The organism is Lactiplantibacillus modestisalitolerans, from assembly GCF_005405425.1.
Classification (GTDB): Bacteria; Bacillota; Bacilli; order Lactobacillales; family Lactobacillaceae; genus Lactiplantibacillus; species Lactiplantibacillus modestisalitolerans.
The window spans coordinates 57,672-115,342 of record NZ_BJEA01000004.1 but is presented as its reverse complement, the minus strand read 5'-3'; the positions used below and the strand labels follow the sequence as shown (position 1 = coordinate 115,342).

The 57,671-nt window shown below is 49.1% G+C and carries 55 protein-coding genes (1 of these 55 only partly in view); 9 read left to right on the top strand and 46 right to left on the bottom strand.

Features of this window, described 5'->3' with window-relative positions; genetic code table 11:
* Positions 1-25: 25 nt before the first annotated feature.
* The 5 genes from FFM79_RS03270 to ezrA form a co-directional block, all read right to left on the bottom strand.
* On the bottom strand, positions 26-1,285 hold the full coding sequence (locus FFM79_RS03270) for a glutamate--cysteine ligase (RefSeq protein ID WP_137642040.1): 1,260 nt from the start codon (positions 1,283-1,285) through the stop codon (positions 26-28).
* Between the two features lie 395 nt (positions 1,286-1,680).
* Positions 1,681-4,188 carry an ATP-binding cassette domain-containing protein gene (locus tag FFM79_RS03265; protein ID WP_137642039.1) on the bottom strand — a complete coding sequence of 836 codons (2,508 nt, stop codon included), beginning with the start codon at positions 4,186-4,188 and terminating at the stop codon, positions 1,681-1,683.
* Between the two features lie 418 nt (positions 4,189-4,606).
* On the bottom strand, positions 4,607-5,824 hold the full coding sequence (thiI, locus tag FFM79_RS03260) for a tRNA uracil 4-sulfurtransferase ThiI (RefSeq protein WP_137642038.1): 1,218 nt from the start codon (positions 5,822-5,824) through the stop codon (positions 4,607-4,609).
* A 30-nt stretch (positions 5,825-5,854) separates the two neighbouring features.
* Positions 5,855-7,009 (bottom strand): cysteine desulfurase family protein, encoded by a 1,155-nt coding sequence (locus FFM79_RS03255; protein ID WP_137642037.1) that lies wholly within the window; start codon positions 7,007-7,009, stop codon positions 5,855-5,857.
* Between the two features lie 216 nt (positions 7,010-7,225).
* Positions 7,226-8,941: a septation ring formation regulator EzrA gene (gene ezrA / locus FFM79_RS03250; RefSeq protein WP_137642036.1), complete on the bottom strand. Its 1,716-nt coding sequence runs from the start codon at positions 8,939-8,941 to the stop codon at positions 7,226-7,228.
* Positions 8,942-9,110: 169 nt separating this feature from the next.
* Here ezrA and msrC point away from each other — a divergent pair, with 169 nt between their 5' ends.
* Together msrC and rpsD are read left to right on the top strand one after the other, a co-directional pair.
* The gene (msrC, locus tag FFM79_RS03245; RefSeq protein WP_137642035.1) at positions 9,111-9,572 is read left to right on the top strand and encodes a free L-methionine (R)-S-oxide reductase MsrC; all 462 of its coding nucleotides are present in this window, start codon (positions 9,111-9,113) and stop codon (positions 9,570-9,572) included.
* 212 nt (positions 9,573-9,784) lie between these two features.
* The gene (rpsD, locus tag FFM79_RS03240; protein ID WP_137642034.1) at positions 9,785-10,393 is read left to right on the top strand and encodes a 30S ribosomal protein S4; all 609 of its coding nucleotides are present in this window, start codon (positions 9,785-9,787) and stop codon (positions 10,391-10,393) included.
* A 191-nt stretch (positions 10,394-10,584) separates the two neighbouring features.
* Here rpsD and FFM79_RS03235 read toward each other — a convergent pair whose 3' ends face one another.
* Positions 10,585-11,211 (bottom strand): DUF1054 family protein, encoded by a 627-nt coding sequence (locus FFM79_RS03235; RefSeq protein WP_137642033.1) that lies wholly within the window; start codon positions 11,209-11,211, stop codon positions 10,585-10,587.
* A 134-nt stretch (positions 11,212-11,345) separates the two neighbouring features.
* Here FFM79_RS03235 and FFM79_RS03230 point away from each other — a divergent pair, with 134 nt between their 5' ends.
* Positions 11,346-11,801, top strand: a complete 456-nt coding sequence (locus FFM79_RS03230) for a YueI family protein (protein WP_137642032.1) — start codon at positions 11,346-11,348, stop codon at positions 11,799-11,801.
* 949 nt (positions 11,802-12,750) lie between these two features.
* Here FFM79_RS03230 and FFM79_RS03225 read toward each other — a convergent pair.
* From FFM79_RS03225 to gshAB, 3 genes are all read right to left on the bottom strand, one after another.
* Positions 12,751-13,374: a DUF1648 domain-containing protein gene (locus tag FFM79_RS03225; RefSeq protein ID WP_225424362.1), complete on the bottom strand. Its 624-nt coding sequence runs from the start codon at positions 13,372-13,374 to the stop codon at positions 12,751-12,753.
* On the bottom strand, positions 13,364-13,651 hold the full coding sequence (locus FFM79_RS03220; protein WP_137642030.1) for an autorepressor SdpR family transcription factor: 288 nt from the start codon (positions 13,649-13,651) through the stop codon (positions 13,364-13,366). The genes FFM79_RS03225 and FFM79_RS03220 overlap by 11 nt, the downstream gene beginning before the upstream one ends.
* 145 nt (positions 13,652-13,796) lie before the next feature.
* On the bottom strand, positions 13,797-15,962 hold the full coding sequence (gene gshAB, locus FFM79_RS03215; RefSeq protein WP_137642029.1) for a bifunctional glutamate--cysteine ligase GshA/glutathione synthetase GshB: 2,166 nt from the start codon (positions 15,960-15,962) through the stop codon (positions 13,797-13,799).
* A 124-nt stretch (positions 15,963-16,086) separates the two neighbouring features.
* Here gshAB and FFM79_RS03210 point away from each other — a divergent pair, with 124 nt between their 5' ends.
* From FFM79_RS03210 to FFM79_RS03200, 3 genes are all read left to right on the top strand, one after another.
* Positions 16,087-17,367 (top strand): replication-associated recombination protein A, encoded by a 1,281-nt coding sequence (locus tag FFM79_RS03210; RefSeq protein WP_137642028.1) that lies wholly within the window; start codon positions 16,087-16,089, stop codon positions 17,365-17,367.
* A 377-nt stretch (positions 17,368-17,744) separates the two neighbouring features.
* On the top strand, positions 17,745-18,029 hold the full coding sequence (locus FFM79_RS03205) for a hypothetical protein (protein ID WP_137642027.1): 285 nt from the start codon (positions 17,745-17,747) through the stop codon (positions 18,027-18,029).
* Positions 18,030-18,095: 66 nt separating this feature from the next.
* On the top strand, positions 18,096-18,578 hold the full coding sequence (locus FFM79_RS03200; RefSeq protein WP_137642159.1) for a universal stress protein: 483 nt from the start codon (positions 18,096-18,098) through the stop codon (positions 18,576-18,578).
* 314 nt (positions 18,579-18,892) lie between these two features.
* Here FFM79_RS03200 and FFM79_RS03195 read toward each other — a convergent pair whose 3' ends face one another.
* The 32 genes from FFM79_RS03195 to FFM79_RS03040 all read right to left on the bottom strand — a co-directional run bounded on the left by FFM79_RS03195 (position 18,893) and on the right by FFM79_RS03040 (position 50,454).
* Positions 18,893-19,975, bottom strand: coding sequence for a serine hydrolase (locus tag FFM79_RS03195; RefSeq protein WP_137642026.1), 1,083 nt, complete (start codon positions 19,973-19,975; stop codon positions 18,893-18,895).
* A 153-nt stretch (positions 19,976-20,128) separates the two neighbouring features.
* Complete coding sequence (locus tag FFM79_RS03190; RefSeq protein ID WP_137642025.1) at positions 20,129-21,025, bottom strand: helix-turn-helix domain-containing protein; 897 nt, start codon at positions 21,023-21,025, stop codon at positions 20,129-20,131.
* Positions 21,026-21,472: 447 nt separating this feature from the next.
* Positions 21,473-23,029: a glycerophosphodiester phosphodiesterase gene (locus FFM79_RS03185; RefSeq protein WP_137642024.1), complete on the bottom strand. Its 1,557-nt coding sequence runs from the start codon at positions 23,027-23,029 to the stop codon at positions 21,473-21,475.
* Between the two features lie 186 nt (positions 23,030-23,215).
* The gene (locus FFM79_RS03180) at positions 23,216-24,328 is read right to left on the bottom strand and encodes a D-alanine--D-alanine ligase family protein (protein WP_137642023.1); all 1,113 of its coding nucleotides are present in this window, start codon (positions 24,326-24,328) and stop codon (positions 23,216-23,218) included.
* Between the two features lie 102 nt (positions 24,329-24,430).
* Positions 24,431-25,459 carry a zinc-binding alcohol dehydrogenase family protein gene (locus FFM79_RS03175; RefSeq protein WP_137642022.1) on the bottom strand — a complete coding sequence of 343 codons (1,029 nt, stop codon included), beginning with the start codon at positions 25,457-25,459 and terminating at the stop codon, positions 24,431-24,433.
* Between the two features lie 32 nt (positions 25,460-25,491).
* On the bottom strand, positions 25,492-26,466 hold the full coding sequence (locus tag FFM79_RS03170) for a DUF2785 domain-containing protein (RefSeq protein WP_137642021.1): 975 nt from the start codon (positions 26,464-26,466) through the stop codon (positions 25,492-25,494).
* 164 nt (positions 26,467-26,630) lie between these two features.
* Positions 26,631-27,560: an L-lactate dehydrogenase gene (locus tag FFM79_RS03165; RefSeq protein WP_137642020.1), complete on the bottom strand. Its 930-nt coding sequence runs from the start codon at positions 27,558-27,560 to the stop codon at positions 26,631-26,633.
* Positions 27,561-27,734: 174 nt separating this feature from the next.
* Positions 27,735-28,562, bottom strand: a complete 828-nt coding sequence (locus FFM79_RS03160) for a MetQ/NlpA family ABC transporter substrate-binding protein (RefSeq protein WP_137642019.1) — start codon at positions 28,560-28,562, stop codon at positions 27,735-27,737.
* Between the two features lie 35 nt (positions 28,563-28,597).
* The gene (locus tag FFM79_RS03155; RefSeq protein ID WP_137642018.1) at positions 28,598-29,290 is read right to left on the bottom strand and encodes a methionine ABC transporter permease; all 693 of its coding nucleotides are present in this window, start codon (positions 29,288-29,290) and stop codon (positions 28,598-28,600) included.
* Complete coding sequence (locus tag FFM79_RS03150; protein ID WP_137642017.1) at positions 29,283-30,314, bottom strand: methionine ABC transporter ATP-binding protein; 1,032 nt, start codon at positions 30,312-30,314, stop codon at positions 29,283-29,285. The genes FFM79_RS03155 and FFM79_RS03150 overlap by 8 nt, the downstream gene beginning before the upstream one ends.
* Positions 30,315-30,691: 377 nt before the next feature.
* Positions 30,692-30,988 carry a glycine cleavage system H family protein gene (locus FFM79_RS03145; RefSeq protein WP_137642016.1) on the bottom strand — a complete coding sequence of 99 codons (297 nt, stop codon included), beginning with the start codon at positions 30,986-30,988 and terminating at the stop codon, positions 30,692-30,694.
* 33 nt (positions 30,989-31,021) lie between these two features.
* On the bottom strand, positions 31,022-32,227 hold the full coding sequence (locus FFM79_RS03140; RefSeq protein ID WP_137642015.1) for an FtsW/RodA/SpoVE family cell cycle protein: 1,206 nt from the start codon (positions 32,225-32,227) through the stop codon (positions 31,022-31,024).
* A gap of 94 nt (positions 32,228-32,321) precedes the next feature.
* Positions 32,322-32,549, bottom strand: coding sequence for a DUF2969 domain-containing protein (locus tag FFM79_RS03135; protein WP_137642014.1), 228 nt, complete (start codon positions 32,547-32,549; stop codon positions 32,322-32,324).
* A complete protein-coding gene (gene yidD, locus FFM79_RS03130) occupies positions 32,533-32,805 on the bottom strand; it encodes a membrane protein insertion efficiency factor YidD (protein ID WP_137642013.1) in 273 nt (90 codons plus the stop codon). Before yidD ends, FFM79_RS03135 begins: the two co-directional genes overlap by 17 nt.
* A 6-nt stretch (positions 32,806-32,811) precedes the next feature.
* A complete protein-coding gene (locus tag FFM79_RS03125) occupies positions 32,812-33,813 on the bottom strand; it encodes a rod shape-determining protein (RefSeq protein ID WP_137642012.1) in 1,002 nt (333 codons plus the stop codon).
* Positions 33,814-33,887: 74 nt separating this feature from the next.
* Complete coding sequence (locus FFM79_RS03120) at positions 33,888-34,442, bottom strand: GNAT family N-acetyltransferase (RefSeq protein ID WP_137642011.1); 555 nt, start codon at positions 34,440-34,442, stop codon at positions 33,888-33,890.
* A 119-nt stretch (positions 34,443-34,561) separates the two neighbouring features.
* Entirely contained in the window at positions 34,562-35,878 is a 1,317-nt protein-coding gene (murA, locus tag FFM79_RS03115) for a UDP-N-acetylglucosamine 1-carboxyvinyltransferase (RefSeq protein WP_137642010.1), read from the bottom strand.
* Between the two features lie 518 nt (positions 35,879-36,396).
* A complete protein-coding gene (locus FFM79_RS03110) occupies positions 36,397-36,825 on the bottom strand; it encodes a F0F1 ATP synthase subunit epsilon (RefSeq protein ID WP_137642009.1) in 429 nt (142 codons plus the stop codon).
* Between the two features lie 11 nt (positions 36,826-36,836).
* Positions 36,837-38,240, bottom strand: a complete 1,404-nt coding sequence (gene atpD, locus FFM79_RS03105; RefSeq protein WP_137642008.1) for a F0F1 ATP synthase subunit beta — start codon at positions 38,238-38,240, stop codon at positions 36,837-36,839.
* 19 nt (positions 38,241-38,259) lie between these two features.
* Entirely contained in the window at positions 38,260-39,204 is a 945-nt protein-coding gene (locus FFM79_RS03100; protein WP_137642007.1) for a F0F1 ATP synthase subunit gamma, read from the bottom strand.
* 31 nt (positions 39,205-39,235) lie between these two features.
* Positions 39,236-40,759, bottom strand: coding sequence for a F0F1 ATP synthase subunit alpha (gene atpA, locus FFM79_RS03095; protein WP_137642006.1), 1,524 nt, complete (start codon positions 40,757-40,759; stop codon positions 39,236-39,238).
* Between the two features lie 22 nt (positions 40,760-40,781).
* Positions 40,782-41,327, bottom strand: a complete 546-nt coding sequence (atpH, locus tag FFM79_RS03090; RefSeq protein ID WP_137642005.1) for an ATP synthase F1 subunit delta — start codon at positions 41,325-41,327, stop codon at positions 40,782-40,784.
* A complete protein-coding gene (gene atpF / locus FFM79_RS03085; protein ID WP_137642004.1) occupies positions 41,317-41,832 on the bottom strand; it encodes a F0F1 ATP synthase subunit B in 516 nt (171 codons plus the stop codon). The genes atpH and atpF overlap by 11 nt, the downstream gene beginning before the upstream one ends.
* 57 nt (positions 41,833-41,889) lie before the next feature.
* Positions 41,890-42,102: a F0F1 ATP synthase subunit C gene (gene atpE / locus FFM79_RS03080; protein ID WP_003639224.1), complete on the bottom strand. Its 213-nt coding sequence runs from the start codon at positions 42,100-42,102 to the stop codon at positions 41,890-41,892.
* A gap of 40 nt (positions 42,103-42,142) precedes the next feature.
* A complete protein-coding gene (gene atpB / locus FFM79_RS03075; protein WP_137642003.1) occupies positions 42,143-42,859 on the bottom strand; it encodes a F0F1 ATP synthase subunit A in 717 nt (238 codons plus the stop codon).
* A gap of 278 nt (positions 42,860-43,137) precedes the next feature.
* Complete coding sequence (locus tag FFM79_RS03070) at positions 43,138-44,418, bottom strand: uracil-xanthine permease family protein (protein WP_137642002.1); 1,281 nt, start codon at positions 44,416-44,418, stop codon at positions 43,138-43,140.
* Positions 44,419-44,869: 451 nt separating this feature from the next.
* A complete protein-coding gene (gene upp / locus FFM79_RS03065; RefSeq protein ID WP_137642001.1) occupies positions 44,870-45,499 on the bottom strand; it encodes a uracil phosphoribosyltransferase in 630 nt (209 codons plus the stop codon).
* Positions 45,500-45,579: 80 nt separating this feature from the next.
* Positions 45,580-46,818 carry a serine hydroxymethyltransferase gene (gene glyA / locus FFM79_RS03060; RefSeq protein ID WP_137642000.1) on the bottom strand — a complete coding sequence of 413 codons (1,239 nt, stop codon included), beginning with the start codon at positions 46,816-46,818 and terminating at the stop codon, positions 45,580-45,582.
* 60 nt (positions 46,819-46,878) lie between these two features.
* Positions 46,879-47,898: an L-threonylcarbamoyladenylate synthase gene (locus FFM79_RS03055; RefSeq protein WP_137641999.1), complete on the bottom strand. Its 1,020-nt coding sequence runs from the start codon at positions 47,896-47,898 to the stop codon at positions 46,879-46,881.
* Between the two features lie 16 nt (positions 47,899-47,914).
* Positions 47,915-48,784, bottom strand: coding sequence for a peptide chain release factor N(5)-glutamine methyltransferase (gene prmC, locus FFM79_RS03050; protein ID WP_137641998.1), 870 nt, complete (start codon positions 48,782-48,784; stop codon positions 47,915-47,917).
* A complete protein-coding gene (prfA, locus tag FFM79_RS03045; protein WP_137641997.1) occupies positions 48,777-49,859 on the bottom strand; it encodes a peptide chain release factor 1 in 1,083 nt (360 codons plus the stop codon). The genes prmC and prfA overlap by 8 nt, the downstream gene beginning before the upstream one ends.
* 7 nt (positions 49,860-49,866) lie before the next feature.
* The gene (locus FFM79_RS03040; protein WP_137641996.1) at positions 49,867-50,454 is read right to left on the bottom strand and encodes a thymidine kinase; all 588 of its coding nucleotides are present in this window, start codon (positions 50,452-50,454) and stop codon (positions 49,867-49,869) included.
* 259 nt (positions 50,455-50,713) lie between these two features.
* On the opposite strand from FFM79_RS03040, the gene FFM79_RS03035 reads away from it, so the two are divergent.
* Together FFM79_RS03035 and FFM79_RS03030 are read left to right on the top strand one after the other, a co-directional pair.
* Positions 50,714-52,060 (top strand): Mur ligase family protein, encoded by a 1,347-nt coding sequence (locus FFM79_RS03035; protein ID WP_137641995.1) that lies wholly within the window; start codon positions 50,714-50,716, stop codon positions 52,058-52,060.
* Position 52,061: 1 nt separating this feature from the next.
* Positions 52,062-52,784, top strand: coding sequence for a type 1 glutamine amidotransferase (locus tag FFM79_RS03030; RefSeq protein ID WP_137641994.1), 723 nt, complete (start codon positions 52,062-52,064; stop codon positions 52,782-52,784).
* 364 nt (positions 52,785-53,148) lie between these two features.
* Here the strand turns inward: FFM79_RS03030 and manA are convergent, their stop codons facing one another.
* The 4 genes from manA to FFM79_RS03010 all read right to left on the bottom strand — a co-directional run bounded on the left by manA (position 53,149) and on the right by FFM79_RS03010 (position 56,786).
* Positions 53,149-54,114: a mannose-6-phosphate isomerase, class I gene (manA, locus tag FFM79_RS03025; RefSeq protein ID WP_137641993.1), complete on the bottom strand. Its 966-nt coding sequence runs from the start codon at positions 54,112-54,114 to the stop codon at positions 53,149-53,151.
* 247 nt (positions 54,115-54,361) lie between these two features.
* Positions 54,362-55,378 carry a serine hydrolase domain-containing protein gene (locus tag FFM79_RS03020; protein ID WP_137641992.1) on the bottom strand — a complete coding sequence of 339 codons (1,017 nt, stop codon included), beginning with the start codon at positions 55,376-55,378 and terminating at the stop codon, positions 54,362-54,364.
* A gap of 81 nt (positions 55,379-55,459) precedes the next feature.
* Positions 55,460-55,648: a hypothetical protein gene (locus tag FFM79_RS03015; protein ID WP_137641991.1), complete on the bottom strand. Its 189-nt coding sequence runs from the start codon at positions 55,646-55,648 to the stop codon at positions 55,460-55,462.
* A 109-nt stretch (positions 55,649-55,757) separates the two neighbouring features.
* The gene (locus FFM79_RS03010; RefSeq protein ID WP_137641990.1) at positions 55,758-56,786 is read right to left on the bottom strand and encodes a branched-chain amino acid aminotransferase; all 1,029 of its coding nucleotides are present in this window, start codon (positions 56,784-56,786) and stop codon (positions 55,758-55,760) included.
* A 138-nt stretch (positions 56,787-56,924) separates the two neighbouring features.
* On the opposite strand from FFM79_RS03010, the gene FFM79_RS03005 reads away from it, so the two are divergent.
* Positions 56,925-57,287, top strand: coding sequence for a hypothetical protein (locus FFM79_RS03005; RefSeq protein WP_170177362.1), 363 nt, complete (start codon positions 56,925-56,927; stop codon positions 57,285-57,287).
* Between the two features lie 58 nt (positions 57,288-57,345).
* Here FFM79_RS03005 and FFM79_RS03000 read toward each other — a convergent pair whose 3' ends face one another.
* Positions 57,346-57,671, bottom strand: the 3' end of a protein-coding gene (locus FFM79_RS03000; RefSeq protein WP_137641988.1) for a hypothetical protein. Its footprint extends 646 nt past the window's final position; only the last 326 of its 972 coding nucleotides appear in the window; its start codon lies off the right edge, out of view; its stop codon occupies positions 57,346-57,348.

The following is a 57,671-nucleotide window of genomic DNA, read 5'->3' as shown; positions in this document are numbered from 1 at the left end:
AATTTGCGACCGGTTGCATTCCAGCCTAGCTGGAGGCTAACTCACGCCGGGCTACGCGCGCACGCAGAAGCGCAGCCGGCGTCGCACCTAACTGGCCAACTAACCTTTGCCAGCGAGCGGCCAAGGTGCGTTCCGGGGTGCGAAGCGCACCGGCAGTCACAGCCACGACTGCTTGGGCGCGCTCACCGCCAGCAATCATTAACATTCGGTCTGACTGGGCCAATAAAGTCGTTGCTTCAGCCGCTAAAGCGGGTGTCAGTTCTTGTGCCGGCGCCATTAGCGCAACGATGCCGTTGTGCCGATCACCGCTACGCACCCACTGGTCAACTTGCCGGGGCACCGGCGTTGGTAGCCACAGCATCAGCCAAAAGAACCAGCGTAACCAAGTTAATTGCAAGTCACTCACCCCGGTCACAGCGAACGGGTTCAAATCAAAGTGGCGAATTTCGAGGTGACTAATTCCGGTTTGCCGGATGTCCGAATCCGGCGTGGTTCGCAAGCGCACGTGCCCATAAAATTCCTTAGCCGCGCTTAACGCCCCCACTCGCACCCAGTGCTGAATATCCGCCACATATTGGTCCAGTGACGCGTACGACACCGTGACGGTTGCATCGTTTTCGTAGCCGTACGGACTATTGCGTAAACTGCGGACCGCTTGACTGGGGGCTGGCGTGTGCGTGAAGTAGTTCGGCCAACTCTGGGGACTACACCCGAAAAGGTAGGTTGCTAGCCAACGATAATGGAGATAATTTTGAGCCACGTGTAAGTACAGCTGGTTCTGAAACTCCCGCCGGGTAAGGGGCTGACCAGCCGCTGCCCATAAAGCCGTAACCACCGGGCGTGCTAAGCTAACGTTAACGTGAAGGCCACTTAACATTTGACGCCGACGCCCATAGCGCTGCGCCAGTCCTTGCCGGTAAGCCACCTCCGTTGGCGTTAATCGTGCCAACTGAATGCCGTTCGCCTCCGCTGGTAACACGGGCGGCATGCTCAACGGCCACACAAGTTCGTTTGCCGGGAGGGCTTGTGCCACTAGGCGGTGTAACCTAGCCAATTCAGCAACCGCCGCCTGCGGAGAGGTCGTGACCGGCGTCACTAGTTCCAACTGGGTTTCGGCGAAGTCTCGCTGAATCCGCGGGGCGGCCGCCACTAGCGCCGGGGGTGTCGTGGTCGTTGCGAGCTGTCCGGCCAGCGTGACCCGTTGGCCTTCCCGTTCCAACCCAAATTGTAGCGCCGACCAGTCCAGACTAGCCGCCGTTTGCCGCATTAATCGCTCAAAGTCCATGGTTGCGCCTCCCGCCTCACTTTTTGCGCTTATTTTAGCATATTCTGGTCACCGACTTGATTCCAGGCCACCCGCTTTTCGGTAAAGCCACGCGTTAACCGCCCCCGCACGGGCGCCCGTTTACTAACGAGCGCATTGGTTCGGCGACCGAATGAAGGGGCAGCGCAGTCAACGTCAACCGCTCCCAGCCAACCGGTGCCACTCGCCGCTGGCGGCAATCGCACTCCTAATTGGAACAGCGCTAAAAAAGAGAGTGTGCCAAAAGTCGGTTAGCTGGTGAGCGGAGCCAGCTGACTTTTGGCGCACGTTTCGGCTATTAACATGCGGAAACGCACAAGAGGCCATGACATTAGTCACAGCCTCCCATTTTGTTCATTTAGATTTACGTTGTTTAGTTAAGCATTGAACCGGTGCCAGTATTCGGCCAAGTACCGACTTGTTAAGCCGGTGGGTGCAGCAATCAATTCTTGTGGTTGGCCCTGCGCGACAATCTGACCACCATTTGCACCGCCACGGGGCCCCAGATCGAGTACGTGGTCCGCGTTAACGATCAAATTCAAATCGTGAGTAATCGTAATAATTGTCGCTCCCCGATCCAATAATTGCTGCATAACGTTTACAAGCGTTTTAACGTCCAATGGGTGCAATCCAATCGTTGGTTCGTCAAACACAAACAGCGTCGTGGCCTGATTATGATTGAGATGCTTGACTAGCTTCAAACGCTGGGCTTCGCCACCGGAAAGGCTCGGAGTACTTTCACCCAAATGAAGGTAACTTAGCCCAACTTCTTTGAGTAGCCGAAGCTCCCGCTGAATTTTTGGTACCGACTCAAAGACGGGGAGCGCTTCGTTGACGTCTAACTTTAGTAAATCGACGATCGAATAGTCGTGCCACTTAACGGCTTGAACGGCGCGGTTATAGCGCTCACCGTGGCAAACCGGGCAGACCTGTTGCATGTCGGGCAAAAACTGAATGTCGAGCGTGACGACCCCGGCCCCACCACAATTTGGGCAGGCCCCCTGCTTATTATTATAAGAAAAGTAACTCGGCGTATAGTGCTTTGCTTTAGCTAACGGTTGCGTCGCAAAGAGCCGCCGCAGGTTGTCCATAATGCTAGTATAAGTTGCCACGGTCGAACGTTGGGTCTTACCAACCGGCGAAGCGTCCACACTAACGACTTCCTTGACGGGCGATGTAAGGGCCGTTACTTGGCTGGGCAGCGCCGCCCCTTTAATTTGTTGCCGAATGGCTGGAACCAAGCTATCCAAAATCAAACTGGTTTTACCAGCACCCGAAAAACCGGTGACGGCCGTTAATTGGTTAATCGGCAGGCTCGTCTTTAAATCCTTAATGTTGAAGTAGTCCTGCACCTCAAAACTGAGTGCTTCGGCATCCGCAGGCGTCTTGCGCTGCCGAGCCATTAAGTCGGCCCGGCCGTTTAGATACGGCCCAATTTTAGATTGGGGGTTCGCAGCCACCTCACGAGGGGTCCCCTGAGCGATCACCTGACCACCCTCCGCTCCAGAACCGGGACCAACTTCTAAAATCCAATCGGCCGCTTGAATAATGTCAACATTGTGATCGACGACCACTAGGGAGTTTCCCTGCGCCACAAGGGCCCGCATAATTTTAAGCAAACCACTCACGTTATCCGGGTGTAGCCCAATTGACGGTTCGTCCAGAACGTACAAGACCCCGGTCGTTTGTGTTCGGAGTGTTCGTGCCAACTGAATCCGTTGAAGCTCCCCAGTCGATAAGCTGTTCCCGTTGCGGGCAATCGTTAGGTAATCCAAGCCCAATTCTAACAGCGGGCGTAAGTCGTCCTCAAATTCTTTAAACAGGCTTGCCGCCACTGGCGTCATTTCGGCTGGTAAGGTTGCTTGCACTTTCGCTTGCCACCCCTGAAGCTCGCCCAAAGTCAACGTACTGACCTCGGCAATGTTCAGTCCCCCTGCCAGTTGGGTTAACAATTCTGGCTTGAGCCGGGTACCATGGCAAACCGGACAGGTTGAATAGTGGAAGAATTCACTGATTCGCTTTTGGGCGCGTTCACTTTGGCTACTCTTAGCCGACTCTAACACGGCGGCGTGGGCGTTTTCGTAAAGGGCGTTAAAATCATGAAAGACGCGGCCAGTACCCGAAACAAAGTCCATTTTGTACTTCTTTTGCGGTCCGTTGAGAACAAAATCCTTTTCCTTAGCCGTCAAATCGCGATACGGCACGTCAGTCCGCACACCGGCGTGAGCAGCCACCGACGGCATGAAGTTACGCCCTGGTAAGTGCCAGGACGCAACGGCGCCTTCCTCGAGGGTCAGACCCTCATCACCGATTAACTTACTTTCGTCTAGTTCACGGACCTTCCCGGTTCCTTGGCATTCCGGGCACGCGCCGTCAGCATTAAACGCAAAGTCTTCGGCACTAAAGGCCCCAAACGTCACACCGCATTCTGGACAGGTCAGCTGCCCCATCTGAAAACCGTCTTTAGCCATCGCCTGCGCAATTTTTAGGCTCGGTTGTAGCCGGTGGCCGTTTGGACAAACTGGTGACCCCAACCGCGAAAAAATTAAGCGAATTATGTTAAAGAGTTCACTCATCGTCCCAACGGTGGCTCGTTCGGACGGTACCGCGGGTCGCTGTTTTAACGCCAAGGCCGACGGAATGTGCTTTACACTGGTCACGTCGGCCTGAGCACCCAACTTAATCCGCCGCCGGGTGTACGTCGATAACGCTTCAAGGTAGCGCCGCGACCCTTCTTCGTATAGAATTCCCATGGCTAACGAGCTCTTCCCAGAACCCGACAAGCCGGAAATGGCAACAAACTGGTGTAACGGAATGTCCACATCAATGTTTTTTAAATTATGGACCCGGCCGCCCCGAATCTCGATTTTTGTTGGTAATGCCATTCAACCGCTCCCCTTCAAATCATGCACTAACATTTAAATTGTACCCCTACCTAAGAGCACGTCAACGTGGCCGGCCCAAACGCGGATTTTTAACACTTTGCCTGCCCCGCTAACTTACCGGACCCCACGTAATTATTTTCATTAACTTAATTATCAATTAGCTTGTCAGCAACCAATCTGTGCCTAACATCCGCTTCCCGTATCAAGTCAATAATAGCAATAATAACCCTTAAAGCAACTCATTCACCCCCGATACTCAGTGCCAATGTCTACGACTGCAAAAAAAGAGGCTTTGACATAAGTCACAGCCCCTTGTGTATTGCCTCATGTTAATAACCGAAACGTGCGCCAAATGTCAGCTGACTCCGCTCACCAGCTAACCGCCTTTTGGCACACTCTCTTTTTCCAAACTTATCCTTTAAAGTAGTTCCGCAAAAACGTCCGCCTGCGCGTTCAAGTAATCTTCACCGGGTTTGATCTCGGTAATCTGAATACCATCTAACGCGCGTTGCATCAACCCTTCAACGTCAATCCGTTCCTCGTAAGCCCGGGAACGATCCAACTTCGGGTGGGTCTTCGGTGCTGGCGGCGCAAAGATCGTACAACAATCTTCAAACGGCATGATCGATAAGTCATACGTATCAATATCTTCCGCAACCTTGATAATTTCGGTCTTATCCATCGAAATAACCGGCCGTAGTACTGGTAAGGTCGTCACGTCGTTAATAGCAATCATACTATCCATCGTCTGTGAAGCAACTTGACCCAACGATTCACCGTTAAAAATGGCCTTTCCATGCCGCTTGCGGGTAATTGCGTCCATTAACCGCATCATTAAGCGGCGTTGAACCGTCATCAAGTAGCCTTCAGGAACCTTTTCCTTAATCTCTTCTTGGATCTCGGTAAACGGCACTTGAATAAACTGAACACTACCAGAATAACTGGCCAGCGTTGACGCTAACTGCTTTGCCTTCGCTAACGCCTGTTCACTCGTATATGGCGGACTGAAAAAGTGGACCATTTCCATATCAACGCCCCGTTTCATCCCGAGGTAACCCGCAACTGGCGAATCAATTCCCCCAGATAACATCAGCATCCCCTTACCGGCAGTCCCGACTGGTAGCCCGCCGGCACCTTGAATCGTTTCCGATGACAGGAAAATGCCGTTCAGCCGGACTTCTACCCGAATCACGATATCTGGTTGTTTCATTTGAACTTTAATGCCCTCAACGTGGTCGAGAATTTGACCCCCGACCATGTCGTTGATCTCGTTCGTATCATATTCAAAATGATGGTCAGAACGCCGGGTATTGACCTTAAATGTCATCCCGGGTTGGTATTGCGCTTGAACCATCTCGACGGCCGCTTGGTAGACCGCGTCCATGTCCCGTTCTACTTGGATACTTGGGGAGAAGTTCTGAATGCCGAACACGAGGCGCAGGCGTTCCATCACGCCCTGCGCATCCTCACCGTTCAACACGATGTGTAGTCGGTCGCGGTTCGCGTGCACTTTTAAGGCTGGGAAAGCGTGCAAAGCCTTGCGGACGTTGTGGCCTAAGCTATCGATAAAACTCCGGCGGTTTTTGCCCTTCGTCGATAACTCCCCGTAACGCACCATAATTTCAGTGTATTGCATTTAGTTAAATTCCTTTCCAAAACGCGCCCATTAGGCGTTTGCGTTAATCTTTGAAAACTTCTGGTACAACTGATCAAACGTTTGGTTAAATTGATCAGCCTCAGCCAGGGTATTATTTTCATCCAAACTGATGCGAACGGCACTCGTCGCCACGTCTTCTGGAACGTGCATGGCCGTCAACGTGCTCGAAGCTAAATGCTTCTTGGACGAGCACGCACTCGTCGTTGAAATGTAAATCCCCTGGTCTTCAAACGCGTGCACGATGGTTTCACCGCGCACACCGTTAATCGTAAAGCACAAAATGTGCGGTGCAAAGGCCGTCGTCGGCTGACTAAAAATCGTGACCTTGGCAAACTGACGAATGTGATCATAGATGCGCTGTTTAATCGCCCGTTCCCGCGCAACGTTTTCCGACTCATCACTTAATAGTAGCCGCAATGCCTTGGCCATCGCCGCAATGGCGGGCAAGTTCTCGGTCCCAGAGCGCCGGTTACTTTCCTGCCCACCACCGGACATCAGTGGGGCGAGTTTCCGGCCCTGCCGCGCGTAAATAAAGCCGATACCGCGGGGTGCGTGGAACTTATGCCCGGAGAAGGTTACAAAGTCGACCCGGTCGTTCATAATCAGGTCCTGAATCCCCTTGCCGATGCCTTGAACGGCGTCAATGTGGAAGTGAATCCGGGGGTACTGCTTCAACAGTGCCGCAACTTCTGCCAACGGTTGAATCGTTCCAATCTCATTATTGACCGCCATCGTCGATACTAAAATCGTGTCGGGCCGAATCGCCGCTTTTAAGTCGGCAACGTTAATGCGTCCCTCCTGGTCAACGGGTAAGTAGGTAATCTCAAAACCGAGGTCGCGCAACTGTTCCATTGAGTTTTGAATGGCGGGGTGTTCAACCGCCGTGGTAATCAGGTGCTTACCAAAGGCCCGCTTTTCCAACGCGGTACCCTTAACGACCCAGTTGTCGCCTTCCGTACCACCGGAGGTAAATAGGATCTCGTTGGACTGAACGCCCAACAAATCCGCAATTTGCTTACGAGACTGTTCAAGTAAGTGGTAAGCCGTCTCACCAAAGTTGTGTAAGCTGGATGGGTTCCCCCAAACTTGTTGTGAAACTTTCGTATACGTATCCAGCACGGCCGGTGCTACTTGGGTGGTCGCACTATTATCAAAATAAATCATGCCTGATCCTTCACTTTCCAAAAAAGCAGTGGTTTGCACTTACTTTCGATAAGAATTCCTTGCAATTATACCAAATAATCCCGTCCATACAAGCATTTTTGTTTAAAAGACCCTAAACGCGAACCTTGAAAGTTGCATGCGCCACTGGGCTCAGCCGGCAAGTCAAAACAAAACGGCGCGTCAACCGGGGGTTAACTCGCCGTTTCGCATTTCACGTTAATCTGATTCGCGTTCCGCTTGTTTTTGTGCGTAGTAACTATCTTCAATGCGCTTGTAAGCGCCCGTATCGACTTTATCAATTGCGGTCGCAATCACTTCGAGGCTCCGGGCGTAATCGTGCGCCTCATTAAATAACTGCTGGGCCTCGGCACTAGCCTGCTGGACTTCATCGTTGTTCGTTTTATAGCGGTTAGCGTATTGGAGAAGTTGCTCCGCCATCATCGCCGCATCAATCAAATCATCAGTCTTTTCTTTGAGGGTTGCCATGTCGGACTGAATCACGATCAACTGCTTGGTAATATCGTCCATATTAATCACCAGTTTATTGATGTCATGATCCAACTTCTCAATTTCTTTTGAGACTACTTTAAAGTAATCCAAGTAATCACCGGGTAAACCGGGCAAGTTCAAGTTTTCAACCTTACGCTTAATACTATGAATTTCAAAGTCAAAGCGTTGCAGGGTGTCGTGCGCCTTCGATTCTTCCGCCATCAAGTTAGCAACCCCGTCGTTGATGGTCACTTGTTCTTCTTCAATCCCCTTGAGTTGCTTATCTTGATCCTGATAATGCGCGGCAATTTGACTGTAAACGGCCTGCTTACTCGTTAACGCGGTCATATCCGCTTGGTAAACGGACTCAATGTTTTTCAACTGTTCATTTAATTCCCGGGTCCGCTCCACTTCATGGTTATTTAACGTATAACTCTGCGCTAACCGGTCCAATTCAACCTGTAAGCGGTGGTTTTGATTCATCGCGTGGGTCAAAAACTTACTGATTTCTCCCTGCTTAGCATCAACTTGGGCCTTCGCGTCAATTTCGGTCTGCATCACATCGTAAAGGTGATCGATTCGTTTTTCGATGGCGTGGTTGCCGTTCTCGGCTTCCGTAACCTTTAAATCACCGAGTAACGCCGTGTTGTCCGCAATTGCTTGCTTCAACGCGCTAATCTCGGGCTCAATCGTCGCCACTTCAAAGTGAAAATGTTGCGCTACTAACTGTTGATAGCCACTGGCTAACTCACTGAGTTGGTCCGGGAAACCGCTGACCAGATCCTTATAAATTGGCGGAATGCGGTCCAGGTCCATTTCTAACGAACTAGTGTCGTGTTGTAATTGATCCAACACGTGCTCCGCCGCATCGTGATCGCCGGACTTGGCCAGTTTAGAAAACTGATCAAAATCACTTTCCAAGTTGGATAACCGGTCCTCAAGCTTATCAATGCTCGGTCCAAACGAAAAGTTTTGTGACAAGAGCGTCTTGCGCAAGCCCTGATACTTTTTCTCCAAACTGGCAACCGCCTCGCGGTGCGCTGCATCGGCATCGTCTAGCGCCTGCAAGCCCTCCTGAATCACGGCCTGGCGTTTCTCAATCGTGTCAAGGTCGGTTTGAACCTGCTTCAAACCTTGGCGTGCTTCCAAAAACTTCACACTGCGCACCTGCGTCGTAATGGCGGTCAACTGCTTATTAACCGCGGGTAATTGCTCATCGGCCACTTGCTGACCATCCGTTTGCAATGCTTCCAACTTCGCTAACGAGCCGCCGGTCAAGCCGAGCTGCTCAATTTTTTCGAAATCCGTTGTTTGCGATTGCTTGACCAACGCCTGTTGTCGCACGATCAATTGTTGAGCTTGTTTATTGAGATAAACTTGAAAGCCCTTGACCGCAACGTAGATCACAATCGCGACAACGACAATGCCGATTGCTACTTGCATATGATAATACCCCTTACATTATTGATTACGTTTTAATTGCAGTTGCGCTTCGCCCTGTCGAACCGTAACCTTGCATTTTTCTGAAAATCCAATTAAAATCTAACTTAAATTATAACATAGTCATTCCGCGCAAACAGTATGAAAATGTTAACTTTCAAGGAGGATTTCCATGGCGACTACCGCAACATCACTCATGAACCAACAATTAGACGCGCTCCTGTTCGATGAAACGAACATGATTGCCAACTTAGCAAACGCCAGCGCCCTACTGAACAGTACCTACGACGACCTCAATTGGGCCGGGTTCTATCTATATAATGATCAAACCCAAACGCTCGACTTAGGCCCCTTTCAAGGTAAGGTGGCCTGCATGCACATCCAGCCAGGAAGCGGCGTTGTCGGAACCGCCTACGCCACCCAAGCTAATCAACGGGTCAAAGACGTGCACGCCTTTCCCGGCCACATCGCTTGCGACAGTGCCAGCAACTCCGAAATCGTCATTCCAATAACCAAAAATGGTCGTAAAATCGGGGTGCTCGACGTCGATTCACCATCGCTTGACCGCTTTACCGCGGAAAACGAAGCCGAACTGACCGAATTCGTAGCAATTTTAACGCAACACCTGGACTAATTATTGACGAACGGCTAGTCCGCATGTTATGCTACTCTTTGTGTAAAATAACGCAGCAGTGAGTGGTAAGCTCGTCAACAGATTGGTGCCATTCGTTTGGTCAGTTAGTAACCTGCGGCTGCTATGGTGAACCCTGCAGTCCGATCTGAACGAATATCGAACTCACATCGGCCTTATTTTACTCCAACTAAATATATTGGAGGAAACAATTTATGTCTCGTTATACAGGTCCAAGTTGGAAAGTTTCCCGTCGTTTGGGAATGTCCCTTTCAGGTACTGGTAAAGAATTAGCTCGTCGCCCTTACGCTCCTGGTGATCATGGCCAAGGCCGTCGCGGTAAGCTTTCTGAATACGGTATGCAATTACGCGAAAAGCAAAAGTTACGGATGATGTACGGTTTAACTGAACGTCAATTCGCCAACTTGTTCATTAAAGCTGGTAAGATTCGCGAAGGTAAGCACGGTGTTAACTTCATGATCTTACTCGAACGTCGTTTGGATAACATGGTTTACCGTTTAGGTTTGGCAACAACTCGTCGTCAAGCTCGTCAATTGGTTAACCATGGTCACATCACTGTTGATGGCAAGCGCGTTGACATTCCTTCATACGAAGTTAGTGTTGGCCAAACCATCTCCGTTCGTGAAAAGTCCAAGAAGTTGGCTGTCATCACCGGCGCTGTTGAAGCCGTTGTTGCCCGTCCTAACTTCGTTCAATTCGACGCTGACAAGCTTGAAGGTTCATTAACGCGGTTACCAGAACGTGAAGAACTTGAAGCTGACATCGACGAATCATTAATCGTTGAATACTACAACAAGCTCTAATTTCCAGCTTAATTGGAAATGTAAAGGCATCGCAATTGCGATGCCTTTTTTGTTGAGATTGTGTCAAAAATAGCTCTGTACTAATTAGTGTTAAGGTTACCGCCAGCAACGGGTGTAGCCGGATGACTGGTGAGCATTAACACTTAGAAATCATAATCGGCCGTAACATTAGTTGCGGCCGATTTGCTACCCTATTCTTCAGCCGCTAAACTGAAAGCCGCCATCACGGGACGGTAAATCGGCATCAATTCGGTGAACGTTTTCAAAATCAAGGCGCGTAATGCCGCCGGTTGCTCAAACAACGGATCATCTAGCCCAACACTGCGCCCCACGACCAATTCGCTATGCTTTTTCTGGGTAAAGGTCGCTAAGACGCGGGCGACATTGGCCTTCGTCGCCGGTTTAGTCGTAGCAGCACCGTGGTTAGCCGTAATGACCATGTCCGCTGGTAAAGGCGCCAAAATTTCAGCCAACGCGGCCGGGGTCAGCTGGGCCAGTGCGATTGGCTTGGCTTCATCCAATAAATCAAAGTAGATGAATAACCGATCCGGCCACAAGCCTAATTCAAAATGCGGCCAGCCCTTATATCCCCGCTTATTTTGGCTAAACGCCACCCAGGTATCGACCGGCGGATTTTTGTACCGGCGGCGATGCTGAGCCACGTGAGCGTAAAACGGCGGTTGGCCGGTAACCTGTAAGCTCGCAATAATTTCCGGCGCCAGCGCTTCAAACTTTGGATCAACGACCGTTTTGATCAAGTGCATCCGTCCCGCCAGCGTTGGCTCGTTAAATAAGTCAAAGTCACTTCTTGTAAACATTGATCGCCCTCCCCTTTTCCTGAACACTTTTTAGTTTACCACGCCTTGACTGGATTGCGCTTGACGGACTTTCATCGCTATTGGGGGCAGAACATGCTACAATGGATGGACAATCAGAGAAAGGATGTTCGACAATGGCAGATACCAATCAACAACCAGTTGACCGCATTCAAACGGCGATTCACGGGACGCCAAAGTTGCATCCCGACGAACAGCGCAAGTACCTCGGGACGTTCCGCGAGCGTGTCGACGTCGCCGTCACGGTCTACCAACTAAAGCGGGCCGATTACGTTTCCCGCTTGCAACGGGCCTTTGCCGCCCACCCGGATTATCAACTTTTTATTAACGGTAATCTAGACCAAGACCTAATTGGTCCCTACATTCAGGCGGCGAGTCACGCTAACGTTCAATTTACTATTAAAACGGACGATGCCTACCGGACGGCTGACGATAACTACGCCCTTGTTTTGACGGCGGCGCAAGCCATCGATCAAAACGATATTGATCTTCAAAACCGCTACCAACCAGAAGCGGCGCCGGCAACTGAACCGGAATCCGGCTTACTTGGTAAAATCAAACACTTATTTTAAATCAACACGCGTGCGTCAAAAGTGAATCAACTTTTGACGCACGTTTTGGTTATGATCATTACAAACGCGGTGCTGCTTACGCTCGTAGTATTTTATTCTTTGCCGTTCGTAACATGATCCGCCAACAAAAAGCGGCTCCCAACCATATCGTTGATTATATCTCCGTCCTAATTCGGATTGAGATTGCCGCCAGCAGCGGGGATAACCGGTTGGCTGGAACACTGCGGGCATCGATTTGAGCTCACTCAGAAACCCACTGAGCAATCTCAAATTCGAGCCTTATTCTAAGCCGAAAGAACCCCACTTTCGACTAAGAATAATTTCGCAGTTGAGCCATGGTTATCCCCGCTACTGGCTAGGCTAGCCTTAATATTAATTATCACGATTTACTTTAGCTCAGTTGGATCTGATGCAGATGGTTATATGGAGTGCCCACTAAATTAAGAGTAGCTTGCTGTTCATTTTGATAATCACAAAGAATTTATTGAAAATTCAGTCGCTACCCTTTTTAACAGTTCAACATCAATTGCCATATAACCATTGTGATCAATTACAAAAACAACCTTATCCTAAACAGGATAAGGTCGCAGTGGTGGCCTGCATGCATAAGACCGTTAAATGTCTCTTGACCATGGACTCGCGGTCCAATCAGGTTCACACTTTATAATTTAATTCTAGCAGTCTCCCACTGATTGATCCTTGCAATTTCAATCAGTGGGAGATTCTGTTTAGTTGCCACTCATTTAGCCGTGAGGGCGGTCCTAAAGTGGCTCAGTCGTGTCAACCACGTTTCAGCCACTTTAGGACCAACCGGTAAGGCGACAAGTTGCCACTATCTGGGCTTGACTAATCGTAGGAAGAGGCTGCGACTTCTTGTGCGTTACCTCATGTTAATAGCCGAAACGTGTGCCAAAAGTCAGCTGGCTTTTGGCACACTCTCTTGTGTATTTTAAGCGCGTCGCACTAGTCCGGTAATGGTTAGGGTCAACGTTGCAATGACTAAGCCGCCAATCACAACCATTGACACGAGCGGTACGGTCACGATGCTGACTAGGAGCAACAGGCCACTTCCAACCAGTAGGTGCCCTAACCGGTACTTCAACCAGCGCCACACTTCTGGACGCACGGTTACGCCCCGTTGCAAGCGCTGATAGGCACTAGCCGAAATTGTTGGCAAGTAGTTGCCAATGGCAATGAAGATCACCGCAATCAAACTAACGGTAATCCGCCAAATATCGACATGGTGCCCTAAGTTATACGCAATCGTTAACACGTAGGTCACGACCGCGGTTACCGGAATAATCCAGGCCAGCACGCGCTCAAAACGCGGGGCGGCCCCCTTATGCTTCGAATTTAACTGCGTAACCGTGATTAAAAAAAGTTGTAACGCAATCATCAGTAGCGGCAAGCCGAAGACGGTGAGCGGCTTGGATAAAAAGCCGTCCGGCTGCATGTTCGTGCCACTAAAATGGATGGCCATCCGGCTAGGTAGCGCTTGATAATTAGCTAGTCCGTAAATCATTGGCAACACAATGACCACGTAGCTCAACCACGATTTTACTTTACTTTTCACGTTGATTCCCCCGTTCATCCTGACGCATACTGTACAGCCAGGCCAGCATTTCCTCAAACACACTGGCATTTAATTCGTAATAGACAAAGTTCTTTTCTTTCGTAACGCTAACGAGTCCCGCCTGCTTTAATAATTTTAAGTGGTAGGAAACCGTTGCTTGGCTAAGCTGAAATTCGGCGGCAATTTCACCAGCCGACTGTCGCTGCGTGCGGAGGCCTTCCAGTATTTGCCGGCGGACCGGATCCGCAATCGCCTTAAACGTTTGATTCAGCGCCATCACCCACACATCCAATCTATTTAGAAATATCTCTAAATAGATTATAACATGGCCAACTTAAAAGAGCGAGAACTATTTAGATAGCTTTCTAAATAGTTCTCGCTCTCATCAGCGGGCGGACCCGCGTCAAATCGTTTTATTTACATCAGTTGTCGCTGGGCGTAAACAGCGTCGCCAATAGCTGGTCGGCCACCGGACGGGCCGTCCCAAAGCTTGGAAATTCGTGGGGTGCCAGTGCTGGAGCCGTGTGAATCCCCAAAGTTACCGCCATTTCAGGATGTTCAGGGGTTAGCGGGGCGTACAAGTTTGGAATCATCACGTCCACCCCGGCAACCCGTAAACCAAGTTGGGTCGTTAACGTTTCAACCGCCTGCACGTAAGAAGCGTCCATTTCATCGGTCACGTCTAACAGGTCAGCCCCGTTGACAAAGGTGGCGTCTTCGCGCAATAGGACCTGCGTCCCGCGACTCACCACCGAAGCCAACGTTAAGTGGTAAGATGCGAGTCGGTAACGCTCAACCGTTCCCAACTGAAGTGTGGCCTGCGGGCGGGTTCCCGCTTTGCCGCGCAGGGTCCGGTCATTTTTTCGCGTTAGGAGCGTCTCAATCGAACTGCGACCATCCCCCACCACGTTGGCCGGGATGCGTTCCAGGATTGCCCGTACCCGACCATCAATGACCAGGAAGCGATAACTTGACGCTACGATTAATTCTTCGGCGATAACCGTCGTGGTCCGTTCAAAGAACTGGCGCACCACTTGCTCAAAGAGCGCTCGTTGCGGCATAATGCGAAATGCCACTACCGCTTGCGTTTGGTCGGCAGCTTTTAACACGATGCCCCCCGCGGCGACTAATTGATCATAATCATCGATCAACTGGTTAGCCGAACGGTACGTTTTGGAGGCCGGGACGGTCGCGCCGTGTTCGGCCAGCAACTGTTTAGCGGCCACGCGATGCGTCAACGTCCGGCTAAGCGCTTGCGGATTCAAGTCGGTCCCGCTGCCGTTAACGAGCAGTTGCGCCTGATCAGCCCGCGTTAATCGTAAGACGTTGTTGGTAGCATCCAAAACGCTGACCTGAATGCCTTGAGCCAACGCCCGTTGCGTCATCATTTGACTAGCCAAGTTAAGCTGCGTGAAGCCTGGCAAACTAAACGGTTGCGCTTGCGCAGCTTCTTGATATTGTTGGGCTTGCGTTAGGGCCCACGCGCACAAATCCTTTTGCCGCGCTAACTGGGCACTGGGGGTCTTTTTAGGGTCACTGACCCGTTGCTTGAGGTGCGCCAGTAGGACCTGCGTCGCCGCCGGCAGGCCGTTGGCGCTCGCAAAGTGCTTTAACGCGTCCAAGACTTGCACGGCGGGAACGGCCTGCGCACTGGCGGTCGTTGGGTTTTCAGTCGTTAGTTGCGTACTGAGCGCGCGCGCCTGCTGGTCAACCTGCGCTACCATCTTAGGTGGCAGTCCCGGCATCATCACGAAATAAGCCACCAGTAACTGGATAAACGCCAGTGCGTTTTGATCGACCCCGGTTGGCGTGGTTGGATCTAAATCTAAACCGCGAAATTCTAGGTAGTAAACGCCCTGAGTTGGCAGTTCGGCTAGTGAGCCGGCACCGCGCAATCGAACAACGCCGTCAAAGGCACTGGGTGCGGTTAACGTTCCCTTTTTCACCGCGGCTTGAAGCCCTTGAACGTAGGTATCGACCGACGCATAGTCAGCTGCAAATTGCCGTTGACGCGCCGCCTGGACGGCACTGCGCTGGCGTTTACTAGTGGTATCGTCCACGCGGACAGCCGGCGCCGCCCCGAACAGGTACTGGAGCAGCCAGTTCATCCGAACGAGCCCCTGGGCGACCTTAATATAAACCGCGTTGCGAAACGCGACGTAGCTGGCAAACTGCTGATGAAACTGGTCGTTATACAGCCGGCTCAGCAACTGCTCGCTGACACTGAGGTTAACGTGCGTCTGGCTGGTTGCCGCTGGCGCTTTGAGCGGCGCACTCGCTAACGGCCACAGGGCTTCGTCCGAAGCCAAGCACCGGCGAACGCTCGCATTTAAACCGGTTAGGTAGGCCATTAAGTCCGGTAATTGCCGCATCGCGGGCGTGACTAATTCTAATTGTCCGGGCGTGGTGCCGACGCGGACCTGGCGATTTTTTCCTAGCGCCCCCAGCGCACTAGGCGCCGCCGTCGTGGCTAATTGTCCATGATCGTCAACTCGTTGCATCGTGACTTCCAAACCAAAACTCGTTTGGCTCAGCAACGGCACTAAGTGATCCTTAACGATCGCTTTTCCAATCGCATCTAATTCCATTTTATCAATTCCTATCCGTTAAATTTAAACCCACGGTCACCCACTTAAACTGATTATTCGGCGGCCATCATTCTAAATGCTATAATAGTTGCGACTAGTTTTGCAAGGAAGGGGTCAAAAAAACATGCAACAACCATTAGCCTACCGCATGCGACCAAAAACGATCGAAGACGTGGTCGGCCAACAGCAACTCGTCGGACCCGGTAAAATCATCGCTCGGATGGTCACCGCCAAGCGACTGTCCTCAATGATCTTGTACGGGCCGCCGGGCACCGGTAAAACTAGTATTGCCAGTGCCATTGCCGGTTCAACGAAGTACGCTTTTCGGATGCTCAACGCGGCGACCGATAGTAAAAAGCAACTCCAAATCGTTGCCGAAGAAGCTAAAATGAGCGGCACCGTCATTCTGTTACTAGATGAAATTCACCGGTTAGATAAAACTAAACAGGACTTTTTGTTACCACACTTAGAAAGCGGCCGAATTATTTTAATCGGGGCGACTACCGAGAATCCGTATATTAGCATTAACCCGGCCATTCGAAGCCGAACCCAAATTTTTCAAGTCTTTCCCCTCACTCCCGCGGACATTGAGCAAGCGGTTGAGCGGGCTTTAACCGATGAAAAAAACGGGTTGGGCCAGCAAAACGTGACCGTCGACCCCGCCGCCATGCACCACCTGTGTACCGCCACGAATGGTGATTTGCGTAGCGCGTTAAACGGGCTTGAGTTGGCCGTACTATCGACACCAGCGGCCACTGACGGCACCATCACAATTACCCAGCCCATTATCGAAGAGTGTCTCCAGAAAAAGGCCCTGTCGGCGGACAAGGACGGCGACGCGCACTACGACGTTATTTCCGCGTTTCAAAAGTCAATTCGCGGCTCGGACGTTAACGCCGCCCTCCACTACCTAGCCCGATTAGTAGAAGCGGGCGACCTTAAAAGTATCATGCGTCGCTTAATGGTCATTGCTTACGAAGACGTGGGCTTAGCGAACCCGCCAGCCTGCACCCACACGGTTGCGGCGGTCCAAGCCGCCGATCAACTTGGGTTTCCAGAAGCTCGCATTCCACTCGCCGACGCCGTGATTGAGCTGGCGCTGTCACCAAAATCCGATTCCGGGATTAGTGCGGTCGACGCGGCCATTACTAAGGTCCAGGCGGGCCACTTTGGTGATATTCCAGCCCATTTAAAGGATGCGCATTACAAGGGCGCCGAAAAGTTGGGTCACGGGGTCGGTTACGACTTTCCCCACAATCATCCGGGGGATTGGGTCGCCCAGCAGTACCTTCCCGACGCCATTAAGCATGACCAGTATTATCAACCGAAACAAAACGGGCGCTACGAAACTGCGCTGGGCGAGCAGTATCAAAAGCTATTGCAAGCCAACGCGCGGAACCGTTAAAACGCGCCAATTATTGCAACTTTAATTGGTCTATGCTAGACTAATAGTCGAAATTACTAAGGTGTGCGCATTGCCCTAAACAAAGTGTTGCCGAACAAGTAATATCACTTTGGGAAGAGTGTTAGCTAGTTATTATAACAAGCCTTATCCTTTGGTAGTTAGAGCGCTAGTCAGCTCATCCCACCTGCGTAGAAGCGGGTCAATACTGAAGGGCGGTTAACGGCACCACTAGTTTTTCCGGAAGCTTGCTTCCGTTGGTCAGGACTCGTTCCTGGCCCTTTTTATTTGAACGATTAATTTTTTGATTGGTCTAAGTCACTTTGTGCGCGTGCGCGCAAACTTGGCCCAACCGCCCCCCTTAAAGGAAGGATGCTAATTTGATTACTTTACTATTGATTGTCTATACCCTGATTGCCGCCGGATTAGGAGCTTACCTGCTTGCCCATCAGTCCCGGCCCTTTTTACTCTTCGACCCCAACCGCTCACTGACCGTCAAACACGTTGCCCGCTACGGCGGTAGCCTAATGCTGGTGGTTGCGCTTGCGAGTGCCTACTCGATTTTTGACCAAAATACCATGTTGATCGCCCTCGTACTAGCCAGCGGCTGTTTAATCATGATGGCGGTTGGACTACTTTTAATCAGTTTTATGCAAATCCGGTAGAAAACGCTTTTTATTTTTTGCGAAAACCTTTACAATATAAGTATCAAGTATTGAGGGGTGAGAATGATGTTACAACAATACCAACACATCTTAGTTCCCGTTGATGGTTCTTACGAAGCGGAATTAGCATTCAAAAAAGCGGTCGCCGTGGCAAAGCGGAACGGTCCAGAAGCGACGGTGCACATGGTTCACGTCGTTGACACCCGCGCTTTTCAAAACATTTCCAGTTTTGATACCACGATGGTCGAACAAGTGACGGATACCGCCCAAAAAACTTTGGATAAGTACGTTGCCGAAGCCAAGGCGGAAGGTTTGGATAACGTTGACTATTCAATTGAATACGGCGCTCCCAAGACCATTATCGCGCGCGACGTTCCAAAGGATCTCGACGTTGATTTAATCATGATCGGGGCCACCGGGTTAAATGCGGTGGAACGACTCCTGATTGGTTCGGTAACGGAATACGTTACCCGGATGGCCGTTTGCGACGTGCTCGTTGTTCGGACTGACTTGGAAAACAAGCCCGCACCTAAGCCCAAGAAAAAGTAAGTGAAACCTCAAAGGACTGGCTTTTAGCCAGTCCTTTTTTCGGTGTTTGATTAACTTTTAAATCGGTTCGCTGATCTATGGTGTTGATCTGCTAAAAAATGCCAATTAAGTTTTCAAAAAAAGCATTATGCTTGCCAGCTTCATCAGTTGAAACAAACTAAAGTAAACCGCAAAGCCTCATATTAAGGCAAGACTAGCCAGTAGCGGAGGTGGGATTCCCCCGTGAGCTCAAAGCGATACCCACAGTGTTCCAGCCAACCGGTGACACCCGCTACCGGCGAAATCTCAACACCACTTGATACAGAACCCTTAAATCAACGCGTCAGTAACGTTTGGGTCAGTTCCTGACCCAACTGGCGCATCCGCTTCGTTTGGGCCTGCGCCTGCCCGTTTTCAGCTAGCATAACGACCACGAAGGCGCCGTGCCGGTTCTGCACAATCGCGGCCTCGTTTTGCACCCCGTAGCTCGGGTACGTACCGGCTAAGTGGTAAACGGTGGCGCTACTTGGCAAGTTGGCACCCAAATTCGACGGCCCCTGCGTTTGTTTCAGTAATTTTAACATCGTTTGATCCGCCGTTTTGGCAACCAGCGTTCCCCGGTACAATTGCCGGAGCAACGCCGCCACGTCATTGACAGTCGTTTGATTATCGCGCCCCGCTTTGAGCGCGCTCGTATCCATCATTTTCCGGTTCAGTTCCGTTTTGGTAAATCCAAGTTGCTGAATCACCCGCTGCGTCGCGGTGACGCCTCCCAACTGATCAATCAGTAAATTGGTCGCGGTATTATCACTATCAACAATCATCCGCTTCGCCAGGTTTGCGACCGTAAACCGACTCCCCGCGGGCATTGTTTGGAGTTGGCCGGTTCCGGCGACGCGGTCCTGCGCCTGGAGCGTTACCCGTTGCGTCAGCGTTAACTTACCCGTTTGGGCCTGCTGATAAACGGCTGCCAGCACGAATAATTCGGCTAATCCGGCTGCACGTTGCTGCCGGTTATTGTGCACAACTTGGCCACGGCCACTAGTAGCACGGACCGCCACCGAGGTCGTTCCCGCCAAGTTGACGACCTGCGACTGAACACGTTGGCGAACGGCCGCGGTTGGAAAAGTTGCCGCCGGTTTTGAAGTTGCTGGCGCGCTAGCCTGACTAGCCGTTGGGGTGGACGTTGCCGACGTCGTTTCTCCCGCTCGTAAATGGAGCCACCAGCCGCCAAGCGCAATGACGACGAGTAACACTAGGCCCAGTCCCCAGGCATACTGCCGCTGGGTCGCGGGCTGGCTAGCTTCACGGTGGCGGTGCGCCCGCCGACTAAGCCGCGTTTCGGTTAGCGGCTCGCCACAGACCCGACAAGTTTGAGCGTCTGGTTTATTCTGCGCCCCACAATTTTGACACTGCAAATCATCAATCCTTTTTTAAAAAATTCGTTGAACCGCCCCCCTGAAGCAAGCCAAACTTGGCTCATTCGGACGCGGTAATAAAAGAAGGGCCACCGCTCCATCGGAACCGTGCCCCCTCTGTTTAACTGTCACGTTAAGCGAATTACCACCTAACTAGGCTTCGTTAGCCACTTTTAATGGTGCAATGTGGTATTCCGCCATTTCCTTAATAATCTTTTGCGTTAACGGTTCGTTATGCGTCACCAAGCTCAAGGCGTAGGCCACGTAATAGTGGTCGTGGGCCGACTGAACGTTGTTGAGAACCACTTCGTTGGCCGCCTTTTGGGCGTACAACCGGTCTAACAAGTATAACGACTGACTATCCTGGGCCTTCTTGAGGGCCAGATCAATTAATTCCAGTGCTTCTTCTGGGAAATTAATCTTGGCGTAAAGTTGCGCCGCGGAAGCATAAATCAAAATTTCATTTTGTAAGTAGTCGTCATCCCCCATGGGAACGGCCTGCGCATCCATCGTATGCAAGGTCGCCACGGCCTGCTTCACAAAGATTTCGGCCTTATCGTAAGCCTGCTTACGTTCGTACGCAAGCCCGGTCCCCAACGTAGCCAAAATCGCAAACATATCGTGATTCGACTTGACGAACTGGTTCAATAACATCCCAAAGTTGAAGATGGCTTCATCCGCGTTATCGTTTAAAACCAGTTGTAAGTATCCTTCGTAGTAATAGTACTGCTTCTTATCATTATTGCTTCGTAACTGCTTCGGCCGGATCTTATTAAAGACCGTCTGCGCTTCGGTTAACTGGGTATGTCGAATCAATAAATCAATTTTTTTAAAGGTCCGGTATAACTGATCATCGTTTTCAATAATCACTTCGGCCAAACGAATTCCTAATCGATTACAGATTTTCATCATGATTTTCATGCTGGGAATCTTACTCTTTTTCTCGATTAAACTAATCGTTGCCTGCGTACAAATTCCCTCCGCAAGCTCCTTTTGTGACATACCTTTGCGCTTCCGAAACTGACGAACTTTCTCTCCCAATATTCTCATCTTAAACCCCTCTTTGATTTGTGACCTAACACTAACTCTTAACAAAAATCACAACTAACCCGACCCCACTCGCAAGTTAGTCGTCGCTTATGCCTAATCGATCCTTTAAAGAGATGTTCAAATAGTTGGACGCCAATGAATTGGACGATACCAATCACGTCTATAATTATATTCAGATAAGACATAATACGCAAGAAATAAGATTAATTCTTATTTAATATTAAGTTATACCAGCTTTAATAGGGATGGTCATTTATTAATCATTAGTGAACCCCGTTTTGCACATCAATAAACATACGCGTTGTTTGGTAGTTCTGCTAACCAACTAGCCCGCCAAATCAACAATCCGGCCGGTACTAGTCTTTGCGACCATTTTCAGAGTACCGGTAGCAGCTCATCACCAGTTCCTAATTAATTAAGACACTTTCTAATTAGCTCTTTAGGGCATTATAACCAACTAACGGTCCAATTTATGAACTGATAAAAATTGTAATGCTCGGAGTGGCGAAGAATGGGTCGTAAGCGACTGGGATGGTTGGTGATGATGCCGTCAACGCCCAGCGCTCGCATGCGGTGCATCTGAAACGGACGGTCAACCGTCCAAACGTAAACCCGACGCCCTTGCCGGTGAGCGCTCCTTACCTGGGCCGCTGTGACCGTCAGCGCCTGTAACGAATAGAAGTCCGCGGCGGTATCGTTAGCAAACGCCGTCAGGTAAAATGGCGTCACGTAGCCAACCGTTAATTGCGGTTGACGCCGCTTTAAGCCTGCAACGATTTGATAATCCAAAGAATGTAACGTCGCGTGGTCGGTTAATAACCGCGCCCCATACTGCGCGACGAAGGGACCGACGAGCGCCGGTGCCGCCCCGACCGCTTTAATTTCAACTAACAACGGTTGGCGCCGCTGGTCAGCCACCCGTAGGTAGTCGTCGAAACTACTTAACCGGCCGCGCTGGCCCGCTTCCGTCAGGGGCAGGCCACTTAACTGGGACAACCGGTAATGCTCAACTGGCCCCGACCACGCACTCAACTGGTTTAAGGTCGGGTCGTGCATCACGACCCACTGACGGTCAGCAGTGGGTTGAATATCCATTTCAACCCGGGCCGGTTGACTCCGGCGGACAGTCCTTGTGAGCGCCGTCGTTGTATTTTGCACGCCGTCACGACCATCGACACCCCGGTGGGCAATCACGGCCGGCGTGCGCGTCTGTGGGCCATTTAACCACCAGCTGGTCCCTAACCAGGCACTCGCAATCACCAGGCCAGCAACCAAGTGCCACCAACTGTGCCGCTGAACGGGCACGGCGGGCCACCAAGTCGACCACCACCCCGCAACAACGAGCCAAACGACTGCCCGTAAACTCACTAATCCCAGGGTGGCCGTTACGCGCCCAGCAACCGGCGTCCATAATTCGGCCAACCACGTTAGCGCGGCCCAGCTAACCGCTAATCCTAGCCATGCTAGCAAGTAGCGGCACCCCCGGAGTCCCTGCCAGGCCACGGTCCGCCAGGGCGTTTGCCAACCAGTAATCAGAAAGGTGCGCAGCGACCCGGGCCGCTGCAATTGACGCCGAACCGCGGGCAACCATTTCCACGAAATTAACCAAGCCCCACCCCAAAGGACGCCAACCGCGGGCAACCAGTCATAACGGTGCATAAATAGCCAGTTTTGCCACTCAACTGGGAGGGTGAGGCCCGCCTGTAAAGTTGATAGGTAGCCGCCCCAGCCGAGGGGCAGCCACAGGATGGCTAGTCCCAGTAACCAGCCCCAACACTGACCACGTTGGCGCCACGACCAGCGGGTCCCACCACTCAGTTCGGCTAGTAATGGGAGCCAGCCACTCAGTAGCAATAGCCCCAGTAAGGTGGGCCACCCACCAATCAGGAGTCCACTCAGACTAACGAGCAACCCGAGCCCCAATCCAGCGAACCAGATGGGACCCAGCGGCCCCCTAAATGTTTGCCAGCCCCGGTGAAGCAGGTCAGTAGCTTTAATGGGCATGTCGATTCCTCCTTCCTCAAAATTTTAACCTAATTAGCGGCAGGTTCGCATAATCGGTGCCCCCCGCTGCTGGCGGTAATTTCAACACCCATTGGTACAGAACCATAAAAAAAGTGGCCGCGATGAACGAACTCATCCCAACCACCATACGATTAATTAATCCTCCCGAATTAATTGATCACAATTCTATTCAGCATCAAGCGCCACAAAGTCATAGTGAATTTCAGACTGGCGCTTAAATTCTTCAAAGCCCAATTCAATCAACCGGTCAATTAAATCCGTATAACTGATTCCTGAAACTTCCCATAATTTTGGATACAAACTAATGTTAGTAAATCCAGGTAACGTATTGATTTCACCTAAATAAGGTTCGCCATCTTCTGAAACTAAGAAATCGACCCGGGCCATTCCCTTCAAGCCCAATGCTTTGAAGGCGCCTAACGACATTTCTTGAATCCGCTTCGTTAAGTCGGCTGGCAATTCAACTGGTAACTCAAAAGCGACCCCACTTGCGTCCACGAACTTGTTATTGTAATCGTAGAAAGTGTCCGTTTTCGGTACATCGATGGCCCCTAACTTGGAGGCTTGCGGGTTTTCATTACCTAAGATTGAACATTCCACTTCGCGCGGATTATCAATCGATTCTTCAACTAAGATCTTGTAATCGTACTTAAAGGCGTCCGCTAACCCGTCCAGGTACTCCTGCTCGTTAACGGCCTTGTGAATCCCAACGGAAGAACCTTGGTTTGCCGGTTTAATAAACAAGTGGCGCCCCAATTTTTCCTGCAAATAGTCGTAGGTCATCATTGCCCGATTTTCCGGGGTGACCACGACGTACTTCGTATTTTGAATGTGGTGGTGGGTCAAGATTTGCTTCGTAATATCCTTGTCAAAACTGGCAGCGGAAGCTAAAACCCCGCTCCCAACGTAGGGCTTCTTCAGTAATTTGAATAGGCCTTGCAAAGTACCGTCTTCCCCGAGATTACCGTGAACGACTGGATAGAAAATATCAATATCCTTAGCCAGTGCCAAATTTTTGATTGGCGCTAATGGATCACTCATATCCATTTGTGGTAAGACTTCCGCCACAACGTCATCTTCTGCTTCACCATCAAAGACCCGGCGCGTTGCCGCGTCGCTTAAAACAATTCCGTCCTTCGTCAATAAAAATAAATCGATGTCATACTTATCTTTGTCCATGGCATCATAAATATTATGCGCGGAGCGCTTCGAAACGTCGTGTTCCGAAGAGTTCCCACCAAACAACATGCCAACGTGGATCTTTTTTTGTGTCTCCATAATTTGTTCATCCTATCGAGATTTATTTCATACTACGGCTTCATTAATTCTACAATATCTCCACGCAATTGGAAACATTTTTACCATTTAAATTCCGCAGGCCTAGGCATCAAAGGGTCCGGTTAAAACTAATTTACCTAACATTTGACCGCCTTCAACGATGGCGTGGGCTTTTTTTAAGTTGTCCGCATTAATGCCGTGCAGGACCTGCTTAGTCGTTGGTTGCAGGTGACCAGCATCCGCTAGTGCAGCGACCCGCGCTAAAATCGTTCCCTGCGTCGCCATTGCGGGCATCCGGAAGTTAGCCTTAGTAAACATGAATTCCCAAGCAAAGTTCAGGCTCTTTGGTTTTAATAAGTCCATTGGTAGCGGCGCTTGATTGGTTACGACGGCCACGATTGTCCCCAGTGGGCGCAACAACGGCACAACCCGTGGTAAGTACTGATCCGTTGAATGGAACAGCGCGACTTGGTCGACACCATCCAAGTTGGCCGCTTTCAGTTGGGCCCCTAGGTCCTGATGATAATCCAGGACTAAATCAGCCCCTAACCGCTGGCACCAAGCCGTGGTTTCTGGGCGGCCGGCCGTGGTAATCACCGTTAGTCCCGCCCACTTGGCCAGTTGAATGGCAATCGAGCCGACCCCGCCGGCGCCATTAATTAGTAAAACGCTTTTCCCGCGGTTCGCGTTTTGGCGCGCTTCAAACGGAAGCTTTTCAAATAAAGTTTCCCACGCCGTTAAGGCCGTTAGCGGCAACCCCACCGCATCGGTAACGGACCAATGCTTCGGGGCTTCCGCAGCCAAGCGTTCATCCACAAGCTGGTAAGCCGCATTACTGCCCTGGCGGCCAACCGCACCCGCATAATACACAATGTCGCCCACCATAATCGTTGTGACCCGTTCGCCAACGGCCAGAACCTTGCCGACGGCGTCAAAGCCCAGGACCCGCGGGGTCGCTTGCTTCGCCTGATTTTGGCGTTGCTTCGTATCGATCGGATTGACCCCACTTGCTTGAACTGCCACTAAAATGTCCCGGCCGCGGGGTTCGGGGACATCGATGGTAACGTCCTGCAAGCTCTTATCATCACTTATTGCTAATCCTTCGTACGTTCCAACTGCTTTTGCTAACATCGTAAAACTTCCCTTCCGTTAGCTAAAATAATTTAGCCCAAAAATTCTAGTTCATCGTCTAAGTAATCAACCAGCGCATCTGGAAGGTCATCATGTAGCGCCATGGCTTCCATTAACCGGTTGCGATTGAAGACCTGCGTCCAGGCCGCGTAACTATCGGGTTCCGGTCCCATTACTAATGCGGTCCGCCACTTTTTAAACGCAAGTAAAATGTAATCCGTGTAGAGCTGATCCTTACTAGCCAGGACGGCTAAGTACATGGATAACCGCTCGGCTTCCCCGAAGATCAACGGCGTTTTCAGGTGCTGATATCGACTGATGAAGATGGCCAGCGTTAATAACTTATCCGCCCGCGTTAAGGACGGTTCGTCGGCCAATTGTTCGAGTAAGTTTCCTAAGTGGGTGTACGCGTGCGCCCAACCCTTATCTTGAACAAAGCCCCGGGTGTCCTGTTCAAGTACTAAATAAGTATTCGTTTGGGCAACCAGCTTTTGAATCCGCGCATCGGTTAAAAAGGTTAACCCGGTATAGTGAACGTAAACGAGCAGTGACAATAGCACGATGGCGTACGAACGTTGAAAAACTGCGTCGTTTGTAGGTTGATCAATATGGGCAAACAACACGTCATCCGTAACCAAATAGTCAAAAATCGCTCCTAGCTGATCCGGCCGTAACAGTTGTAGCTGCACCGCCTCGTTGAGTAGGTACCGAACGCCGCGGTCCCGCACCTTCGGATCAACCGAACCCACACCCGTTAGTAATGTTTGGAGATCAGCGTCCTTGATTTCATCCAGTCCATCAGCTTGCAAATCATGTTTTAACTTTTTAATCAGTGCCAACACGGGCTGATCATTCGTCGGCGCCACGGTCGTTAGTGGCGTTGTCGGGGCCTGCTCAATTAATAGTCCAACCCGTTCCGGCAACGATTGATAGAGCTCACCGGCAATCAAGCGTTGCCTCAATTTTAAAACGGTCGTTTTGACCTGCGCTAATTTTTCTGCTTGCATAATCAACCTCATCCTGTTCAAATTACCTTCTATTTTATCATTCTTACGGGGTGCTGCCTAAGAGATGCACGAATTCTCAACCAAAAATTTACCAAAAAAATCCTAACCGCCCCCGTCCGGATCAGTTAGGATTTTGATTTAAATTTAGTCGTCAGTGCTTGGCGCTACGATTCCACTACTGGTTGGGGTAACGCGTCCACGTTTTGCTTAATAAACTGGGCCGAAGCGGCCAGCGAAGCCCGTTCTTCAGTCGTCAAGTCAAGTTGAATCAGTTTTTCAACCCCGTTTTTACCAATAACCGCGGGCATTCCGACGTACGTCCCGTATTGCGGGTCATACGCGGAAACTGGGCAAGCTAACTGGGCATCCGCACTAACCGCTTCCGCCAAGCGAACCCCACAGGTCGCAATGGCAAAGTTCGTGTAGTGCTTCCCCGCCATGACCGCAAAGGCCCCCTGGCGCGCGTCCTCTTCAAGTTGGGTTAAATCCAACGTCTTAAACTGGTCAATTGGCTGGCCGTTAACACTAACCGTCGACCAGGCTACAAACTGGGAATTGCCGTGTTCGCCGTAAACGTAGCCGGCAACGTTTTTACCGTTCGTTTTGAGGGCTTGACCAACGTATTTTTGCATCCGCGCCGTATCCAAGAACGTCCCGGTTCCAAAGACCCGGTTACGTGGAAAGCCGGTCATCCGTTGCAAGTAGTCCGTCATAACGTCACACGGATTCATAATATCAATTAAAATTCCTTTAAAACCCGAAGCCACGATTTTAGGGGCAATGTCGCGCACAATGGCCTGATTGGAATCGTACTCCCCAAACCGCCCTTTAGAACTGTTCATGTCAATGGCGCCAATATTACCAGTTGCAATAATTAGCACTTCGGCGTCTGCGAGGGCCGCATAATCGTTCAGAATAATTTTCGTGGTTGAGCTCAGCCGCGGTGATGCGTCGTCCAGATCCAGCTTTTGTGCCCGCGCCAACGCTTCGTTTTGATCAATTAAGACCAATTCGTCAACGGTTCCACGCTGAACCAACGTGTAGGCGACCGTCGCCCCCACTTGTCCTAACCCAATCACACCATATTTACGCATGTTTGTTAACCCCATTCCGTAGTTTATTTTACCAAAATAGCGTACCGTGCAACCGCTTGAAAGTCAAGCGGGGCGTAGTCTCATCCGCTTTTAATCTTTTTGCTAATCGTATTTAACTTTTTTAGATAAAAATAGTGACGTCCCCCGCAGAGGGCGTCACTATTTAAAACCAATTTAGTTATCAGAAACGGGCATGATGGCACCCTTGTACTTGTTCTTGATCCATTGTTGAGTACTCTTAGAGGTCAAAGCCTTCATTAACTTTTTGATGGCCGGCTTCTTTTGATCCCCTTTACGAACGGCAACTAAGTTCGCGTACGGGGAATCAGACTTTTCAAGCGCAATGGCATCTTTGCTTGGGTTCAAACCTGATTGAACCGCGTAGTTCGCGTTAATGACAACCGCGTCCCCTTCGTTGTTCTTGTAAAATTGAGGCATCAATTTTGCTTCGTAGGAGTGCTTGAACTTCAGGTGGCGCTTGTTCGTCGCAATGTCATTAAAAGTGGCGGACGTTAAATCGGTCCCCTTCTTAATCGTAATTAAACCAGCATCTTTAAAGAGGGTTAAAACGCGCCCATAGTCGGCCACGTTGCTGCTAACTAAGACCGTGGCACCGTCTTTTAAGTCCTTCAAATTTTTAACCTTTTTGGAGAAGACGCCAATTGGTTCCAAGTGCACGCTCCCCGCTGAAACTAAGGAACCGTGGTTTTCTTTATTCCAGTTCTTTAAGAACGGTGCGTGTTGGAAGTAGTTTGCGTCCAGTTCCTTCGAAGCTAAAGCTTTGTTAGGTAAGACGTAATCTTGGAATACCTTAACCTTCAGGTTAACGCCTTCCTTTTTCAGTTGTGGTTGCACGTGCTTTAAAATCTGCGCGTGCGGTACGGACGACGCCCCAACCGTGATGGTGGTCGTCTTGTTAGCGTCCGACGACTTGCCACACCCTACTAGTAAAAACGCGGTGGCAGCAACTGCTAATAATCCTAAAATTCCCTTTTTACGCATCTCAAATACCTCCTAAAAGTATGACCCTTTAATTTTTAATTAACCCGCTTATCAATATGCCGCACGGCAATGTCCCCAATAAACTGGAAAATAAACACAATGATAACGATAATGACCGTAGCGACTAAGGTAATCGCATTGTTATTGGACTGGAACCCGTCTTGATAGGCTAAGTTTCCTAAACCGCCGGCCCCAATCGCACCGGCCATGGCAGTGTAACCAATTAAGCTAATGGTTGTCACGGTAATCCCGGACACCAACGCTGGCATGCTTTCGGGTAACAATACCTTGCGAATAATTTGCCAACGGGTCGCGCCCATCGACTCGGCCGCTTCAATGACGCCATGATCCAATTCGTGGAACGCTAATTCCACCATCCGCGCATAAAACGGTGCGGCTGAAATAATCAATGATGGTAACGCCGCGCGGGGCCCGATAATGGTCCCAACAATCTTTTGCGTAATTGGCAACAGTAACACGATTAAAATAATAAATGGAATTGACCGGAAGACGTTCACGAAGAGTGAAACGATCCAGTTCAGCGCTCGAACCAAAAAATTATGGCTATTCGTAGTTTCAAATAAAAGTAACCCAAGCGCAATCCCTAAAATTGCCACCACGATCATTGAGCCGACCGTCAACCAAACGGTTTCCCAAGTTGCCGATAACATGTTGCCCCAATCAACGTTGGAGAATTGAAAATATGAACCTAACCCTTGATCATTCACGATTTAAGACCTCCGTTTCAACCCGCAATTTCTTTAAGTACGCTAGCCCACCGTCTAGCTGGTCGCGTTCACCGTTCAATTGAATGTAGAGCGAGCCAATCGCCCCTTCTTGCGTTTGGTGAATCCCACCCTCAATGATGTTCAAGTCCAAATCATACTTTTTAAGGACTTCTGAAACAATTGGGAGCTGCGCTTGATCGCCGTGGAACGTTAATTTAACGATGGCGCCTTGTGGGTACTTTTTAATCAACTGGTCAACGACAACCGTCGTTTCATCTAGCGATGGCGTCACTTCTTCATTGACGAACCGCTTCGTAACGGCCTGTTGTGGTCGCTTAAAGACGTCGAGGACCGGGCCCTGTTCAACAATCTTCCCATTTTCCATCACCGCCACGTGGTCCGCAATTTTACGAATCACGTGCATTTCGTGGGTGATCAAGATAATCGTCAAGTGTAACTTTTCGTTGATTGATAATAGTAAGTCGAGCACTTCGTCCGTCGTCTGCGGATCCAGCGCACTCGTTGCTTCGTCCGACAACAGAATTTGGGGATCGTTAGCTAGGGCCCGTGCAATCCCGACCCGCTGCTTTTGACCACCTGATAATTCAGACGGGTAAGCCGCTTCCCGGCCCGCTAAGCCCACTAAATCGGCCAAGTGTTCCGCCTTTTTCTGGGCGTCGGCCTTCGACAGACCCGCAATTTCAAGTGGAAACATGATGTTTTGCAAGACGGTTCGCGACCACAATAGGTTAAAATGTTGGAAGATCATCCCAATCTTTTGGCGCTCTTCGCGCAACTTTGCGGCTCCCAAACCTGTGATTTCAACCCCGTCAATGTCAACGCTCCCGCTAGTCGGCGTTTCCAGACCGTTGAGCATCCGGACCAAGGTACTCTTTCCGGCACCAGAGTAACCAACGATCCCGTAAATGTGCCCATCTTCGATTTTTAAATTAACGTCTTGAACCGCGTGCACGGTTCCCTGTTTAGTGTTAAAGGTCTTCGTGACGTCTTTAAATTCAATCAATTTCAATTCCTCCTTACAACTAAAAAAACTGCTCATCCCGTTATGATTACATTGTAATCCATAACAGGACGAACAGTTTTGTTCGTGGTACCACCCATTTTTACAACCGACTCACGTCAATTGCCTCAAGAGTTATAATAACTCCGCACGTTAATGGGTGCGACCCAAGTGGGACTTACGCGTTGCGCTCGCCACACTTCATTACTCCAAGACCATCTTCAGCTTCATGGTTAATTCCCTTTGCACCAACCGGGAACTCTCTAGGTAACCATTACCGCGTACTCATCTTTTCAAAATGATTTGATTTTTAATCAATTATTAATCTTAATGAATGTAATGAGTATACCGAGCACACTTAAGATTGTCAAGTGGAAGTACTAGTCAACATCAATTAACCAAGCAACCCCGTCTTCAACGCTGTTGAGCGCTTCAAAACTATCCTTCAAGGCCGGGTTAACCGCAACAACGGTCCCATTAATCGGGCAGTTAAATTCTGAAACGGCCTTGGTTGCTTCGACGCTAAAGAAAGCTGCTTTTTGAGTTACCTTATCACCAATTGCTGGCAATTCGGCGTACTTAACCTCGCCCAGCGCTTCGTGCGCGGCCTTGGTCAAACCGATGCGGGTATGGCCATCAACGTCTTTAGTCCAAAAATAAGTTGCATCTTCACTCATAAAATCTCCACCATGCTTTCCAAAAATATTTGACTATTCAAACCGGTCGTTACGGCTGAACATGTACGACTTATAATGATAACGCATCGACATGATTAAGCCAATCCCAGCCATGTTCGCAATCAACGCGGAACCCCCTTGACTAATGAACGGCAACGGAATCCCAGTCATTGGCAACAGCCCGATGCTCATCCCAATATTTTCAAAGACGTGGAAGAGCACCATCATGATAACCCCGGTTGAAATGTACGCGTAAAACTCATTTTTCGTGTCAAAAGTGACCCGAATCATTTGATAAATCAGTAAAAAGTATAACAAAATCACGATAACTGCTCCGATAAAACCAAAGTTTTCCCCAATGACGGAGAAAATCATATCGGATTCACGGACGGGGACGGTAACGTGTGAGACGTTAAAACCGCGCCCAGTAATTTGACCAGAGCCAATGGCCTTCATGCTTTGCCACGTTTGGTAGGCCGTGTTCGACGTATCGGTCGACGGGTTTAACCACGTGTCGATTCGGTCAAATTGGTAGGCCTTAAAGCCCAATGCTTCCAAAATATGACGCCCACTTTGGAAAATAACCAGGTATAACGCCGTTCCGGCTAGCACGAAGACGCCCCCGAAGAGCGGTGCCAGTAACCGCCAGCTAATCCCGGAAACGAGGATGACCCCGCCGAGGATGGCGAAGAAGACCAGCATCGTCCCAAAGTCGTTTTGTAGTTTTAAAAGTACCGCAACCGGCACCGTGTACGCCAACAACTTCCCAATCAGTTTCCAATCATTGATTGGTGTATGCACTGGGTACTCCGTGTTGTGCATCGTCACGACCCGGCCGAGCATTAAAATAAAAGCCGGTTTCATTACTTCGGATGGCTGAAAGGTTAACGAGCCAATTGCAAACCAGCTCCGAGCCCCGGTGTTAATAAACAGTGAACGACTATAAAGAAACAGAACCGCAACCAGCAGGAAAATCCCGAACCAGTATGCAATCGGCGCTAGTCGCCAAAGTTGCTCCGAATCAAACTGCATTGCAATGACGGCAAGGGCCGTCCCAATTACGAACCACATCACCTGCGAAATCACTTGGCGGGTAACGTTGACCGAGCTTGAGTCATGAACGGCAGCAACGTAAATTGAGGCCAGTCCAATCAAACTTAGCATCATGACGGAAAAAATGATTCCCCAGTCAATTCTTGAATCGTCGTCTTGTTGACGAAGTCTTGTTTGCTCTGCCACAAATAACGCTCCTTAATGTAAATTCTAAGTTAAGCTATATTATACAACAACCTGGACCCGTTTGACCGGGACCAGGTTGAAGGTTTACTAAAAATTAGCCTTTGTGGAGATGGTAAGCTGAGATGATTTCTTGCAAACTTTCGTCGAAAGACTTGGTATGCGCGAACGGCTGGTTGGCACTAGCCATCTGTGCATCAAATCGTTCGCCGACTTGCGTAACCTGCCCAATCACTTGTTTGCCGATCAACACTTCCGTCACCGGCTGCTGACCAACTTTGGTTTCATTTAAGGTAACCGAAATCGCCTTATCTTTTTTTGACACTTTTCTTGTCCTCCCTAAAAAGCGGGTTGCGTCTTAACGTAAACTGATCCGGGACGGGATCTAACCCGCCGCGCACAAAGGGCTGACAGCGTAAAATGCGCCCAATTGCCATCAAACTCCCCCGGCCCACGCCAAACCGTGTGATGGCGGTTAGGGCGTAGTTGGAACAAGTTGGTTGGTAACGACAATGGGCGGGGCGAAACGCCGAAAAAGCCCGTTGGTACAACCGAATCAATTTAATCAACAACCGTTTCATAAGCGCTTATTTCTTCTTTTTAGCTGTCTTTTGCATGTGTTCTAACAAAATACCAGCCCCCTGAGCCACGTTGTTCAGTGGGTGTTCGGCAACCATTACGGGAACCTTCAAGTTTTCGCTGATCAACTGGTCTAAGCCGCTCAGTAACGCACCCCCACCGGTTAAGGTGATACCGCGGTCAATAATGTCAGCGGCAATTTCGGGTGGCAACGTCTCCATGACGTGGTGGGCGGTGCTGACGATCTGCATCAAGGTTTCGTGAATGGCACCCTCAACCTCGTTAGAATCGATCGTAATCGAACGTGGCATCCCCGTAACGGTATCCCGCCCGCGGACCTCCATCGTTTTATCATCGTCGCCTTCCTGTTTGAAGACTTGCGCAATCTGAATTTTAACCCGTTCAGCACTGCGTTCCCCAATCAGTAAGTGGTGGTTATCCTTAACGTAGTTGGCGATGTCCTGGTTCATCCGGTCACCAGCCATCCGCAGTGAGCTACTTGCAACGATGTCGCCTAATGAAAGCACGGCAATGTCACTCGTCCCCCCACCAATATCGATGACCATGTTACCGCGGGGTTGGAAAATATCCATTCCGGCACCAATCGCGGCTACTTTCGGTTCAACCTCAAGGTAAACTTTGTTACCCCCCGACTTTTCAGCAGCTTGTAAAATCGCTTTACGTTCGATTTCCGTGGTGTTAGTCGGGGTACAGATCATAATGCTTGGACGTGACATGACGCCCCGCACGTTTAATTTTTTAATGAAATACGACAGCATTTCCTCGGTAACGTCAAAATCCGAGATCACACCATCTTTTAACGGCCGGATTGCCCGAATGTTACTTGGCGTTTTCCCAACCATTTGGTAGGCTTCTGACCCAACGGCTAACACTTGATTCGTATTCGTATCAATGGCAACAACGGACGGTTCGTTTAACACGATGCCCTTACCCGATACGTAAATCAAAACGTTGGCAGTTCCCAGGTCAATTCCAATATCTAAAGCCATGTTTTTGCTCCTCTCAAACAGACAATTATACGACTAACCATTATACCATACTCATTAGTTGATGAGAACTAACGCTAATCGTCACGGCGTTTAGACCACTCGTCGACGGTTAACGAATAGATTGCTTCATCCCGGTAAGTCCCGTTCACGAGAATGTTTTCTGGTAAGGTTGCGTCCAAGTGGTACTGACGGCGTAATGCGACGGCCCGGCTTGCCTGATTATGAACATCGGCGCCGAGCGCTAATTTATGCAAATCCAGTTCCGTAAAGGCAATCTCTTCAAGCCGTTCGAGGGCCTTCGTCATGTATCCCTTCCCGGTATACGCCTGACCCAGCCAATAACCCACTTCGCCCCGGTGATTAGTCAAATCGATATTATGAATGTCAATCATCCCGGCAACTTCCCCGTCGACCACCAACGTGGCAATAAAAACGTGGCCGTGGGCTTGCTTCGTGAGCATGTCTTCAATAAAGTGACGCTCATCAGCCACGGTAGCCGTTGCGTCCACCCAGGGCATCCACGGCTTCAACGTTGCCCGGTTTTGATCGACAAGGTCAAATAACGGTTCCGCGTCAGCAACCTCGGTTGGCTTCAATGATAAGTGTTGATCGATAATATTTATAAACATTAGTCAAAAAATCCTCCTGAATTCACGTTAACCTAGCCGCAACGGCTGGTTAGAAAAAACCTTCAAAAACGAGTTTATCGCACTTTGAAGGTTTTGTAAGCAATTATTAATGATTTTGTTTATTCCGCAGCTTCATGCGCGTAATCAGAATTGAGCGCGTAGACGCTTTCGTCAGGAACGCTAATCCGCTTAACGTCCGCTCCCAAGCGGGCTAACTTACCGTGAAAGTCAAAGTAACCGCGATCAAGGTACTTCAAATTCGTCACTTCGGTATACCCACGCGCGACCAGTCCCGCAATCACTAACGCCGCAGCGGCCCGGAGATCGGTTGCAGCAACCTGAGCCCCGTTAAAATCAGTCGGACCATAGAGAATCACAGAACGCCCTTCGACTTTAAAATCGGCGTTCATGCGGCGTAGTTCTTCTAAGTGCATGAACCGGTTTTCAAAGACGGTTTCCGTTAGTAAGCTCGTCCCCTGCGCACAGAGTTGCAAAATAGTCATTTGGGGTTGCATATCCGTTGGAAAACCAGGATGAGGTAACGTCTTAACCGAAGTCGGCTTTAATTGCTTCGGACCGATGACCCGAACACCGTCGGGTTCATCCCGAACAACCACGCCCATTTCGCGCATTTTAGAAATCAGCGGCTTATTATGCTCGCTAATCGCATCTTCGACCAACACGTTACCCGCAGTGACGGCGGCCGCTACCATAAAAGTGCCCGCTTCAATCCGGTCTTGAACGATACTGTGCTCGCAACCGTGTAATTGCCGCACCCCTTCAATCCGCAAGGTTTCAGTTCCAGCACCGGTAATTCGGGCCCCCATTTGATTCAAGCAGTTAGCCAAGTCCACAATTTCGGGCTCACGGGCAACGTTTTCCATCACCGTTTCCCCTTCGGCTAAAGTTGCTGCCATCATAATATTTTGAGTGGCACCCACGCTTGGAAAATCTAAGTAAATTGACGCGCCGTGTAAATGTTCGGCACTAGCCTCAACGTAACCATCATGGCGCTCGATGGTTGCGCCTAGCGCACTTAGACCCTTCAGGTGCAAATCAATTGGCCGTGAGCCAATGGCACAGCCACCAGGCATGGCCACCTTGGCGTGCCCACAGCGTGCCAGTAACGGCCCCATCACGACGATCGAAGCGCGCATCTTAGAAACGTACTGGAACGGCGCTTCCGACGATAATTGCCGGGTCGCGTCAATTGTAATTTCTTTATTAATTTCATCGAAATCAATGGTTGTATTTAAAAATCTAAGCACGTTATTCATTGTAAAAACGTCCGATAATACCGGTACGTTCGTTAGCCGCGTGCGTCCTTCACTGGCTAAAATGCTCGCCGCCAAAATTGGCAGTACCGCATTTTTAGCACCTTCAATGTGTACATTGCCTGTCAAACGTTGACCGCCATGAACTACAATTTCTTCCATGGATAACCCTCCATCACTAAACGATTATAACTAAACATAGGTTGCGTGAATTATAGATTGCACTGTGGAAGCCTCTGCGTCCACCTGGCCGTTCTTCGGCGTTCGGTCTTCAAATTTTGCAAGCAAAAATTACTTGTATGACCCAATTTACAATCCAAATATTACAAAATCGGTATTAATCCCCACGGTGGTCCATAACCAGCTAGGGGCGTTCAATCACCGATATTGCGCCTGACTACCTCACCATCATAACATAGAACGACAGTCTAGCGATATTACATTTTACAATTTGATTACATTTTCGCAACAATTAAGTCAAACCAATGATTAGTTAATTAATTAGAAATCGTCCCAGTAAAGTCAGCAAATTAGTTGCTAATAGCAAGTCTGCTTAGTTGGCAATAACAACTTAATAACCTAGCTTTTCCCACCAGCTTTAACACTGAAGCACAAAAAAAGCATCCACTAATTAGCGGATGCTTTTCAAGATATTATTTACGTCATCAACGGGAGTCCCCTTAACGGTGGGCCACCCGTAACCGGTTAACTGCTCGCTTCAAAGCCACTTGGGCCCGCGCTAACTCAGCATCATCATGCTTTTGTTGCGCTTCGCGAATCCGACTTTCCGCACGTTTCCGCGCGTTTTCAGCCCGGGCAACGTCAATATCATTCTGACGTTCAGCACTATCGGCAACGATGGTTGCGACGTTATTACTAAACTCAACAAAACCGCCGTTAACGGCAATTTCATCGTCTTCCTGATCACTTTCGAGTTGCTTGATCCGAACTTCGTCGATTGCAAGTGAGGCAATCACGGGAATATGATTTGGTAAAATACCAAGTTCACCGTTGATCGTACGTACGATCAACATCGGGGTCTTATTCTCATAGACCTGACCGTCGGGAGTTACGATGCTAACGGTTATTGATTTGGCATTGTCAGCCATGCAATCCCCTCCTAATCAGTGACCATCGACTTCGCTTTTTCAACGACATCTTCGATCTTACCAACTTGGCGGAAGGCGTCTTCAGGTAAATCATCATATTTACCTTCAAGAATTTCCTTGAAGCCTTTGATGGTTTCCTTAATTGGCACGTATGAGCCTGGTTGGCCGGTGAAGTTTTCGGCAACGAAGAAGTTTTGTGAAAGGAAGAATTGAATCCGCCGGGCACGCGCCACGGTCGTCTTTTCTTCGTCAGACAATTCATCCATCCCTAAAATTGAGATGATGTCTTGCAATTCACGGTAGCGTTGTAACACGCGTTGTACTTCGGTTGCAACTTGGTAATGTTCTTCACCAACGATGGATGGATCCAACGCAATTGATGAAGAAGCCAACGGGTCAACGGCCGGGTAAATCCCTTGTTCCGTCAAAGAACGTTCCAAGTTGGTCGTCGCGTCCAAATGGGCGAAAGTCGTTGCGGGTGCCGGGTCGGTATAGTCATCGGCAGGCACGTAAACGGCTTGAATCGACGTAACCGAACCCTTCTTAGTCGAGGTGATTCGTTCTTGCAACTGACCCATTTCAGTGGCCAACGTTGGTTGGTAACCAACGGCAGAAGGGATCCGACCAAGTAAGGCGGAAACTTCAGAACCGGCTTGCGTAAACCGGAAAATGTTATCGATAAACAAGAGCACGTCTTGGCCAGCAACGTCCCGGAAGTATTCCGCAATCGTTAAACCAGTCAAGGCAACCCGCATCCGGGCACCCGGCGGTTCGTTCATTTGTCCGTAAACCATGGCCGTGTTCTTCAGAACCCCGGAAGCCTTCATTTCAAAGTAAAGGTCGTTCCCTTCACGGGTCCGTTCACCAACACCGGTGAAAACGGAAATCCCGTTATGTTCTTGCGCAATGTTATGAATTAATTCCTGAATTAAAACGGTTTTACCAACACCGGCACCACCGAACAACCCAATCTTACCACCACGAACGTATGGTGCGAGCAGGTCAATAACCTTAATCCCGGTTTCCAATACTTCCGTACTAGTTGTTAATTCATCATACTTTGGCGCATCCCGGTGAATCGGGTTACGTTCGGCATCTGGACCGAATTCTGGACCACCATCAATGGTTTCCCCTAAAACGTTAAATACCCGGCCTAACGTCTCTTTACCAACGGGAACCGTGATTGAAGAACCAGTGTCTTCAACTGCCATTCCCCGGCGTAAACCATCCGTACCGTCCATCGCAACGGTCCGAACGACCCCGTCACCAAGTTCCAAGGAAACTTCAACCGTTAAGGTTTCATCGTGATCCTTGTGAATGATTAGGGCGTTATTAATATCCGGTAACTTGTCGTTTAGAGAGAATTCAACGTCGACAACGGGTCCAATAACTTGTACAACTTTACCTGTACTCATTAGTCGTTAATTCCTCCCACTATTCTTGCGCTACCAGGCCACCAGTAATTTCTGTAATTTCAGTCGTAATGGCGGCTTGACGCGCACGGTTATATTTCAGATTCAACTTATCGATTAACTCGCCAGCGTTATCTGATGCAGCCTTCATCGCAGTTGACGATGAAGCGTGTTCAGCAGTCTTGGCATCCAAAATCGCACCGTAGACCAGGCTTTCCGCGTATTGCGGTAGTACGGCCGACAAAATGGCGTCCTCGGACGGTTCCATTTCGTATTCCGGACCAACGTCTAAGCGGCTATCCTTAGCCTGACGGTTATCTTTTTCACTTTGTTCAAAGGTTTCTTCGGTAATCGGCAGCATTTTGACCGCACGGAAGCCTGAAGAAAGCCGGTTGATGAAGTGATTATAAAAGACGTACAGTTCGTCAAAGACCTCATTATGGTACATTGACGTGACCGTTTTAACGATTTCACGAACTTCTTTAAAGGTCGGCACGTCGGAGACGCCGCGGTATTCGTACGCCACGTTATAGCCGTTCTTCTTATAAAAGTCCGCACCGGTCCCACCAACGCCTAACACAACGGCTTGTTCAGCCGAAATGTGATGCTGACGCATAAAGTCATTCGTCTGCTTTAAGACGTTACTATTATAGCTACCAACGAGGCCCCGATCCGAAGTGATGACTAATAATCCGGTCCGTTTAACCGGCCGTTTAGTTAACAACTCACTTACTGAAATGGCATTCGGGTTGGCGCTTGCGATTCCGGCACTTGCTGACATCAGATGAGCCTTGGCAAGATGTGAAACGATACTTTCAACCTTTGAAGCGTACACTTGATACGTCAACGTATGCTTTTGAATCTGGTTCAACTTAGAAGTTGAAACCATTTGCATTGCGGACGTAATTTGGTGGGTCTTCTTAGTCGATTCAATTCGACGTTTGACATCCATTAATGATTCTGCCATTGGTTACTCACCTTCCTTTTCAGCCAATTGACTACTTCGCAGCAGTATCAGCGGTTGGCTGGAACTGCGCTGCAAATTCATCCAACGCACCGTTCATTTGGTCGGCATCTGGTAATTTCTTCGTTGAAAGAATCGTGTCAAACAAATCTTGGTGACTGGCATGAATAAAGTCAAATAATTCATTTTGATAACGGGCAATGTCTGACACTGCAACCTTATCAAGGTAACCATTCGTCAAAGCGTATAAAATCATAACTTGTTCTTCAACCTTAAGTGGCGAATGAACAGGTTGTTTCAAGACTTCAACGATCCGTTGCCCACGGTTTAACTTCGACTGCGTTGCCGCATCCAAATCAGAACCGAATTGTGAGAAGGATTCCAGTTCACGGTAAGAAGCTAAGTCCAACCGCAGGGTCCCAGCAACGGACTTCATGGCTTTCACTTGGGCATCCCCACCAACCCGGGAAACTGAGGCCCCGGCATCGATTGCGGGCCGAACACCTGAATAGAACGAATCACTATCCAAGAAGATTTGCCCATCGGTGATGGAAATAACGTTGGTTGGAATGTAAGCGGAAATATCCCCAGCTTGCGTTTCGATAATTGGTAAGGCCGTCATTGAACCGCCACCCAATTCATCGTTTAACTTGGCTGCCCGTTCGAGCAAGCGTGAATGCAAGTAGAATACGTCCCCAGGATAAGCTTCACGACCTGGCGGACGCCGTAAGATTAATGAAAGTTCACGGTAAGCCGTTGCTTGTTTTGAAAGGTCATCATAAACAATCAATACGTGCTTGCCGTTAAACATGAACTCTTCACCCATTGCAGCGCCAGAGTATGGTGCTAAGTATAGTAATGGGGCTGGTTCAGAAGGACCAGCAGTTACAACGATGGTATAATCCATCGCGCCTAACTTTTTGAGCGTTTCAACTTGGGAACGCACCGTTGAGTCCTTTTGACCAATTGCGACGTAAATACAGATCATATCCTGATCTTTTTGATTTAAAATCGTATCGATCGCAACTGACGTTTTCCCAGTTTTCCGGTCACCGATGATCAACTCACGTTGACCACGGCCAATCGGAACGAGGGCGTCAATCGCTTTAATCCCAGTTTGTAACGGTTCGCTAACCGATTGCCGCTGCATAATCCCAGGAGCTTTGTGTTCAATTGGGCGCGTTTTAGTGGTTTTAATTTCACCTAAACCGTCAATTGGTTGACCTAACGGGTTAACGACCCGGCCAATCATGGCGTCCCCAACTGGAACTTCCATGATTCGACCCGTCCGTTTAACCGTATCACCTTCACGGATACCATCGAAATCCCCTAAAATAACGATACCAACGTCGTTACTTTCAAGGTTTTGGACCATCCCGTAAACCCCGTTACTAAATTCAAGTAATTCACCTTGTAAGGCGTTATCGAGGCCGTGCGCACGGGCAATCCCGTCACCAACGTAGGTGACCGTACCAGTTTCAGCAACTGAGAGCTCAGTTTGATAACTTTCTAATTGTTGTTTGATTAGAGCACTGATTTCTTCAGATTTAATGCTCATAAAAGTTTCACCTCTTCGTAAACTAATTGTTGATGAGTGCTCGTCTTAAATTCGTGAGTTGCAACGCAACGCTTCCATCAAACGTTTGATTATTTGATTTCACAATTACGCCACCGATGATCGCTTCGTCCACTTTACGGGTTAAAACGACCTGATTTGCGCCAACGCGCTTCGCAAATGCGTCCGCGATGGCATTGGCTTGCTCATCTGACAACTTGACCGCAGACGTTACTTCGGCATGCACTATCTTACGACTTTCATCGAAACGTGTTTCAAACGCGTCGACAATATCGATTAAGTTCGACATGCGGCCGTAATCATACAACATTTGAATAAAGTTTTGAATGTATTCTGAAGCGTGGTCAGTCAAAGTTGACAACGTTGCCTGCTTTTGATCAACCGGAAGCAATGATCCTGACAGGACCTCTGCCAATTGCGGATTGTCGACAAAGACTTGCCGTAATTGCTTTAATTCGGCCAGGAATGCTTCGGTCTGATCCTTTTCAATTGCAAGCTCAAAGAGGGCCTTTGAGTAGCGGTTTGCAATTGTAAGTTTATCAAGACTCATGCTTTCCCAACCCTTCAATATACGAATTAATTAATGCCTGTTGGCCTTCCGGATCCAGTTGCTTCTTAATAATCTTCGAAGCAATTTGGACCGAAATGTCAGCGACGTCAGATTGGACGTTCTTCAAGGCATCTTGACGCTCCTGTTCGATATCCTTACGTGCGTTTTGCTTATATTGCGCTGCTTCATTTTGCGCGTCGGAAACGATAGTTGCACGTTGTTGTTCCCCGCTTTGCTTAGCATCGCTCACAATGTCGCTAGCTTCTTGCCGTGAATGTGAGAGCGCCTCGCGCCGTTGGTCCGCTAAATCACTCGCTTCTTGCCGTGATTTTTGTGCAGAATCAATATCGTTTGCGATTTTGTCCGCCCGGTCGCCCATCATCTTGGTAATTGGATTCCAAGCGACTTTGGCAATGACCGCCATCAAAATAATGAAACTAATGGCAATAAACAGCATGTCACCAAGGTATAAACCGGATGCACCGATAATTAAATGCGAGAGCATCTAATGACACCTCCTTCTTTCATTTTTCATTAAAATGAACTCGTTGACCGAATATGATTACTTGTTCATAACCATCAAGGCAACAACGAAGGAAATGATAGGCATTGATTCGATTAACCCAACACCGATGAACATGTTAGTCCGTAATTGACCAGATAATTCTGGTTGACGGGCCATCCCTTCAAGCATCTTAGAAATAACCAAACCGTTACCAATACCAGCACCTAAAGCGGCACCAAACATCGCAATACCTGCAGCAATTGCTCCCATAATCTGTGTATCCTCCTTAAAATTAAAAAACAAGAAATTTTTATTCCTCAGTTGAAACCTTTTGAGAAATATAAACTGAAGTCAAGGTGACAAACACGAATGCTTGCACACTCCCGATAAATACTGAGAACCCCTGCCATAAAAATTCAATTGGGAAGGCGTAGACGTAACTAAACCATCCACTACCACCAGTTGCTAATGACGCAACTTTGCCCAATAACATTTCACCGGCAAAGATATTCCCGAACAACCGAAGTCCTAACGTTAAGAAGTCGGTAAATTGTTCAAAGATGTTAATCGGTAAGAATACGAGGAAAGGTGAAGTATAACTCTTTAAATAGCCCTTCATTCCTTGCTTCTGTACCCCAGCAGCATGTGCTAACGCCACTGTCATAAACGATAACGTTAAAGTGACAATTGGATCTGCGGTCGGACTTTTAACGTACGTATAATCTCCAACTTGGACGTGAATAAACAATCCTAATTGGTTAGCGACGAAAATAAAAAGGAATAACGTAAACGCGTACAGGCCAAAACGACCTGCGTCATTCCCCTTAATAGATCCCTTGACAATGCCATTCGTGAACTCGATGAGCCACTCCAGCACATTTTGTCCACCCTTGGGTTTTAACGCAATATGTCGTGACAACAAAAAAACAAACAAAAAAACGATCAGACACGTTATGACAATTGAAATGTCGTTCGCGATGTTAAACGTTAGCCCAAGGAATTTGACCGTAGGAACTGGATCACCCACTGAATATCACCTCTTTCCTTTAATTTCGGTGTCACGATAACCTTAACCTGTAACCTGACCGTCGTCAATTTTATCGCAACCTGAAATGGTGGATCAGGGTTACCCCTAATCAAAATACAATGGTAATAATACCACCACCGTTAAAAAATTTCAAAATAATTTCAAAGAATAACCACAACTAAAAAATCCTACCACGACAAGCTTTCACCTGGCTTTTGCATGGCAGAATTTTCATTTTTATCAGATTTCTTTCATTTTTTGAAAATCAACGTGTGCGTTTACTTCTCGTTAACCGCCGTATCTGGAAGCACTAAGTTCATAATAATTCCTAAAACGGTCGCAACCGCAAGCCCACTAAATTGAAAACTTCCAAGTTGTAAGTAGGCGTTTCCAATCCCAATTACCAACACGGCCGACGCAATCATTAAATTACGTTTTTTATTAAAGTCAATTTGATTATCAATCAAAATCCGCATCCCACTTGAAGCAATTACCCCGAATAATAAGAAGCTAACGCCCCCAATAACCGGTGACGGAATACTTTCAATCAAGGCGGATAACTTACCGATAAAACTGAAGACGACCGCAAAGAACGCTGCGCCAGCAAGCACGTAGACACTGTGGACCCGTGTGATTGCCATAACACCAATGTTTTCACCGTAGGACGTTACGGGCGGGCCCCCGACAAAGCCCGCAATAATGGAGGCCGTCCCGTCCCCCGCTAAGGTATGGCTCAAACCCGGATCCTTAAAAAAGTTCCGTTTGGTTAATTTATTTAACACCATAATGTGGCCCATGTGCTCAGACATTGTCACAAAGGCGATTGGCGCCATACTTAAAATTGCGCCCCAATAGATTCCGGGATGATAATTAATAAACGGAATTTGGAAATTCGGTAGTGCAAACCACGGCGCCTGCACCACCGGCTTAAAGTCAACGATGCCAAACAGCACGGCAATGATGTATCCAGAAACGATTCCAAGCAGAATTGGCACTAAACTCATGAATCCTCGTAAATACATATTAAATACGATTGTCAATACCATTGTAAGCATTGCGACGGCAAAGTAACGCAGGTCGTAGGTATTACCATTCATCGTCGCATCCTTAGCCGCCGTACTAGCTAACGACAGCCCAATCACCATGACAATCGGTCCAACCACGATTGGTGGAAGCGCCTTATCGATCCAATCTGATCCAATTAATGTGACTAATAAACTAACTAATAAATAAACGCAGCCAACCGCAACCGTCCCTTGCGCGATGGCGGGATACCCGGCCGTCTTCATCAACGACTGCATGACAACAATGAATGAGAAACTCGAGCCCATGTAAGCCGGAATCTTGTGCCGCGTAATCAGTAAGTACATCAACGTCCCGACCCCGGAACTAAATAACGCAATCCCCGGATTCAGGCCTACTAAAATTGGCACTAACACCGTTGACCCGAACATTGAGAATAAGTGTTGAATGGATAGGCCCATCCAACTCCCAAACTTTGGTCGGTCGTGAATATCTAGGACGGCCTCGTCATTATGAAACGCCGTTTGTTTTGACATAACGCACCCCTTTTTCAATGATGGCAAAATAAAAAGACAGCCTCACACTCAAAGTGACTGGCTGTCCGAAATTACATGCACTCCCATTATGAAGGCACGTCCGTTCATCCTTTTCAGCCTCTCTGAGCTAAATTAAAGGAACTGTTCAATTGCAATTAGTTTACGCGTCTCGGGTTTAATTGTCAACTAATGTTGATATAAATAAACTTAAGTGGGTATTTCTACGGTCGGCAGCACCTTTTCATGGATTTTCTAAATGTATATTCAGGGAGTCCGCGAGAAAGTGGGCAGTTTGAGTAGTCCCCAAGACCGACCTTGAGCTCACTTAAATCAACCTATAATATGGTAGAGAAAATTTTTTTGTCCCATAAATGAGACGAATTTACGGGACAAAAAAGGCGACCACCCTTTCAGGTAGCCACCCGTTCTGAACGCCAATTTTAATGCGTTTTTACTTCGTACCAAATAACCGGTCACCAGCATCGCCTAAACCAGGAACGATGTAGCCGTCCTCGTTTAAGTGATCATCCAGTGCCGCCGTATAAATATCAATGTCCGGGTGCGCTTCACGGAGGGCTTTTACCCCTTCGGGTGCGGCAACTAAGCACATAAACTTAATGTTGCTAGCCCCACGCTTCTTCAGCATATCCATTGCCATGATGGCCGAGCCACCAGTTGCAAGCATTGGATCAACGACGAAGAGTTGCCGTTGCGAAATATCACTAGGTAACTTTACAAAATATTCAACCGGCTTCAACGTCTTTTCATCGCGATACATCCCAACGTGACCGACCTTAGCTGCGGGAATCATGTTCAAAAACCCGTCAACCATGCCAAGACCTGCCCGTAGAATCGGTACAATGGCCACTTTCTTACCAGCCAACGTCTTTTGCGTTGACTTGCTAATTGGTGTTTCAATCTCAATATCCTTTAACGGCATGTCCCGTGAGACTTCGTAAGCCATCAACGTCGAGATTTCATTAACCATTTCCCGAAAGACCTTTGTTCCGCATTCTTTTTCCCGAATGATCGTTAACTTATGTTGAATGAGCGGATGATTCAAAACCTCAAACTTACCCATGTTGCTACGCACACTCCTTAGTGATTTCTTTCTATTGTAGCTAATTTAAGCGAAAAAAACCAGACCTGCGTATAAATTCCTTAATCAACATCGATCGGGTGCTTAGCCGTTAAAGCTAAAACTTGTTGTTTAACCGCGTCCAAGTTTGCTTGATCATCCGGCGCACTCAGTACCTGTAAAATTAATTTAGCCACTTCCGCCGCATCCGTTGTATCAAAACCGCGGGTGGTAATCGCTGGCGTTCCAAGCCGAATTCCAGACGTCTTAAAAGCGCCTAAGGTTTCATTTGGAATGGCTTCCTTATTAACCGTAATGTAAACCGTATCCAATAAATCTTGGACTTGACGGCCATTCAAACCGGAATTCGTCACTTCAATCGTCATCAAATGGTTATCAGTACCACCGGAGATTACCCGTACGAGGTCGGAATCATCAAAAACCGCGGCCATCGCTTGGGCGTTATCAATGACGTGTTGCGCGTAAGTCTTGAATTCAGGTTGAAGATCCTCACCCAGTGCAATCGCCTTCCCCGCAATCACGTGATCAAGTGGGCCACCCTGATTACCAGGGAAAACGGCTGAATTAATCTTCTTACCATACTTTTCCTTGGCTAAGATCATTCCGCCACGGGGTCCCCGCAACGTTTTATGCGTTGTGGTCGTCACTACGTCCGCGTACGGCACTGGGTTGGGATGTAACCCAGCGGCGACTAACCCCGCGATGTGGGCCATATCCACCATCAAGAGGGCCCCAACTTCATCCGCAATTTCGCGGAACTGTTTAAAGTCGATGATCCGACTGTAAGCGGAGGCGCCCGCAACGATCAACTTGGGCTTAAATTCGAGCGCTTGTGCGCGGATAGCCTCATAATCTAATTCTTCGGTTTCGGGGTTCAAACCGTAAGCTTGGAAATGATAGAGTTTACCAGAAAAGTTAACGCTCGATCCGTGAGTTAAGTGCCCCCCGGCGTCTAACGACATTCCCATCACCCGGTCGCCAGGTTGAATCAACGCCATGTAAGCTGCGGCGTTGGCTTGTGAGCCTGAATGGGGCTGAACATTGGCGTACTCAGCACCAAAGAGCTTTTTCGCCCGTTCAATTGCCAGCGTTTCTACTTGGTCAATAAATTCATTGCCGCCGTAGAAACGGTGACCGGGATAACCTTCAGAGTATTTGTTCGTTAGCACGCTCCCCTGCGCAGCCCGAACGCCTTTGGAAACGATGTTTTCAGAAGCAATTAACTCGATGTTGTGTTGCTGACGGGCTTGTTCTTTACCGATTGCTGCCCAAACCGCTGGATCTTGTTCTTGGTAACTCATTGATAAATTCCTCCATTTCACAAATAACAACAACTTTCGGGTTTTCCCGACTTGCAATTATTATACACTAAAATGGGTCTGGCCGGCAGATTTATTTAAGCGATTCATATAGGCAGCACCTAACCCCTTACTATCAAAGGCTTGGCAGAGAATATCTTTAATTTCAGTTTCCATATCATAGTGCCGTAAGCCCGCAAATAGTCGCTGACTAGCCGATTGAACATCCGTTCCAAGTGAAAATTGTTCGCAATTTGCTGGCAGCTGATTATTCGATAAAACGGCGTCCGTTGCCATCACACCAATCGGAACACTCTGCTGAGCAGCCCACTTCAACGCTGCCGGCCAATCTTCAGACCGGTCAACGATGTAAACCTGCGCGTTTGGCGCGTAGTGCTTGTATTTCATTCCTGGTGCCTTGGGAACCTCGGTCGCCCCAACGTGATGTTGTTCCGTCTGAACGGGCTGTCCAATTACGCTTTCAATTGCGCTAGCCGTAATCGCACCCGGTCGTAGAATCGCGGGCTGCGCCGTCGATAAATCTAAAACGGTGGATTCCACGCCGACCTTCGTCGGCCCGTCGTCTAAAATACCGGCAATTTTCCCGTTTAAATCGTGTAGGACGTGCGCCGCCGTCGTCGGACTCGGCTTGCCCGACGTATTTGCTGACGGCCCGACGATTGGTGTCTGGGCCGCCCGGATTAACGCAATGGTCGCCGCATTATCTGGATTACGAAACGCCGCGGTGTCAAGCCCACCAGTTACGGCCGGATCAAGTGCCCCGGGTTTGAGTTTAAAAATCATCGTCAGTGGTCCGGGCCAAAACGCCTTAATCAGTTTCCGCGCGGCGTCCGACAATGGCTGTGCAAACTGCTCAACCGTTGCAACGTCCGCAACGTGGACGATCAGTGGGTTATCGCTGGGCCGTCCCTTAGCGACGTAAACCTGCTTAACCGCCGAAACGTTAGTGGCATCGGCACCTAGGCCGTACACCGTTTCGGTCGGAAAGGCCACTAACTGTCCCCGTTTGAGTAATTGGGCTGCGGCCGTCACTTCGGCCGGCTGAAAAACTTGTGTTTCCATTCTGGAATCGCACTCCTTAATTAGATTGCTGAGTTTTATTGAGAACTAACCGCACCATCCGGTCGTGCCCCGCTAAGTCTTGATGCAGGGTAAACGCGGCTGTCGGTAATTTTTGGTTAAATAGCGTCCGTAACGCGGACCCCTGATGGTACCCAATCTCTAGGTAGACGCTTAACTGGCCACGGTAGTCGGCAAGCTGGTCTGCTAAGCGCGCGTACAGCGCCAGCCCGTCATTAGCCGCAAATAACGCCAAATCTGGTTCGTAGTCCAAGACGCTAGCATCCATGACCGCACGTTCCTTTTCGGCAATGTACGGTGGATTACTAATAATCACGTCATAATCAGCCAACGTAACGCCCGTTAACAAGTCGCGCTGACTAAAACTAACGGTTAAGCCTAAGCGGGTTGCGTTGCGCTTAGCCACTGCCAGGGCCGCTGAAGAAACGTCGCTCGCTGCAACCTGCCAAGCGGGCTGCGCATTTTTAACGGCCAGCGCAATGGCGCCCGAACCTGTCCCGACGTCGAGTACGTTTAACGCCGACGTTGCCTGATGATCAGTTAAGACCCATTCGACTAATTCTTCAGTCTCAACCCGCGGAATTAATACGGCGGGCGTCACTGCGAGCTTCAAATCAGCAAACGGCGCCCACCCTAGTACGTACTGCGCGGGTTCCCCGGCTGCTACCCGCTCAACCGTCCGCTGATAAGTTTGCCACGTTGAATGTGGCAACGGCTCGCGGTACCGGATTAATAGCTGGGTTTGATCCAGCCCAGTTAGTCCCAACAATAGAAACCGGGCCCCGTCAGTTGGCACGGCCGCCCGTTTAAGACAAAAAGAAGCCCATCGCTGGGCTTCAAAGTACGTTGGTGCAACCGGCTTATCCATTCGTCAGTTGCTCCATCTTCTTAGTTTGATCCGCTAAGACCAGCGCATCGATAATTTCGTCTAATTCGCCGTTCATAACGCGGTCTAACTTATTCAACGTCAAGCCGATTCGGTGATCCGTCACCCGGTTTTGAGGGAAGTTATAGGTCCGAATCCGTTCGGAACGGTCCCCAGTCCCAACGGCTGACTTCCGTTCGGCGTTATATTCATTTTGTTCTCGGGATTGATAATAATCATAAACCCGCGCACGGAGGATTTCCATCGCCTTGGCCCGGTTTTGTTGTTGTGACCGTTGATCTTGCATGGAAACAACGATCCCAGTTGGTAAGTGGGTCATCCGCACGGCCGAGGAAGTCTTGTTAATATGCTGACCACCGGCCCCGGAAGAACGGAACACGTCGGTCCGAATATCTTTCGGATCAAGGTCAATATCAACGTCTTGCGCTTCAGGCATAACCCCCACCGTCGCGGTGGAAGTGTGGACCCGCCCAGCCGATTCCGTGACTGGCACCCGTTGAACCCGGTGAGCGCCACTTTCGTACTTCAGCTTCGAGTAAACTTTATCACCCGAAATAATCAGGACAATTTCCTTAAAACCGCCAACTTCAGTTTCATTCCGATCAGCAACTTCCACGCTCCAACCTTGCCGTTCAGCGTACTTTTCGTACATGTTAAACAAATCGGCCGCAAACAAACTAGCTTCGTCGCCACCAGCAGCCCCGTGAATTTCCATAATAATGTTCTTATCATCGTTCGGGTCCTTGGGTAACATCAATAACGTTAAGTCGTGTTCAAGTTGATCTTTTTCGGTGTTCAGATTCTTTAAATCGTCCTTAACCATCGCGTTCATCTCGTCATCGAGCTTTTCACGTAACAGTTCGTCATTTTCGGCAATCTGCTCGGTAACTTCCTTATAGTGGTTATAGGTTTCAACGGTTTCCCGCAAATTTCCCATTTCCTTGGACAACTTCATAAAACGTTGCGAATCCGAAATAACCTCGGGATCACTTAATAATTCACCGAGTTCTTCGTAGCGGTCCGCAACGGCTTGTAACTTATCAAAAAACTTATCCATAGTTTTATTAATTCCTCACTTTGTTGATTTCCGGCGGGAAGAAGTAGTGTCGCCGACAAACTGGATAGTAGGCTTCATTGCCCCCAATTTGAACCTGCTCGCCTTCATAAACGGGTTGCCCGTCGTGAAAGCGCAAGTTCATAATGGCCTTTTTCCGGCAGAACCAGCAAATCGTCTTCATTTCTTCAATTTTATCCGCATATAATAGTAAGTACTTACTACCTTCAAACAGTTCATTGCGAAAGTCATTCTTTAACCCGAAGGTCATGACCGGGATGTGCAACTCGTCAACAATGTGCGCTAATTCAATGATGTGGTGCTTCTTCAAGAACTGCGCTTCATCAATCAAGACACACGCCGCGTCGGGGTTCGTCTGCTTGACAACTTCTAAAACGTTGGTCTCATCAAAAACCGGAATCGCCGGTCGCTTTAACCCAATCCGGCTCGCAACGTAGCCAACCCCGTCACGATTATCTAACCCGCTGGTCATGATGATCACCGACTTGCTCTGTTCCTCATAATTATGGGCAACCTTTAAAATCTCAATTGTTTTCCCACTGTTCATTGCACCGTATCGAAAAAATAATTGCGCCAAGCGACTCATTCCCCTTTTTCACACATTTCTAGTCAATTATAGCGGATTTGGCTCCGAATTTCAGCAATCAGTAGTGAAAACTAATTAACGAATTGTTAATATCGCCGCTGATCGCGGTAGTATCGCTTTTCTTTTACGAAAGTTCAGTATAAAATACTTGAGAGTAGGACAACTTGTCCGGGCTTCAGCTCGACACTACGAACGGTTGACCGTTGCTGCCGGCCATTCGTAAATCAATTATTTAGGGGTACTGATAGTTATGTCAATCAATAGTCTGCTGGCCACTTGGACCGGCAAATCTGCATACTGGTTCCTGCACACCTTTCGGGGTGGCGGGAGCTCCTTACCAGGTAAACTGGCTTTAAAACTCGACCCAACGATTTTAAAGCACCTGGCTAAAAATTACGACGTGATCATTATTACCGGCACGAACGGTAAAACGCTCACGACCGCCCTGACCGTAAAGGTGCTGCGGCAACGGTACCCTGATATTTTAACCAATCCGAGCGGTTCCAACATGAAACAAGGCATCGTGACCACCTTTTTAACCGCGCCGAAAGCGCACCAAAAACCGTTGGCCGTCTTAGAAGTCGACGAGGCCAACGTGGTGATGGTCACCAAGTACATTACACCTAAGGCCTTCGTTTTCACTAACATTTTCCGTGATCAGTTGGACCGCTACGGTGAAATTTATACCACTTATCAAAAAATCTTGGACGGCGTCGCGTTGGCCCCCGAAGCAACCATTATCGCTAACGGGGACCTCCCACTCTTCCACTCTAAAAAGTTACCTAACCCGATGCTTTACTACGGTTTCGATTATCAAGCGGACCATGATCAACAGGCCCCGGCGAACACCGACGGCTTACTGTGTCCCAACTGTCAACACATTTTACGGTACCATAGCCGCACGTACAGCAACATGGGTAAGTATTACTGCCCGCACTGCGGTTTCGAACGGCCGCAACTGACTTGGAAATTGAACGCCTTAACGAACATGACGCCGACGAGTTCTGATTTTGAAATTAACGGGCAGGCGATGCACCTCAACATCGGCGGTGAATACAACATCTACAACGCGTTAGCGGCGTTTGCGGTTGGGCGCTTTATGGACGTCCCGTCCAAACAAATTGCGCAAACCCTCAGTGAAAACGACGAACAAGTTTTTGGTCGTCAGGAAATTTTCCACGTCGGTGACAAGGACGTAACGCTCGTGCTGGTGAAAAATCCGGTCGGCTTAAATCAGGTCATTAAAATGATGAGTACCGATTCGCAGCCGTTTTCGTTCGCCGCGCTACTCAACGCCAATTACGCTGACGGAATCGATACGAGTTGGATTTGGGACGGGGCCTTTGAAAAACTGCCCGCGATGAATATTCCAGCCTTTATTAGCGGTGGCGAACGTTACCGCGACATCACCTTCCGGCTTAAAGTTGCCGGAGTCGCACCCGAAAACTTAACGATTGTTCCCGACCTGACCAAGATGACGGCGGCCATTCAAAAGTTACCAACCAAGCAAGTCTACGTCGTCGCGACCTATACGGCCATGCTGCAACTCAGAAAACAGCTTGCCAGCCAGGGAATTATTAAAGGAGGGATGGCTTAACATGGCTTATCAACTACGTGCCGCCCACTTATACGGCGACTTAATGAACACTTATGGTGACATCGGGAACCTGCTCGCCATGCGCTACTATGCAAAAGCGGTCGACGCCACCATTGATATCGATTTGATTAGCTTAGACGATGCGTTTGACCCGGATAAGTACGACTTCGTCCTCTTCGGCGGTGGTCAGGATTACGAGCAAACGATCGTTTCTAAGGACCTCCAAACGAAAAAGGCACCCCTAACCGCGTACATCCAAGCCGGCGGTCCGTTTCTGGCCATCTGTGGTGGTTTTCAAATGTTAGGCCACTACTACATCGGGGCCAACGGTGAAAAAATCGCCGGTATCGGAGCTTTAGACCACTACACGCTTAGTCAGGACAACAACCGCTTCATCGGCAACATCACCATTAAAAACGCTGAGACCGGTCAGACCTACTACGGCTTTGAAAATCACAACGGCATGACCTTCCTCGGTGCGGGTGAACGCCCCCTCGGGGAAGTTGAACAGGGGCACGGGAATAACGGGAAGGACGGTAGTGAAGGCGTGATTTATAAAAACACCTTTGGTTCCTACTTCCACGGCCCCATTTTAGCCCGCAACGAAGCCCTCGCAAAGCGGATCTTAAAAATTGCGCTCCAACGCAAGTATCCAGACGGCGATTGGTCCCCCCTCGACCAGTTGACTGAGGACTTAACTAAAAACGTCGTCATTAAACCGTAACTGGGACCGCTTAGCCTAGTACTATTAATATAATTTATATTTTAAAGGACCGCCATAATCGCAAGTCAGGCTTCATGCGATTATGGCGGTCTTGATTTTCTTCTACGAGCGCTTCGGAACATAGCAAAAAGCCGTAAAATCAAGATTGGTTGGTACCACTTTGATTAATCCAGACTACTAACCTGATGGGAACTGTTTTTCCTGCGGCCCGCAGATTAGTTAACCCCTTGTCATTATAAATTTTATTTATGTACTTTTTGAAAGTGGTTTCAACTTCCTGATAGCATCAGTTATTGTCTAAAAAAAGATTGGTCCGCGTGCGCACGCTTATCAATCTTTTTTATCATCGCAGGGGGTTAACTAATTAAGCCTTAGCCCCTGGTTCGGAAGCAATAATTTGTAAGTCACCCTTCAAGGTCCACTGCTTAACGTCGTAAGGTAAGATAAAGTGAACACCCTTAGTCAGCGGGTAATCCTGACCATCAACACTAATACTCCCCTCGCCCGCTAGTACGGAAACGAGGGTGTACGGTGCCTGCTGCCGTTCAAAGGTCGCTTGACCGCCTTGTAAGCGCCACTGCCAAACAGCAAAGAATGGTGACTGAACGTACTTGGTCACGGTCGCATCGCCAACCTGCGTCGTCGTGATGTTCAAGTCCGGATCGTGATGCGGCACGTTCGTCGTGTCAATTGATTGTTGCAAGTGCAACTCGCGCTTTTTGCCCGTGGTTTTATCAACCCGGTCCCAGTCATACAAGCGATAAGTCGTGTCAGAGCTTTGCTGAGTTTCTAAGACCATGATGCCCTTACCAACGGCGTGAATCGTTCCCGATGGTACGTAGAGGAAGTCACCGGCCTTAACTGGCACCCGGCGGAATAAGCGGTCCCATTCGCCATTATGAATCCAATCAGCTAATTGCTGCTTAGTTTGGGCATGGTGGCCGTAAATCATGGTTGCCCCGGGTTCGGCTGCAATCACGTACCAGCACTCGGTTTTACCTAATTCGTGTTCGTGTTCCGCCGCGTAAGCATCATCGGGATGAACTTGAACCGATAAATCTTCGCTTGCGTCTAAAATCTTGGTCAATAGTGGGAAGACGTCCCCCTTTGCGTTACCGAAAACGTCGCGGTGTTGATCCCAAACTTGATCCAGCGTTAGGCCAGCGTAGGGGCCGTTTTCAACCATGGCTGGGCCGTGGGGATGGGCTGAAATTGCCCAACATTCACCCGTATGATCACTAGGAATGTCGTAGCCAAAGTCGGTTTTTAAGCGCTGACCACCCCAAATTTTTTCGTGGAACACTGGTTTTAAGAAATACGGTTCACTCATAAGTTATCTACCCCGTTAGTCGGATGAGTCGTCAAAAGTCGGCTAACTTTCCCTTTCTTACTTATTCATCAAAACGCGGCTGACATTTACAACGCTAATCAATTAACCAAACTAACGCTCGCGGACTCACCTTAGCCTCCTCGCGGACTGCCAGCCACTAATCGTAATTAAAGTTTAGCACAAATGAAAGCGGTTGTGAAATGGTGTCTAGTCTTTTTAATTAATTTGCTTATACATTTATTTGAAATTAATTTTGAGGAAGCGTGTCCGCCAGCCAAGCTGCAATCAGCCGGCGCCGTTCCGGTAAAAAGCGCGCGTCGTCGACCACCGGATGAATTCGGTTAGATAAGAAGACCAATCCGCTTTGCGTTTGGCGGTCCAGCATGATTAGGGTCCCGGTGTAGCCGGTATGAAAAATCACCGGCTGGTCCGGCTGCCGATACCAAAGGTTCCAACCAAAACTACGACTTAAGCGGCCGTTCGGGGTCCAATCTTGGTATAACTGCTTGATTTGAGTCTGCGTTAAAACGGTCGGCACGTCTAGTTGCCCTAACAGTAAGCGGCTAAAGCGTACTAAATCGGCCACACTGGCAAACAACCCGGCCGAACCACAGTGGGCACCCAAAATTCGGCCCTTCGGATCGTGAACCGTACCACGTAGGGGCTGACCATCAGCTTGACAAACGGTTGGGACCGCTAACTCCGCTTGCGGATGAAAAGTTGCATCCGGTAACGCCAGCGGCCGTAACACCCGCTGGGTGATCACCGTTTGAATTGGTGCGTGTTCAATTTGTTCAATAATTAGCCCGGTCAAAATTAAGCCGAGGTCGGTATAAACGACCCGGTGCCCCAGGTTTTGATCACTAATTGGGAGCGCTTGAACCGCCCGCAATAACTGCGGGGCAGCCAACTGGTTACGATTAGGAATGTAGCCACTAATGCCACTCGTATGGGTCATTAAATGGCGCAACGTCACCCGCCGGTTTTCAAAGTCCGGCAGATAATCATGAACCGGCCGGTCGATGGCCAACTTGCCCTGTGCCAGTAACTGCAGCGCCACCGTCGTGGTCCCGATGACCTTCGTTAGTGAGGCCAGGTCGTAGCGAGCGTGCGCCCACAACGGGAGGCGGGTCGGCTGAACCTGGGCCACGCCCACCCGTTCTTCAAAAACCTGCGCACCGGTTAGTAAGGCGTAGCTCGCGCCTGGAATCACTTGATTAGTTACCATTTGTTGAATTTGCGCGCGTGTTCGTTCAAATTGCATGCTTCATCCGCCTCAACATCCCACTAAATTTTCGAATGGCCGCTCGCCATTCGTTGTCAATTATACGCCGCTTGGTTGCGGTTACGGCGACTTTTTTTCATGAATGATCCGGGGAACGACCGCCAGCCAATAAATGATAATGACACTCACACTCACGACCGCCGCCCCGCGCTGAGTCACCAAGCCAAAATTAAAGAGTAGCATCGTTGCCACAATTATCGCGGCACTCAGCCACTCAATCACCCGACCGTACTGATATAAAAACCGCATTGCGTTCCCCTCCCTATTAATTTTATTATACCGATTCACAAAAAAAGAAACCAACCGCAAACCTCGGTTGATTTCCAAATTTAATTAAAAGTTATTCGGCGTCATCGAATTAGTCTAAATCGACCTTTTGAATCCAGCCCTCAGGCGCTTCACGGTCACCGAACTGGATACCCGTCAATTCGTCATACAGCTTCTTAGTGACCGGGCCCACTTCCGTTTCACTATAAAAGACGTGTAACTTACCGTTGTGTTCCAAACCACCAATTGGTGAAATAACGGCAGCCGTCCCACAAGCACCAGCTTCGGTGAAGCGGTCCAAATCATCGACGTAAACGTCGCCCTGTTCCGTCTTCATGCCAAATTTATGTTCGGCTAAGTAGAGCAAGGAGTACTTCGTCACGGATGGTAAGATTGATGGCGACTTCGGCGTGACGAAGGTATTATCCGCGGTAATCCCGAAGAAGTTCGCTGAACCAACTTCTTCAATCTTCTTGTGTTCAACTGGATCCAAGTAAACACAATCAGAAAAGCCGTGTTGATGCGCTTCTTGACCAGGGAAGAGGCTGGCCGCGTAGTTCCCACCAACCTTATACGCGCCGGTCCCTTTGTGGGCGGCCCGGTCGTAATTAGAAGTCGTAAAGTTGGTTGGCGTCATGCCACCCTTAAAGTAGCTTCCAACCGGCATTGCGAAGATCGTAAAGATATATTCCTGGGCCGGATGAACACCGATGTTACCGCCAACCCCAATCATTAGGGGCCGTAAGTATAAGGTTGCGCCGGTCCCATACGGTGGCACGTAGTCCTGGTTCGCCCGAACAACTTGCTTAACCGCGTCCACAAACATATCGGTTGGGACTTGCGGCATTAAAAGTCGTTCACAGCTCGTTTGCATCCGGGCCGCGTTACGGTCTGGACGGAATAATTGAATGCTACCGTCCTTGGTCCGGTAGGCTTTAAGGCCTTCAAAATCTTGTTGGCCGTAGTGCAGGGCCGGCGACCCTTCACTAATATGTAAAGTTGCATCACCTGTAAGTTCCTTTTTATACCAATCGCCGTCTTTCCAATACGCCCGGTAGCGATATGGTAGGTTGCGGTACTCAAATCCCAAGTTATCCCAGTCTAATTGTACATTTGCCATGTGATCCGACTTCCTTTATGTGTAGATTATCCAGATTTAATTAATTTGAATTTAATTAAAAGATTAATGGTTTATGAGAAGTTTGTCAAGAAAAACTCGGAAGAAGATTTCAAAGCACCCCCGCCTTTTTTTGGTATAATGAGATTAAATTCAATAAAGGACTGGTTTTTCGTGGCAAGTAATTCTGATTCGATTTATAACGTCATGTTCTACATTGCGCACCACCCCGCTGAAATCGCCTTCACCACGCCCGAGTATACGAACGTGGTTCGAATGGTGATTCCGGATTCGGTCAAGGTCGCCAACCCCGAAATCTATTTTCCAGACAACAAGTTGCTCGTTAACCGCTTTCAAGACGACTTTGTCGCTAAGAACGGTCAGTTACTCGACTTTTTCTTTGACTATACCGAAAAAAAGGTGCCCAATTATCACGAAGTCTGGGTCACAACCGCACACCTCCCGCAACAGCGGGCCTATTTCTTAGAACTGTCATTTGAATAGCACCACTGCACTCAAAAACGACCCAGGAAAAAATTCCTGAGTCGTTTTTTATCGTCACCTATTTAGTCATAAACAAGTAGAGGTCCGCAGCCGACACCCCGATCGTAAAGCGCACCCCGTTCGAGATGATTGGATCAAAGGTCGTGGTACTACCACTATTATCCTTCGTTTCCTTGGAGAATTGTTTCATGACTTTTTTAGCGTTCGCACCACTCGTTGAAGCTAACAGGGCAAACGCAGTCCCAAAGTTCTGCTGGCGTTGTTTATTCTTAAAGGCCTTAGTGGGCACGATCATTGCGGCTCCCATAACATCACCCTTTTGAACGTTTAGCCGAATTCGGTAATCCTTGGTCGTTAAAACGTTTTGAACCCCATTACTCGGCG

What these genes read in the sequence shown, in the direction of transcription:
- FFM79_RS03270 (WP_137642040.1), bottom strand. Translation starts at nt 1,285, where the DNA reads ATGGACTTTGAGCGATTAATGCGGCAAACGGCGGCTAGTCTGGACTGG.
- FFM79_RS03265 (WP_137642039.1), bottom strand. Translation starts at nt 4,188, where the DNA reads ATGGCATTACCAACAAAAATCGAGATTCGGGGCGGCCGGGTCCATAAT.
- thiI (WP_137642038.1), bottom strand. Translation starts at nt 5,824, where the DNA reads ATGCAATACACTGAAATTATGGTGCGTTACGGGGAGTTATCGACGAAG.
- FFM79_RS03255 (WP_137642037.1), bottom strand. Translation starts at nt 7,009, where the DNA reads ATGATTTATTTTGATAATAGTGCGACCACCCAAGTAGCACCGGCCGTG.
- ezrA (WP_137642036.1), bottom strand. Translation starts at nt 8,941, where the DNA reads ATGCAAGTAGCAATCGGCATTGTCGTTGTCGCGATTGTGATCTACGTT.
- msrC (WP_137642035.1), top strand. Translation starts at nt 9,111, where the DNA reads ATGGCGACTACCGCAACATCACTCATGAACCAACAATTAGACGCGCTC.
- rpsD (WP_137642034.1), top strand. Translation starts at nt 9,785, where the DNA reads ATGTCTCGTTATACAGGTCCAAGTTGGAAAGTTTCCCGTCGTTTGGGA.
- FFM79_RS03235 (WP_137642033.1), bottom strand. Translation starts at nt 11,211, where the DNA reads ATGTTTACAAGAAGTGACTTTGACTTATTTAACGAGCCAACGCTGGCG.
- FFM79_RS03230 (WP_137642032.1), top strand. Translation starts at nt 11,346, where the DNA reads ATGGCAGATACCAATCAACAACCAGTTGACCGCATTCAAACGGCGATT.
- FFM79_RS03220 (WP_137642030.1), bottom strand. Translation starts at nt 13,651, where the DNA reads ATGGCGCTGAATCAAACGTTTAAGGCGATTGCGGATCCGGTCCGCCGG.
- gshAB (WP_137642029.1), bottom strand. Translation starts at nt 15,962, where the DNA reads ATGGAATTAGATGCGATTGGAAAAGCGATCGTTAAGGATCACTTAGTG.
- FFM79_RS03210 (WP_137642028.1), top strand. Translation starts at nt 16,087, where the DNA reads ATGCAACAACCATTAGCCTACCGCATGCGACCAAAAACGATCGAAGAC.
- FFM79_RS03200 (WP_137642159.1), top strand. Translation starts at nt 18,096, where the DNA reads ATGTTACAACAATACCAACACATCTTAGTTCCCGTTGATGGTTCTTAC.
- FFM79_RS03190 (WP_137642025.1), bottom strand. Translation starts at nt 21,025, where the DNA reads ATGAGAATATTGGGAGAGAAAGTTCGTCAGTTTCGGAAGCGCAAAGGT.
- FFM79_RS03185 (WP_137642024.1), bottom strand. Translation starts at nt 23,029, where the DNA reads ATGCCCATTAAAGCTACTGACCTGCTTCACCGGGGCTGGCAAACATTT.
- FFM79_RS03180 (WP_137642023.1), bottom strand. Translation starts at nt 24,328, where the DNA reads ATGGAGACACAAAAAAAGATCCACGTTGGCATGTTGTTTGGTGGGAAC.
- FFM79_RS03175 (WP_137642022.1), bottom strand. Translation starts at nt 25,459, where the DNA reads ATGTTAGCAAAAGCAGTTGGAACGTACGAAGGATTAGCAATAAGTGAT.
- FFM79_RS03170 (WP_137642021.1), bottom strand. Translation starts at nt 26,466, where the DNA reads ATGCAAGCAGAAAAATTAGCGCAGGTCAAAACGACCGTTTTAAAATTG.
- FFM79_RS03165 (WP_137642020.1), bottom strand. Translation starts at nt 27,560, where the DNA reads ATGCGTAAATATGGTGTGATTGGGTTAGGACAAGTGGGGGCGACGGTC.
- FFM79_RS03160 (WP_137642019.1), bottom strand. Translation starts at nt 28,562, where the DNA reads ATGCGTAAAAAGGGAATTTTAGGATTATTAGCAGTTGCTGCCACCGCG.
- FFM79_RS03145 (WP_137642016.1), bottom strand. Translation starts at nt 30,988, where the DNA reads ATGAGTGAAGATGCAACTTATTTTTGGACTAAAGACGTTGATGGCCAT.
- yidD (WP_137642013.1), bottom strand. Translation starts at nt 32,805, where the DNA reads ATGAAACGGTTGTTGATTAAATTGATTCGGTTGTACCAACGGGCTTTT.
- FFM79_RS03125 (WP_137642012.1), bottom strand. Translation starts at nt 33,813, where the DNA reads ATGGCTTTAGATATTGGAATTGACCTGGGAACTGCCAACGTTTTGATT.
- FFM79_RS03120 (WP_137642011.1), bottom strand. Translation starts at nt 34,442, where the DNA reads ATGTTTATAAATATTATCGATCAACACTTATCATTGAAGCCAACCGAG.
- murA (WP_137642010.1), bottom strand. Translation starts at nt 35,878, where the DNA reads ATGGAAGAAATTGTAGTTCATGGCGGTCAACGTTTGACAGGCAATGTA.
- FFM79_RS03110 (WP_137642009.1), bottom strand. Translation starts at nt 36,825, where the DNA reads ATGGCTGACAATGCCAAATCAATAACCGTTAGCATCGTAACTCCCGAC.
- atpD (WP_137642008.1), bottom strand. Translation starts at nt 38,240, where the DNA reads ATGAGTACAGGTAAAGTTGTACAAGTTATTGGACCCGTTGTCGACGTT.
- FFM79_RS03100 (WP_137642007.1), bottom strand. Translation starts at nt 39,204, where the DNA reads ATGGCAGAATCATTAATGGATGTCAAACGTCGAATTGAATCGACTAAG.
- atpA (WP_137642006.1), bottom strand. Translation starts at nt 40,759, where the DNA reads ATGAGCATTAAATCTGAAGAAATCAGTGCTCTAATCAAACAACAATTA.
- atpH (WP_137642005.1), bottom strand. Translation starts at nt 41,327, where the DNA reads ATGAGTCTTGATAAACTTACAATTGCAAACCGCTACTCAAAGGCCCTC.
- atpF (WP_137642004.1), bottom strand. Translation starts at nt 41,832, where the DNA reads ATGCTCTCGCATTTAATTATCGGTGCATCCGGTTTATACCTTGGTGAC.
- atpE (WP_003639224.1), bottom strand. Translation starts at nt 42,102, where the DNA reads ATGGGAGCAATTGCTGCAGGTATTGCGATGTTTGGTGCCGCTTTAGGT.
- FFM79_RS03070 (WP_137642002.1), bottom strand. Translation starts at nt 44,418, where the DNA reads ATGTCAAAACAAACGGCGTTTCATAATGACGAGGCCGTCCTAGATATT.
- upp (WP_137642001.1), bottom strand. Translation starts at nt 45,499, where the DNA reads ATGGGTAAGTTTGAGGTTTTGAATCATCCGCTCATTCAACATAAGTTA.
- glyA (WP_137642000.1), bottom strand. Translation starts at nt 46,818, where the DNA reads ATGAGTTACCAAGAACAAGATCCAGCGGTTTGGGCAGCAATCGGTAAA.
- FFM79_RS03055 (WP_137641999.1), bottom strand. Translation starts at nt 47,898, where the DNA reads ATGGAAACACAAGTTTTTCAGCCGGCCGAAGTGACGGCCGCAGCCCAA.
- prmC (WP_137641998.1), bottom strand. Translation starts at nt 48,784, where the DNA reads ATGGATAAGCCGGTTGCACCAACGTACTTTGAAGCCCAGCGATGGGCT.
- prfA (WP_137641997.1), bottom strand. Translation starts at nt 49,859, where the DNA reads ATGGATAAGTTTTTTGATAAGTTACAAGCCGTTGCGGACCGCTACGAA.
- FFM79_RS03035 (WP_137641995.1), top strand. Translation starts at nt 50,714, where the DNA reads ATGTCAATCAATAGTCTGCTGGCCACTTGGACCGGCAAATCTGCATAC.
- FFM79_RS03030 (WP_137641994.1), top strand. Translation starts at nt 52,062, where the DNA reads ATGGCTTATCAACTACGTGCCGCCCACTTATACGGCGACTTAATGAAC.
- manA (WP_137641993.1), bottom strand. Translation starts at nt 54,114, where the DNA reads ATGAGTGAACCGTATTTCTTAAAACCAGTGTTCCACGAAAAAATTTGG.
- FFM79_RS03020 (WP_137641992.1), bottom strand. Translation starts at nt 55,378, where the DNA reads ATGCAATTTGAACGAACACGCGCGCAAATTCAACAAATGGTAACTAAT.
- FFM79_RS03015 (WP_137641991.1), bottom strand. Translation starts at nt 55,648, where the DNA reads ATGCGGTTTTTATATCAGTACGGTCGGGTGATTGAGTGGCTGAGTGCC.
- FFM79_RS03010 (WP_137641990.1), bottom strand. Translation starts at nt 56,786, where the DNA reads ATGGCAAATGTACAATTAGACTGGGATAACTTGGGATTTGAGTACCGC.
- FFM79_RS03005 (WP_170177362.1), top strand. Translation starts at nt 56,925, where the DNA reads ATGAGATTAAATTCAATAAAGGACTGGTTTTTCGTGGCAAGTAATTCT.